The sequence below is a fragment of the Bacteroidales bacterium genome, from assembly GCA_023229505.1.
Classification (GTDB): domain Bacteria; phylum Bacteroidota; class Bacteroidia; order Bacteroidales; family JAGOPY01; genus JAGOPY01.
Genome location: JALNZD010000002.1, coordinates 57,672 through 115,342 on the forward strand (window position 1 = coordinate 57,672; position 57,671 = coordinate 115,342).

Here is a 57,671-nt window from a genome sequence, read left to right on the forward strand (position 1 = left end):
TCGCTGCCGGATACAGGAAGTGTTTCAGGGCTCACGAACATGGAATAATCCGGGAAATAAGATACAAAGCTGTCGAACTTTCCGTCACGGTAATCGGCCCAGGTTGCCATTGAAACATTGGAGTTCGAAACGATTCCATTGTAGTCACCCTGGTATCTTGGGTTACCGCCACCACCGCATGTGGTACAGTTTATAATCATTGATTCATTAGAGATGGCTTGATTAGGCGCAAAACTAACACCCCCATTATCCGAATAGGTGGCATAGATCAGGGCGCTTGTACTGGAGGGATCGTCACGGGTATCTATCCATTGGATATAAAACCTGCCGGTACTCTTATCACACCAGATAGCCGGCAGGAATTGATGGTTACTCTGTGGTACGAGGTCGTCATTTACTCTCACGGCATCGCTCCATGTATCACCTCCATCATCGGAATAACGGGAGAAAATATCGGGCTTATTGCCATCGCCCGGAGGATCGTTGGTTGCATATACGCAATACAATCTTCCACGATGCGGGCCCCAGCTGTTATCGGCCGCGATAAAGGGGTAAGGCCTTGTACGCATTCCGTTCACAGAATGCCTGCTATTCACAAATGTCCCGACATAACCGGCCCAGTTCTGGGACGATATGTTGGTAAAGCTCGTCCCTCCGTTGGTTGACCTGTAAAAAGTATAAGTTGAGTTAGTGGACGAACCACCGTTTGTGACTACATATACTGCACCTCCCTGGACGTCACCGAAAGCGCCGACACAGGGCATCATACCCGGAAGATCCTGGGTAGCCATTGTTGCCGTATTTTGAAAGGTAAGTCCAAGGTCCGTACTCCTGGCAAAATTACCGCCATTGTCTGCGGTCATAGTCGTATACACATTATTCGAATAAGGTCCACCGGTCTGGTCGGCGCAAATCCAGTTTTTATCAACACCCGAAATGGCTATCACCACAGAGCTCCAATTCTGGCCGTTATTACTTGAGGTGGCCACTTTGCAGCCCTGGATATCTCCTGCCCCGTACATATTCTCGAAATAAAGGTTTCCCAGGCTGTCATATGCTGAAACCGGATCCCCCCGCATGGTTGCTCCCCAGGAAACTGTGGAGTTGTTGAAATTCAAACCGTCGTTGGTATAATGAGCGGCAGTTGTATTAAAGCAGGTAAAATACTGGTTGTTTTGTTGTGGATTCTCTGATATGTGCCCCTCTGCAAAGTCAAGGCCGATTTTAAAATTGTCCCATCCATCGATGGTGATAACAGTTGTGGCAAGCGGTTCCCTGTTTTGCAAGGAATCAAAGACCCATTGAGGTACCTGGTCGAACCTGGGGTCATCATAACCGATCTGCGCTGTCAAAAGGAAAGAGGAAAAAAGGAAGGTGGCTGAAAAAATGAAAGCGACACATACCTTCCGGAACATAAACTTCTTCATTGTTCTGGATTTGAGATAATTAGTGATTTTAGAAAATTCGATAAAAAAAGGATAGAGTGTAAAAGTAATTATTATCCTTCATATTTACCTTTTATCATTTGTAATCCTTCAATAATGTCTGATTATTATTAAGAAATAAAAAAAAATTTCATTTCGACCGGGTATATTTTCAGAAAAACCGGATAAACCTATAAAAAGGATTATGAAAACAAAAGGATGGAAAAAGAGAATGGCCATGTTGCTCATTCTTCTTGTGGGGTGGCATATTACGGCCAGGCCGGGGGTCATTATTACAGGTATTTTGCATGGAACGCTGACGGGTGGTTCCCCGAAGGCTATTGAACTTTTTATCACCGGAACTGAAAATCTCAATAACTACGAAGTCTGGAGATCGCTCAACGGGGCGCCATTTGGATCCGGCACCGGGGCAATCAGCTCGATGAGCGGTGTTTTTACAAACACCTTCGTTTACCTGGTCAAACCTGATCATGTCAATGCATTCCATGATGTGTTCGGGAACGAGGGAATCTTCACCAATGTTGTTCCAATGGGTATCATCAACGGTAATGGCAATGACGGGTTCCAGGTAAGGTTGAAAGTCGGCTCTGTTGTGGTTGACCAGGTTTGGCAGGAAGATGCGACAGATTCGTACCGCGATAGTTATTGGTATCGAAAGCATGGGACCGGGCCTGATGGCGGATGGTTACCATCTGCCTGGGAAACGCCTGGGAATGATGCTTTGGACGGGTTGGATGAGGCCGGACTCCAGGCCGCGGTCCCTTTCGGTACTTATGCTGTAATGTGGCAAGGGCTAACTGACGACTGGAACAATAACGGCAACTGGTCGACAGGGATTGCACCTTCATTTCAGACAAATGTGCAGATACCGGAAACGGCAGCCAATTTTCCGGTAATCGATAATCTGCCGGAAAACCCTGCCGTTTGCATGAACCTGACGGTTGCAGATACGGCAAGGCTCACCGTTAACACTGGAAAAGCGCTGACAGTGCATGGAAATCTAATCCTGGAAAACCAGAGTCCTGGGGAATCAGATCAGGGACTGATCTTAAAATCTGTCAACAGCCAGGTTCCGGCCGGTTCCCTGGTCCTCACGGGAAATCCTTCCGGTACAGCCATATTAGAAAGATATATAGCCAAAGATAATGGCTGGCATTTCTTATCATCTCCGATGGTTGAGCAAACTTTTCAGCCTGAATTCGTCCCCGATCCAATGGATCAGAGCTTCGACCTTTATTACTGGGAAGAAAATGGCCCCCCGTCTGTAGGATGGATCAACATCAGGGATGATAACGGTCAATGGAACCCGCAATTCGGGGATGCTTTTATTCCGGGAAAAGGCTATCTTGTTGCTTATTCTGCAGCAAACAGCGGAGCATTGACCAGGATATTCAGCGGTTTGCTGAATTATGGCAACCAGGACATCCTGCTGGGCCATTCCGGGAATTACTGGAACCTGCTGGGAAATCCATATTCCTGTGCGCTGGACTGGTCTTCCGGAGGAATAGATAAGGCGGCCGTTGCGGCCAGTACTATGTATATCTGGGACCCGGGATTAAATGAAAACCTGGGAGGATACCGTGCTCATAACGGGACGACAGGTGTTCCGGCCGGAACGACCTCCATCATTCCAGCCATACAGGGTTTCTTTGTTCAGTCAATGGAGGCAGGAAATTTATCAATTGATATTTTAAATGATCAACCGTTGGTGCATGCCGGCCAACCTTTCTATAAAAGCAAAAAGGAACCGTCTGTAGAGCAAATCCGTCTGAAAATCAGTAAAAACCAATGGTCAGATGAAACATTGATCTACTTTGATCCGGCTGCAACCAATCAGTTTGACGCTGGATTTGATGCGGAGAAATTGTTCAATGGTCATGCGGACTGCCCGGAAATATTTTCAATAGCGGATGATCATCAGCTATGTATCAATATCCTGGCCGATGATCCTGCCTCTGTTGCACTGGGAATCTCTTATAATCAAGAAGATACACTGACCCTGACGGCCTTTGATTTTGAAGGAATACCGCAGGAAATCGGGATCTTTCTTGAAGATAACCTGCAAAGCACATGGCTTGACATGAGGGAACAGCCGGAATACCGTTTTAATCATATGCTTTTCCAGCCTGAGACCCGGTTTACGCTTTATTTTATGAATGTTGCCCGGCTGACAGAACCCGTTTTTAAAGATGAACCGGATTTCTGGTGCTTCGAAAACCGGATTTACGTGTCAAATCCAAGGAATATAACAGGGCATCTTCTTCTATATTCCCTGGAAGGAAGATGCCTGGAAAGTTTTAGAGCCACAGGAAGGAATCAAGTCATCCAATCTTCCTTACCAACAGGGTTATATGTGTTACGCTTCGTCTCGCAACAGTTTAATTCAGGACGGAAGATCTTTATTTACTAATTATCAAAATTGATATACCCATGAAAAAAACAAATATCACCATGTTTCTATTGCTGGTCGTGATCCTTTTTTTATCTGTAAATTCTTTTGTACAAGGCCAACCGCCTGACCCTCCGGGTGGACATGGCTTGAATGGCAATCATGGCGGAGCTGCGCCACTGGATGGGGGTAGCTTGTTTTTACTTTTGGGAGGAACTGTTTATGGCGCCTATAAGTTGATTCGTGCTAATCATAGAAAGAAAGAAAGATGATATTTGGCCACATCAACAGCACTAATTGTAAATCAGCTTTAATACTTCCGAATTATTTGCAGTGACAGCCCTCAGGAGATAGATCCCAGGGCTCAGGCCGGCTTCTCTGCCTGACCAGCCGAACTGATGGGAGCCGCTTTGCAGGCGTCCATTGTAAATTTCATCCACTTTCCTTCCGGATAAGTCAAAAATCTCGAGAGTCAATAGGGAAGGCTTTTCAAGTTCAATTTGAATGGAAAAATCATCAGACGGATTAGGGAAGACACGCATAAGACGGCCCTTTTCAATATCTTCTGCCAGACCGGTATGGATCTGGGGTGTTTCCAGCTGGATATCGGTGTACATCTTATATTCGCCTGCTTCCAACGACATGGACTCAGCCAGGTCGGTCACTTCAAAAGGCTGGCCGGTGAAATATTCGTACCATGCCCCTGTATGAGCAAATCCCGGCAGGATGGTCCCGGCATTTACATCAAAATTTCCCAGGACCACCACATTCATGTCTGGGTGGGCCAGGACGATTTTCTTGAGAGCTGCTTCTACATATAAGGTAAACGTTGCTGTTTCAAAAGCAGGATGTTCCGTACGCAGTTTGATCAGGGCGCCATAAAAATCGTAAAGGTATTTCCGGCGGAAATCGTTCAGGTAATCCCACCTGACAGGTTTTTCTCCGAGCCGTCCGTTATATTCTATCGAGTAATCATAGCCCATCTCTCCAAATTGCCAGATCATTTTAGGGCCCGGTACAGTGAAAAAGAACAGGGCATTCATAGCCAGGCGCCTGAAGGCCGTAGTGGTATCCTTGATATTGTAATCCGCCGTGGAATTTCCGTAAGTAACACATTTAAAAGCAAGACGTTCTTCATCGTGGCTTTCCATATAACCTACCACATGAGGGTCATTCCAGGTTCTTTTTTTATAATTGATCCAGGAGAAATCGGATTTTCCTCCGTCATGGTAAGCCATGGCAGCTTCACCATAATTATAATTCGCATTACCCCAAAGCAGGATACCATAATCAGCAAGCTCCTTTTCTTCGGTATTGTCGGCAAGGTGCTCAAATATAACAATGGCCTGAGGATTTCTCAACCAGATTTCATCTGCCATCCGTTTCAGCAACCTGATCCTGTCAGCATCATAAATACTGCCCCAGGGGTCATTTGAGCCTTTTATATTATTGCCGAATCCTTTCGTAAAGTCAAACCGGAATCCGTCTATTTTATATTCCGACATCCAGTAACTGTTGATACTATCGACAAGTTCCTGCGTGTAAAGGCTTTCATGATTGAAGTCATTTCCCCACTGGGCATCCGGGTTGGTGAAGTTAGAATTAACATTATACCAGGGATTCTCCTCAGACGGATTGTTTCCGTCGAAGTACATCTGCACCAGGGGGCTCTGGTCATAGGAATGATTAAGCACCAGGTCGATAAACACAGCTATTCCTATTTTATGACATTCATCAACAAATCGTTTCAAGTCATTCTTTGGTCCATAATATTTATCCGGAGCAAAATAGAATGAAGGATTATAACCCCAGCTGCTGTTACCCTCAAATTCATTGACAGGCATAAGTTCTATAGCATTGATGCCCAGGTTAAATAGGTAATCCAGCGAATCGATAAGGCCATCATAGGAATGTTTTGATGTAAAATCCCTGACCAGCAATTCATAGATCACCAGGTCAGTTTCGGCTGCAGTGGTGAAGTTATCCACCTCCCAATTGTAGAAAACCTGGTTAGTCTGGAGCACTGTGGCTATGCCTGTGGTTTTCCCGGCCGGATACTGAATAAGATTTGGGTAAGTGATATCTGAGATGTAAGCATCATTCCAGGGATCGCTGACCTTATCGCCATAAGGATCGCCAACCTTGATCTGGCCATCGATATAGTACTGGAAGACATATTCCTTGCCTGGTACCAGGCCGTTGATCTCCACCCAGTAACGGAGGCTATCGGGAGTAAGTTTCATGTAATAATCCTGGCTGATATCCCAATCGTTAAAATCTCCAATGACGTAGATATAGTCTTTATAAGGTGCAAAGAGGCTCATTACAACTGACTGGCTCCCGGTATAATTAATCCCGTCGCGGATACCGGCAGGCAGGGCTTCAACAGTGACATCAGGTCTGACATGATAGTAAAAAGAATCGGCTACAGCTCCGGTTTGGTTTTTTGCCATGGTCTTTACCAGGAATTTACCAAAATCCGTCGCGGTAATAGTATCAATCAGGTAATTACCAGTGTCTGCTTTGAGCAAATTTCCATCCATGAACAGGAAAACAGAATCGGCTTCATTGGCGTTGACCTCCGTGATAAATGATTCATTAAGTTGAATAATGACAGGGAATTGCTGGGGTTGACCAAAAGAGACCGACAGGCCGGCTTCGTAAACATCAATAAATATATCCCCGTCGGTTTCAGTTTTACCTTCGAGCCAGTTGCCACTTACCTGGATACCACTACGAAACACAAAAGCCATTTGCAGGATTTTCTCATTGGCAGGAACTCCGTAATAATCTTGAATATTGGGTGTGACCTGGAGAGAATATAAATCCTGCCCGATCCGCTGCAATTTAGTATCCGGGGTATTTTGTCCCCAGCTTGTTTTGACGTACTTCCAATCGAAACCGCCGGAGCTTAATTGAGTTATCACCCCGGTATGGGCATATACATCCCCGGTGTAGCCGGCCAATCCAGCGGAACCTTGCGTGGCATCGAAGGTGATCGTCACAGATTCTGTACTTATTGGCATGGGCGGGTCGGTTACCACAAGCTGGCCAAAAAAGTAAAATGGGATAATAAGCAGTTGAAGAGATAAAATGAATTTCTTCATGATAAAATCTGATTGATTGATGTTGTAAAGTTATTAAAAAGCAGGCTTGCAGCTTTTGAAAAATTCTCCCACACTTTAAAATTAAAGATGTTGTTCAGTCTGTTGGGCAATTTATCAAGATTACTGCTGCAAGTATCGCGATAAAAATTTTCTGAAATAACTTTTGTGATAAACAAAATCAAACTTTAGTACGATAAATATGTTTTTAAATAATTATTTTTATTATCTTTGGGTATTAAAATTATTCTTATTCACTTAAAATTTAAAACTATGAAAAGAAATTTACTTGTTTTCATGATCTTAGTGGCAATATCTGGTTTTTCGCAAGCCCAGGTCGTGGCAGACTTCGAAGCCATCCCAATGAATGTGATGTTTGGAGGGGCTGAAGATCTAAGCACGATGACTGTCGTTCCTAACCCTGATATGTCCGGCATTAATACCAGTTATTACGTTGTTAAATTTGTGCGTGATAAGGATGGCGTGCCCTGGGGAGGGTTCTGGTCAGCTTTACCCACACCGGTCGACGTGACCGTTAACAAGTACGTGCATGTAAAAGTTTGGAAACCCCGGATCAGCCCTCTAAAATTTAAACTGGAAGGAGGCTCTACCGGCACCCTCGAAACTCCGTCAATGTCTCCACAAACCAGCACCGGTGTGTGGGAAGACATAGTATTTGATTTCACCACATTAACCGGGCCCTATCCTACCATAGTATTTATGCCCGACTTTGAAGATCCGCTCACCCTTACTGAAGATATCGTCATTTATTTCGATGACATTATGGTAAACAACGATCCGACGCCGGCCACTGCAGCTGGTTATATCATTGAAGATTATGAAACCATCCCTTTGAATATGATGTTGGACGGGACAGAAGATCTAAGTAAGATGACTGTCGTCCCTAACCCTGATCCGTCTGGTATTAATGCCAGCAGTTACGTTGTTGAATTTTTGCGTGATAAAGATGGCGTGCCCTGGGGAGGATTCTGGTCACCACTGCCTACACCGGTCGACGTGACCGATAACAAGTACGTTCATGTAAAAGTTTGGAAACCCCGGATCAGCCCTATAAAATTTAAACTGGAAGGGGGCGACGCCGGCACCCTCGAAGCTCCGTCAATATCTCCGCAAACCAGCACCGGTGTGTGGGAAGACATGGTATTTGATTTCTCATCTAAAACCGGGACTTATCCAATCATAGCATTTATGCCCGACTTTGAGGATCCGCTTACCCTTACTGAAGATATCATCATTTACTTTGACGACATTTTAGTTAACAATAATCCCAATCCTATTGTTGAAGTCATAATGAATGTTGATATGCATGGCTCCGGACTCACTTCCGGACAGCCTGTTTATTTTTCAGGTGATTTCGGTGGTATCTATGGTAGCTGGACTGAACCGGGGATGAATGCAGCTAATGAGCTTATCGATCCCGATAACGATTCTATTTATTCCCGCACGATGGCTTTGCCGGAAGGCACTTATCAATTTAAGTTTTTTAAAGGCGCTGGCTGGGTTGGCGGCGAATGGGACGGGATTCCTAACCGTAAAGTCAGTATAATGGGTAATGTCACCCTTAATTACATATGGGGTGTCAAACCTGTCTTTGCCACCTTTAAAGTCGATATGAAAGGTTCCGGATTGACAGACGGCCCCGTTTCTATCGTGGGGGATTTCGGAGGACTTTACGGGATATGGAGTGAGCCAGGATTTAATCCTTATGATGCTATGGCACCTGATGGGACGATCGAAGACTCCATCTATTCAATTACTATGACCCTTGATGCCGTGGGTACCTACCAGTTTAAATTTTTCAAAGGCCTTGGCTGGATTACCGGTGAATGGGATGGTGATCCGAACAGATCAGTCGATATTACAAGTGACACCACTTTTGCTACTTTTCTCTGGGGTGTAAGGCCGGATGCTGGTTTTAGTGAAAACGAATTGGCAGGCAAAGTCACCGTTTACCCGGTCCCTTTTAACAATTACTTGAATGTGAAAACCCTTGTTGACCTAAAATCCATTTGCATTTTTTCGGCCATGGGCCAGCGATTCGTTAAAATGGAAAACCCGGGTGTGGGAACAATCACCGTTAACACATCACAATGGTCCACAGGGTTGTATTTCGTGACCTTCTATCCAAAATCGGGTATCCCATATACCTTGAAAACAATGAAATATTAAACTGAAAATTATTTCAATAAAAGAGGCCGTCCCATAAGGGCGGCTTCTTTAAAAAAAAGCTGCCCGGAAAAACCAGGGCAGCTTTTTATATTTGAGAGATTAATGCTGTTTACTGAACGATTAGCTTTTTGACAGCCCTTGAACCATTGTCACCACAGATATTTACAAAGTAGATACCGGGGGTGAGCTGGTTAACATTCAGAAGGATCTGGTCGCCGGTGCTTTGGAAGTTCAGGCGGTTGCTCTGTACTACCCTGCCGGCTATATCGGTCACATAAACATTGATGTTGCCGTTGAAGACATCGTTTGCCAGGTTCAGGTAAACATTGCTATTGGAGGGGTTCGGGAAGAGCACAACGAAAGCGCTGTAGTCTTCGATCTCATCAACCCCGGCGTTCCCTCCGAAGAGAAGGTTACCGAAAGAGGATGTATACACATAATCCTGCAGACCACCAACCCAGGCCATCATATAATCTATGCCGGTGCCTGAGTCGCCATCGCTGATAATAAGATCGAAGCCAATCTGTGCACCTTCAACCGGCGTCACACCAAGTTCAGACCACGGAATACCAAGTTCAGCGGTATATCCGTCACCTAAAGGATTTATCCCAAATCCCAGCAGTATACCTATTATTGTATCGGGATAAACAACCTGGACAACTGGTCCTGCAAACCGGAGATGTAAGTCAAATTCATCGTATGCTCCTCCGGATTTATTGCCATCAATAAAGACTTCACCCATTTCGAAATATGTAAGGAAAGCATCCTTTACGCTAAGTCCGATATAGAGGTAATCTGCATTATAGGTCACACCGAACAAGACTTCATTCATATCATTTCCTGGCATACCATTAACGATCTGGCACACAATCTGGTCGATTTTCCATTCAGCTTCAACAAGATTTCCATCGATAGTGATCGCAGACACCTTGGGGGCGGTCACAGTTGTGTTCACAAAATTATACTCTCCTGTTACGCAGTTGAAAGTCACAACATAATTGGTTTCGGTAGCCGTAACATCCAGCGGGACGGGGATATTGGAACCATCCTGAACACCAATCCCTGACGGAAAATCAACTGCACCCCAGTTCACAGCCCAGGCACTGTCTTCGCGGAATTTAATATAGATAATGTCGGCTGGATCTTCTAAGTTGCTTTCAGCTGTAAGCGTAAGGTTAGCTTTCCAGAGAGCGGGATTAGTTGTGTCGCGGGTCATAGCCAGGTCATCTGCCCAGCCGTTAAACTCCCCGATCAGGCTGATCTCGCCGCACAATTCCGTGTAGCTGTATGCACCTGTGCTGCAATTGAATGTCACGAAATAATCTGTAGTAAGGGCAGTGGTATCAACCGGAACCGGGATATTCGGTCCGTCTTGTACAGCAATGCCAACGGGGAAATCAGCTGCGCCCCAGTTCACAGTCCAACTGGCATTTTCGCGAAATTTCATTTCAGCGATGGTATCGCCGCCAGCCATTTCCTTAGTCAGCGAAATGGTGGTTCTCCAGAGGTTTGGATTTAACGCATCACGCGTCAAATTGTGATCACCGGCCCAGCCGTTGAATTCGCCGATCAGGCTGATTTGGCCGCACTGGCTGATTGCCTCATATGAAACAAATGAAACTAAAAACAGAAATAATAGTAATCCTTTTTTCATTTTTTGATGGTTTTAAATTAGTAATACTTATTTGCACACAAATTTAGGTATTAAATTAGCAAAAATCATTCCAGTGTGTATTTTTATAGCTTTGCTAGTTCTGTCTTTACTTTCCAACATAAACCTTATACTCCCACGGTTTCAACCTGACTGTTGCCCCTTTCCCGAAAGTGGCTTCCTCTTCGGCAAACCATTCTTTGTATTTTCCGGTAAAAGAAGTTCCCTTTAGTTTACATTCCTGCACATGGCCAGTGAGATTAGCCAAAACGAAAACCCTGTCACCTTCTTTCTCGCGCATGAATGCAAATACCGATGAGTCAGCAGTGGTTGAAATCCGTTCCATCCTTCCCCCCCACGACCCGTTCCATAATGGCTGATAGGCATGCTTTAAAGCAAAAAGTTTTCTATAAAATGGTTCAAGCCGGTAATCTTTCCAGTCGATAGTATCTTTTTCAAAAAACCGCAACCGCTTATTAAAAGCTGACTCCTGGCCGTTGTAAACCAACGGCATCCCGGGAAGGGTGGCAGTCAGCACTGCCATACAGATCGAACCTTCTCCCATCCTTTCAAACTCGGTGCCTTTCCAGGAGTTTTCGTCATGGTTGGATGTAAAAAGCATGCGGTAGGCATCCGCGGGATACAGCGTATCTTGCTTATTATAGTAAGTCTCCAGCGCCATGGCATTCATTTCTCCTTTGGCGATGGAATTCAGGATGTGATGGAGTTCCCATGCATATGACATGTCGAAGGCACGGGTATGATGTGGTTGCTCTTCGGCTTCGGCAAGCATGAAAACGGGTTTAATCTTATCGAGTTCGGCACGGGCAGTGTCCCAGAATTCTAAGGGTACCATGCCGGCTACATCACAACGATAGCCATCGATGTCAGTTTCTTCCACCCAGTATTTCAAGGCGTCAAGCATTCCGATCCATAGCTCCATGTTGTCGTAATTCAGATCAGCCACATCGCTCCAGTCGAAAGGGGAAACCATATGGTCCAGCGAGTCTTTCGTATACCAATCATGGTGTTCCGTGATCCAGGAATTGTCCCACGAAGTGTGATTGGCCACCCAGTCGATGATCACCTTCATCCCTTCCTGGTGGGCCTTTTCGACCACTTTTTTAAAATCATCCAGCGTGCCAAACTCCGGGTTTACACCTTTGTAATCCCTGATGGAGTAGTAACTTCCCAAAGTTCCTTTCCGGTTTTTTTCACCAATGGGATTGATAGGCATCAGCCAAAGGATATCAATCCCCATTTTTTTCAGGCGGGGAATATGTTCCAGGAATGCTTCAAAAGTCCCTTCCGGGGTATATTGCCTGATGTTTACTTCATAAATGGTGGCGTTGCGGCTCCATTCCGGGTGGGCCACGAAACTCTGCGGCGGAGCTTTTTTCACCGGGGCTTCCTTTTTGGGACCGGAGCATGCGACTAAAATGATTAAAACAAGAATTGGTAAGATTATCAGAAGTTCAATTAAAATCATATTTAAACCTTTTTTTTTCATAGCATTCGCTTATTAAGTATTTAAGTGAATTGATTATTTCTTTACTAAAACACACTTCATATCATCAGCAACAGTGATTCTGTCAAAAAAATCAATGAATTCTGTATAAGAAGCGGCTGGATACTTACCCTCATTGAGCTGGAAATTTCGCACAAAAATCAGAAAATCTTCCTTAAATTCAATGTTTGCTGAATACTCACCAAAAGGTGCAACGATATGAACCCGGGCCGGGACACTTTCCACTTTTAACGAAACAGGCAACTCATAAATAATTGTATCAATATCCTGAAAAGCATGCCTTATCACTATTTCAGTTTTCCTGTTCCGGACATTAGGAGGGGAATTAGCAATTTTTTTGGTACAGTTTAATGGCATCAGATACTTGGAATTCAGAATGGTAAGATAATTTTCAAAATTAATTATTAATGATTCCTCTATGGATGGAATGATCTCCCTGTTCTCCTTGTAATTAAAACTGATAACCTGAAATCCGGGGAATTTTAGTTTATCGGATATCATCCTTTTTTTATCAGTATCATCAGCCAGGAAGGCAGATAGTATTTCATCATATTTTAAGCCCCTGTAAACCGAATTAATCTCCAAAGTACCTTTTCCGGTTTCATCAATCCGGACATGTGATATGCTGGTTTCCTGGTTATCTTCAAGTCTGTAATTCCTCGTATGGACAATCTTACTCTTCGCCTTGTCAATTAACAACACGTCACGGTTATCAGTAAAATCGCTTATATAACCACATGGTAATCGCTGGCTGGTACATTCAAGCCAAAGGGTATCCTGGCCGACAGGGATGCAAAGGAATACATGGTTAAACTGTGAGGATGGGAATGATGTGATCAGTGAAGCTTCAGATTCTCCGGCTGATACAAGGCAATAATAGGATTTAATGCCGACTGCCTTAAGCATAGCCAGCATATAATTTGTCAATGCCTTGCAATCACCATAGGCAAGTCTTTGAACCGTTGAGGCACCAATAGGCTGCCAGCCCCCGATTCCGGTCTTAATATTGACATATCTTACCCTTCCTTGCATATATTCATAAATCCTGCGGATTTTATCATAATCATCACTGCAATCTTTTATCAGCTCTTTTAAAAATAAAGCAATCTCTTCTGATAAAATATCCCTTCCTTCATTCAAAGTATAAAACCAATCGCCTAAACTGGCCCACGAATCGACATTTCCTTCGAAACCTCCAATTTCAAATTGTGAAGGAGCCATGAGGACAATAGGAAAAATTTCCCGGGATGGAGAACTGTAAGGTTCACGTTCAATAGCCTTCAGGTTAGAAGCTTCCCAATAATATATTTTATTCTTTTCATCTGAAGTAAATTTAACCGATGAAGGAATGCTTCTCTCCAGATAACGAAAATCCTGGTTTTTAGGAATTAATGCCTTAAATGAACTTTTTTCAACTGCAAGATTATAAGCGGGCTGAGGGACCCAAGACGGATATTGAAAAAGTCCGTTAAACGTCACTTCATAGGAATATTCAACCGTAAATGGAACATTACGGATCTTTGGGTCGATAAATTTTACCCTGCTGTCCTCGAAAACAGAGAAACCTGAAATCGCACTGAAATCCTGGATATCTTCGGACGGAATTCTTTTGATCTGTTCCCCGTATTCATCAAAGACACGGCCTTTTATGGCTGAAATTGTCCGGAATTTATCATAAAACTCTGTAAAATTTGCATCATCAAGTCCGTTTTTGTTTAGAACCGTTATAGCATAAGTGACTTTCAATGTCCCTTTGCTGATTGATGTTACTTCAAAAATCTTTTCCTCATTTCTGATCACTGCCCGGGCCTTTTCTTTAAGTTCTTTGGGGATATCAGCTACCTTATACAACAATTCACCTGCGTTCAGGTAAGATAAAGGGACCAGGCAAAAACCAAAAATAATAAATCTGATCACCTTCATAATCAAAGAGTTTTAATAACAATTGGTTCAGAATGCTTTTTCACCAGCTCAGAGAAAAATGTCCGTAAATCAGCATACTCTTCTACAGAGAAAAAAGGTTTTGTCAGATTAAACTTGTAAGTAAGATACACAATATTTCCGACCGCGCTGATCTGGTACTGTATGCTTACGCTGTTATCAGGCAATTTCATAACCATCACTTTTGGTAATTCTACTATTTGTAAGCCTTCCGGTATAGTTATCTTAGAAATAAAAGTCATTTCAGAAGGAGTTATAAAATCTACCGGATAATTCCGTTCTTCCGATTTAAAAGGATTTTCTATGACTTGTTCAAAGAGGAGAGGGTATATATAAAGCATATTGCCGGCGCTGGTCACACGGTTCTTTATCCTGACATCATACTCTTCCTGTATGGGAAGGTAAATACTGTCGAGGCTTGAAATCCGGGATTTAATAATGCTCAGTCCCAGGTTGTTGTTTTCCATGTCCCTTAAAAATTCTTCTTCGGAATTAAACTTTGCGTAATCATTACGAAATTCCAAGGCGGCGTAATCATAACTATTCCGGTTCATTGTTCCGGTCATAACAAGATCCGGACCTATAGTCAGATCCACTTGAATCAGGGTTTTATCCTTTTTCTGCGGAATAAGATCCACCCAGTCAGACTTCATCTCGTCAATAATTCTGCCTTGCAGGTTAATACACCGTTCCGGAAGCATACCAACCGGGAGGTACTCTTCCGTTGCATCAACAAAATAGGGCTTATTATCAATCACCACGTAGGCAACAACATAATTAAGTTTATCAAGTGAAGGAAACAAAGGAGAAAGAAAACCGTTGCTCCTGGTACTTAATGCAACCGGAGTAACATTTAAATCAAGCTTTTTCAGGAGTTGTATCAGGATAAGGTTCACATCCGAAGAATTCCCGATTTTTTTGTTAAACGGGGTTGCAAGGTCTTCGGACGAAATATAAAGCGCTTCCAGCTCGTTCCATTTGACTGCATGTTTTACGTACTCATGGGCAGCTATAAGTTTTTCCATTGGGGTAGTACATGTCTGCTCAATTTCTTTCACTTTATTATTCAGAAAAACACAACCTCTTATAGCCATACCGAAATGACCACTCTGCATCAACCGGGCATTCACTGCTGCCCATGTGGTAGAATACTCCTTGTAAAATCCCGGATAGTTGTCGCTGATCGGAATGGAAATTCTGAGAATTTCGATCTCGAATTTGGTCATGTAATTGGTCGCATTCGCCATGTAAGGCTCTTCCTTGAATGCAGGCATATCTTTTGCAACAGAACGGATAGAAGAGCTTTCAGATAATGGAAGAAAGCCAAAATAATTCTTCCTGAATTCTATATATTTCGAATCTTCAATGAGCAATTCGCTCCATCGTACGGGAATGACATCCTGAAATCTCCATTCGCCAGGCAACCACGGATGCCGGAATTCAAGGTCTAATACTGAACCTTCCCTGACATTTGGCATCGCCACTCTCGTCCTGTATATATCCTCAGATACCCGTTCAAGGAAAATGGATTCAGATTTCAGTTTTGTCTCGACGATCTCCCCATTTTCAAGATTATAGGTAATCCCTCTAATAGCTGTTTTATCAGATGTGGGAAAAATCCTGTTCCCCCAGGTGGTCCCCTCTTTTTTAAATATCTTTATTCTTAAGATCCTCACAAAATCATAAGTGTGCGAATTAAAATACCCGTAGTTGCAAAGAATTGCCGCAACTGCACTTGTGTCCAAAGGATAGGCAGTCATTTCGAGATCAGCCTTGCTGACAGACCCATATTTTATAGGGGCTTTCTGTGCAAAAGACGGAATACTGATGACTGCCAATAAGGCAAAAGCAGAGATGATTTTCTTCAATAATTTGGTTTTCATAATCAGGATTAATTTACGGAGGCAAGATATGAATAAAAACTTATAATTCAATCAACGCTTCCGGTCATTATTTCGAATGACCACGGCGCCAGGGTGATGGATAGTTTTCTTTCGTCCAGGTTGAAATTATTCCCGAAATTTGATTTAAACTGCGGATTTTCCATCCAATCCGGGAGGGTGATCTCAAGATTTGCAGGTTTATTGTCTTTATTGAAAATCACGACTGAAATGTTATCAAAGTACTGCCTGGCATAAGCATAGGTCTTATCATCAACCTGCAGGGTGGTAAAATTCCCGTAAATCAGCGACAGGTTTTCCTTCCTGATTTTAGCCAGCTTTGTTGCAGTTGCCTTTGTGGAGGATTCATGGGGATTGAGGCCATCAAACTTCATCATCCTCCTCGAATCCGGATCATTCCCGCCCGGCAGCCCGATTTCGTCACCGTAATAGATCACCGGAAGCCCGGGTATGGTCATATTGAAAGCTGTCAGCATCGACAGTTTACGGTAACCCAATGTATCCCCTACCTCTATATCCCTCGTCCAGCCGGCTGCTTTAGCATTTTCGCCGAATTTAAGGTCGCCGCCGGCATAGGAAACGAATCGCCCTCTGTCCTGGTTGCCCGTGATGTAGCCCATCAGGTTCTGATTGCCGTAAAAATCAAAGCTGGTCTGAAGCGTATTGTCGAGGTTGGTGAAAGGATCTGCTTCCCGGGCAAAAACGCCGATCGCCGCATCATACACATTGAAATCAAACTGCCCGTCGAGCATACCGGTATTTACATAGCTGGAAATCAATTCGGGCCCGCCATAGGTTTCTCCTATCTGGTAAATTTCCCTTCCTTCAGCCTGGACTACTTGTTGTTTCAGCTTTTTCGTCAGCGTCCGCCAGAAAATTTCCGGCACATGCTTGGTCGCATCATGGCGAAAACCATCCAGCTCGTATTTTTTGATCCACCAGGTAGCCGAATCGGAAAGCATTTCCGTCACCTCAGGCTGCTGCAGGTCGAGCGTGGGAAGGAAAACATCAAACCAGGTCGTAAGCCGGTACTCATCCCATTTTTCCGTGTTCATGGTGCCGTCAGGGAGATAAAGACTGGTAGTCCAGTTAGGGTGTTCGATATAATAAGGATGCAGAACATGAACATGATGGGCGACAAAATCCAGCAGGACATTTATCCCCCTGGCGTGAGCTTCCCGGACCAATTCCTTAAGGTCTGCCGGCGTTCCCATCCTTGGATCAATCAGCGTAAATGAAATGGGCCAGTAACCATGATAGGCAGAGAATTTTGTCTTCGGATCGTTCCATTGGCCATAAGCCCCTTTGGGGTTTAGTACGACAGGTGAAATCCATATTGTATTTACCCCCAGATCGTTAAAATATCCTTCTTTAACTCTTGCCGTGATACCGGCAATATCACCACCAAAATAATCTGCCTTGGGAAGAACAAGTGCAGGATTATTGATGGGCTCGTCATTAGCAGGATTTCCATTGTAAAACCGGTCGATAAAAACGTTGTAAATGATTTGAGCTTCCTTGTCAGATCTTTTCACAAGGTCTGCATCCATTACCACATTCCTGTTCTGCAAAGGGATGAGCAATTCATTCGAAATACCGTTGTAATTGAGGGAATAAACACGGATATATGACCGCTCAAAGCCGGCAGCTTCCTTTGGAATTGAAATTCCCAGCTCATCTTTTTCTATTTCCAGGTAACTTTTATCCAGGAGAATATTCTGCCAGAAGACAAAGAAATCCGAAGGCAACCGGGTCCATTTAACATTTATTTCATTTTCGGATTTATCATATTCAACCGTATATAAAAAAGGTATATTGGATTTATCCATCAGTCCGACTTTCATCACCGAATTAAAACCGCCGGCATTATTATCCACCGAATCGGGATTAGCGGGATCGAGCCTCCAGTGGTCATCAGTCACAACCTGATACTGGTATCTTCCCGGATTCAGGGGAAACGTCCCGGTCCAATTTCCATTTTCCAATTTCAATTGAGTTCTGGTAGGTGTCCATCCATTAAACTCCGCCGCTAACCGGACACTTTTATACACCTTGTTACCGGGGTCAAATGAATAGAGGAAATCCACCTTACGGCTTTTCATCACCAGCACTGACTGATAGCTGCCTTTGTTCCATATCCTCATCTCCATAAGTGGTTTGGCTTCCGGCGGAATTTTATATGCGATTGTATTTTTATCAGCTTCCATGTCGACTCTCTTTCCATCGATAAGGACCGAATCGATCAGTGTCACATACGGGACAAAGTCGGTAAGAATGATCTCTGACTGGTCTTTATCCAGGCGCAACGGAAAGGCCAGGCCCGTGACGAAGTGGTCTTGTGGAAGATGCTTCCGTTCCGTGCTGCAGGCAACAGCGACAATGATGAGAGAAAAGAGAATGATTTTTTTCATGGAAAGAGGTTTTTGGAAATGCAAATATCGGAAAGAAAATACTTGGTTTGCATTAGGTCATTGTAGAGACGTCACTACATGTGCAACGTCTCTACGATAACCTATCCTAAGAATTTGTAATTTTGCCCGGTATTCGAAACCAATTTAATCCAAACAGACCAATTTCCGATTATCATGAATGTCGCATCACTGAATAAGATTGCCCTGCCGGGAAATCCAATCATTTATGAGATTAATACGTGGATCTGGCTCCACGAGCTCAACCTGAAATATCGCAAGGAAATTACCCTCGCCAATATCCCTGCCAGGGAATGGGATGAATTGGCCAGCCTGGGCTTTAATGTCATCTGGCTCATGGGTGTCTGGGAACGCAGCCCGGCCGGGTTAATTATTGCCAAACAACATACGGGCATTATGAAAGACCTACGGGAAGCGTTGCCGGATCTGAAAGAAGAAGATATAGTCAGTTCGCCTTACTGCATCAAAGGTTACCATGTTGATTACCATATCGGCGGGTCTGAAGGACTGGCCATCGCCCGGCAGGAGCTGGCAAGTCGCGGCTTGCGGTTGATCCTTGATTTTGTACCCAACCATGTTGCACCCGACCATCCGTGGACGATTTCAAACCCCGGATTTTTCATCAGCGGGACAGAGGAGCAAATGAGCAACCATCCGGACGATTGGTACCGTGCCGGGAAAAATATTTATGCAAAGGCCCATGATCCTTTTTATCCACCCTGGCCGGATGTGCTTCAGCTTAATATTTTTGACGAAGGTCTGCGCAGAACGATGGTGGAAACGCTTAAAATCATTGCAGCACAATGCGACGGGATCCGCTGTGATATGGCTATGCTTGTCATGAATGATATTTTTTCTAAAACCTGGTCAGAGAAGGCGGAGCAGAAACCGGAACTTGATTTCTGGGCCTCCGTTATCCCGGAGGTCAAGCTACAATACCCCGGTTTTACATTTATTGCCGAATCATACTGGGATACAGAACCGGCTCTGTTAAATCAGGGCTTTGATTTTTGTTATGATAAGCGATACTATGATTACCTGATAGAAGGTGCGGAAAAATCAAGGCAACATCTTATAGAGATGATGCCTGTGCAAGAAAAATTATTGCGCTTCCTTGAAAATCACGATGAGCCGAGAGCCTCACGTCTTTTTTCCATCGGTAGGCATAAAGCAATTGCTTTGGCTTCACTTACCCAACCCGGAGCAAGGCTTCTGCATGACGGCCAGCTCGAAGGAAGAATGGTCAGGGTACCGGTATTTCTTTCCAGAAGGCAAAATGAGCCGGAAAATCCGGATCTGAAGATGTTTTACCGGCAACTGATGAAAATACTGAAATTTGATGCGATCCGCATTGGAAGATGGGCTTTAGTTAAGGTTTCGGGATGGCCGGATAATCTCTCCTATCTTAATTTACTGGCATGGGAATGGCTTGGTAACCATGAAAACCTTTTGTTTGTAATTAATCTTAGCGATCAGCCTGCCCAGGGGCTTGTTGAATCAAGCCATTCATATCTTCCAGGCAGAACTTATCAACTATTTGATGTTATTTCCGGGCAATTATTTGACCGGGACGGAGAAAATATGAATTACCCGGGGCTTTTTGCAGGATTGCAACCTTGGGGAGCTCATACATTTTTCATTGAGCATTGAGCATTGAGCATTGAGCAATTTAACACCTTGTCTTCTGACTTCTGTCTTCTGACTTCTGTCTTCTGTCTTCTGTCTTCTGTCTTCTACCCTAACTCCAGTACAAGCGCCGTCTCACCCGGAACATCGATCCCTTCTTCCAAAAGAAAAACCTTTTTGGTCACAACATTCTTCCCTCTCCGGTAATCTTTTAAAACTTCCTGAAAACGTGTAAGATCCAGTTTCCGGTTTTCTTTGTTTTTATTAATCACCACCATCACTGCATCCTCTTCATCATACCTGAAGAACACGTAAATCCCATCTTTTGGAATAAACTGCTTTAACTTTCCATGATGGATAACCTCTGAACCCTTCCGCCACTTCAATAAGGTTTTCAAATACTGCAACGCTTCTTCCTGCCTACTGTCAACTGTCAACTGTCTGCTGCCTACTGTCAACTGCCTACTGTCAACTGCCAACTGCCACTCGCCCAGCGGAAAATCCTGCCTGATAAAGCCATCACCATTCGACTTTTCACCCGTCATCAGAAGTTCTGTTCCATAATAGATCACCGGAATTCCCCTTGTAGTCAGGAGAACCGCCATGGCCATCTTAAATTTGTTCAGATCTTCGCCTATGCTGGTGTAAAACCGCGTCAGGTCATGGTTATCGGCGAAAATAGTGTTGCAGAAAGGATCAGAATAAATGAAATCCTGGGCCAGCACATAATAAAGCCTGGCCAGGCCGTTGGTCCAACCTTCCTGCTCGTTAAAGGCATCCTTCAGGGCATACTGCAAAGGGAAATCAGTAACCGAAGGCAGGTAGGAAGAATAGTCACCGCTAACCGGTGAACCTGCCTGCCAGTAAGCAGTGTGAGTTTCCTTCTGCTGCCAGGTCTCCCCTACCACCCTGAAATCGGGATATTCCTTCAGCACCCGTTGCATCCACTTCGTCATGAAATCTTTATAAGAATAAGGATAAGTATCCATCCGGATGCCATCCAGCCCGGCAAATTCGAGCCACCAGATGCTATTCTGCACCAAGTAGTTAGCGAGGATTTTATTATGTTGGTTCAGGTCGGGCATCGTCTTGTCAAACCAGCCCGTCTGCATTTTCTCCCGGTCAAAATCAGAAGCGTAAGGATCCATTGCTGTTTCAGCACGATAGTTGGAACGGGTGAATCCAGGGAATTGATGGATCCAGCTTTCCATGGGCATATCCTGTAACCACCAATGGTTGCTTCCGCAATGATTGAATACCATGTCCATGATGACTTTCAACCCTTTCTTGTGGCAATTATCTACCAGCGATTTATATTGATCGTTATCACCAAATCGTGGATCGACGCAGTAAAAATCCGTGATCGCGTAACCATGATAGGAATAGGCCGGCATATTATTTTCCAGGACCGGGTTAAGCCAGATGGCAGTAACGCCAAGGTCAGCGATATAATCCAGCTTATCGCTGATCCCTTTGATGTCTCCCCCATGACGGCCATTCGGATCAGACCGCCTGGCTGCTTCTAGCATACCTGCAACCGAGTCATTTCCTTTATTACCATTTGAGTAGCGGTCGGGCATCTTTGGTGATTTCCAGGTCAAGTATAAGATAATCGGGATTTTCGAGCCTGATCGTTTTTCTCAGGATAACTCCGGGATAATCGGCTATAACATTCGATTGGGCAATTTTATTCCCGTAAACCATCAACTGAAGTGATGAATCCTGCATACCTGCCCACCAAAACGGAGGCTCAACACGGTGAAAGGAAATCTGAGACAAGAGGATCAAGGACTGTAGAAAGATTGCGAAAAAAAGCAAGGTTTTCTGGAGGTATTTCATAACTGTTAATTTTGCTGGAAAAGGTTGCTAAAAGTAATGAAAATGACTTGTGAACATCTTCCATTTAATAAAATTTATAAGTCCTTCTAATAATCCTCCTCTTTTTACCGTAAACTTACACCGGAATTTGAAATGGCCATTATCGTTCCAAGTCCGGGTTGCTGTTAGAGTCAGATCATAATAGCCGAGAAACTTCCCGTTCTGAAAAAAAGCCCTGTACGAAAGTGAAGGGCTTTTTTATTCTCAGACTTCTTACGGATTTAGCCATTGAAACAGATTAATTCATACTTTTGCTGCAGGAAATAAACCATTTATTTCACATTTAAACTAATTGGTTGCCAGCAATTCAGGAGAACACTTTTTCATGAAAGATAAGTATTCTGATCTTTTCCAGGTCTGGGAGGAACTTTATCCTGAACAGCCGTCCGATATGCTGAAAGTTTTTACTGCCGAAATCGACCGGTTCATGACAGCTAAAACTCTTCCTCCATTAGAAAAGGAGTGGTATAAGGACGCTGTCGTTTATTCCCTTTATGTCGATCTTTTTAATAAGGATTTTGTCGGGCTTACCGCGCGCCTTGATTATTTGCAGAGCCTTGGCGTCAATTGCCTGTGGCTACTGCCTATCCTTGAGTCACCCATGCGTGATGCTGGTTTTGATATCAGCGATTACCGGAGGATCAGGAAAGAGCTTGCAGGCCTGGGTGAAAATGCCACGGATGACCAGATGCGTAAATTGTTCGGGAACTTCCTGAAGGAGGCACACAGCCGTGGATTACGGGTAATTTTTGATATCGCGACAAATCATATTTCCGAACATCATGCCTGGTTTAAAGAGGCCAGGAAATCGAAGGATAGCCCTTTTCGTAATTTCTTTATATGGAGCAAGGATGGCAAAGAATATGCCGATGCCCGGATCATCTTCTATGGCATTGAGGAAAGCAATTGGAAGAAAGAAGGTGATGAGTATTATTTTCACCGCTTCTTCGATTTTCAGCCCGACCTGAATTACCGGAACCCTCAGGTTCTCATCGAAATGTCGCGTAACCTCCTCTTTTGGATGGAACGGGGCGTGGATGGTTTCAGGGCTGATGCGATCCCTTATATCTGGAAAGAAGAAGGCACTGCCTGCGAAAATCTTCCAAAAACCCACGCTATTGTCAGGTTTTTCCGGACAGTGATCGACCTGGTCAGGCCTAATACGCTTTTACTGGCTGAAGCCTGTCAGAAACCACATGAGGTTGTGAAATATTTTGGCAATGGAGATGAATGCAATGCCGGGTATCATTTTCCGCTGATGCCTCAGATCTTTAAATCGGTGGCCATGGCAAACCGCACACCTGTAGTAGAAACCCTCAGCCTGGCAGTGACGCCGGAAATACCTGCCGGTGCCCAATGGTTTACCTTCCTGCGATGTCATGATGAGTTGAGCCTGGAATTGGTTTATGTCACCGAAGAGGACCGGAAATACATCCATGAGCATTATTGCCGTAAGCCTGAGTGGGACTTCCGACTAGGACAGGGGATTTCGGCCCGACTGGCAGAGCTGATGGAACGTGATCCCGCCCGAATCGGGCTGATCTATTCCATCATGCTTTCACTTCCCGGAACGCCGGTGATTTATTATGGCGATGAATTCGGAAAGTTCAATGATGAGGCTTATTACCAGGAAATGAAGACGACAGTGGGCAAAGATGATACCCGCTTCCTGGTCAGGGGAAAAATAGACTGGAACAGTGTCAAATCGGCACTTGCCCGGCCCGGCTCTTTCGAATCCCTTGTTTTTATCCAGGTAAAGACGATGCTCCATGCACGCAATGCTTACCCGGTTTTCGGCAGGGGAAAACTTTCCTGGGTGGACCTTCAGAAACCTGATGGCCGGCAAGCTGGTGAAATCATGGCTTATTACAGGAGGTTTGATAATATTGATATCCTGGTCGTTCAGAATCTCTCCGCTGATGAAATCAGCCTGAAATGGGATATTTCCTTCAGAAAAAGCCTGCTGGGTAAAGTTCCGGAAATCGGGAACGGCCGGATAAAGTTGCAAGGATTTGAATATTTTTGGTTGTTGGTTTAATTGGATGACAGATGCTGTCTCAAAAGTCTTAGAAAATGGAATTGCACGCATTTGATGCTGTTATTTTTGACCTCGACGGGGTGATCACGAAAACTGCCCTGGTACACAGTGCTGCCTGGAAAAAAATGTTCGACGGTTACCTCAGGGAGAGGGAAACGAAGTACGGTGAGCCTTTCAGGGAATTTACCCTCAAGGATGATTATCTTCCTTTTGTTGATGGAAAACCTAGGTATAAAGGCGTAGAATCATTCCTCGAATCAAGAGGGATCAGCATCCCTTATGGTAATCCTTCAGATGACACTAAAATGGAGACAGTCTGCGGGATTGGCAACAGGAAAAACATCGCTTTTAATGAAGCCTTGAAAACGGATGGCGTCCAGGTTTATGAATCAACCGTAGCCCTGATCCACCGGTTAAAAGAAGAAGGTATCCGCGTAGGTGTGGCTTCTTCCAGCAAGAACTGCAGGCAGGTACTTGAAACAGCCGGCCTGCTTGATCTTTTCGAAACCCGTGTCGATGGCGAAGTGAGCGCCGAATTAGGTTTAAAAGGTAAACCTCAACCTGATATTTTTACCGTGGCAGCTGATAATCTCGGTGTTACCTATGACCGTGCGGTAGTGGTCGAAGATGCCGTTTCAGGTGTGGAAGCAGGGCGAAAAGGTAATTTTGGGCTGGTCCTGGGCATCGCCCGCGAAGAAAACGAAAAGGAGCTGTATGCCAATGGCGCCGATATTGTTGTGAAAGATATGGCGGACTTCGGTTTTGAAAGCATCAGCCAATGGTTTAAACAAGGCTTTTTCTTCGATAATTGGTCGATTACCTATCACGATTATGTCCCTGGGAAGGAAAAAACCAGGGAGGCCCTGCTGACTGTCGGAAATGGTTATTTTGGGACACGTGGGGCAATGGCTGAAGCGGAAGTGGGGCAGTTTAATTATCCGGGGACCTACATGGCCGGGGTTTTTAACCGCCTTATCTCAAAAGTAGGCGGCCTTGATACTGAAAATGAAGATTTTGTCAATGTTATCAATTGGTTGCCAGTTTCATTCAGAATTAATGATGATGAATTTTTCGACATTAACAAGGCTGAAATCCTTGAAGTCAGACGGGTACTCCGGTTCAACAACGGCGTCCTTTATCGCAGGCTCGTGGTCAGGGATGAAAAAGGAAGGGAAACCCTGATCGGCACCCGTCGCATGGCCAGCATGGACAATCCTAACCTGGCCGCCCAGGAATATACCATCACACCCCTGAATTATTCCGGGAAGATTACAGTGAGGTCAGGGCTCCATGGCGACCATATCAATGCCGGGGTAGAAAGGTACGGCCAGCTTAATCAAAAACACATTGAACCTGTTTTGCTTGGTTCTGAAGAGAACATCCAATTCATCGTGGTTAAAACCACCCAATCGCACACAGTTATCGCTGCAGCAGCCCAGGTGACTGTTTTTGAAGGTAAAGACCGTGAATATGTTCACTTCCATAAGAGCCATACCGCGGGCAGATCACAGATTGAATTCACCCAACGGGTTCAGCAAGGTGAATTTCTGCGGGTACAGAAAATTGTCGCCCTTTACCATAATACCGGGCAACAAGAGGTTGACCCGCTGGAAAAAGCCCTCGAAATCTGTAAACAGTATAAAACCTTCGATGACGTCCTCGAAAAATCAGCATTAAGATGGGAAGAGATCTGGGATTGCATTGATATACGGATTGCCGGTGACCGCCTGGCCCAAAAACTGCTGCGTTTGCACCTCTACCACATGATGGTGACCACTTCCCCGCTGAATGCATCGATTGACGCGGGTATCCCTGCCAGGGGACTGCATGGGGAAGCCTACCGCGGGCATATCTTCTGGGATGAATTATTTATTCTCCCGTTCTACAATCTCCATTTTAAAGAAGTCGCGCGTTCAATTCTTATGTACCGCTATCGCAGGCTGGAAGAGGCACGTAAATATGCCCGCGAATACGGTCACCAGGGTGCTATGTTCCCCTGGCAAAGCGGCAGCAATGGCCGGGAAGAAACTCAGGTCATCCACCTTAATCCCAATTCAGGTGAATGGGGCGCCGATCATAGCTCTTTGCAACGGCATGTTTCACTGGCGATCGCCTATAACATCTGGCAGTATTACCATGTTACCGGCGATATGCAATTCATGGAAGAATATGGAGCGGAGCTTTTATTTGAGATTTGTTGCTTCTGGGCAAGTAAAAGTAAACTCAACCGGGTAACGGGAAGATACGAGATCATCAAGGTAATGGGCCCGGATGAATTTCATGAGAAATACCAGGATACGAACGAAGGTGGACTCAAAGACAACGCTTATACCAACCTGATGGTTGCCTGGATGTTTGAGAAAGCAGGCGAATTGCTTGCATCAATGGATGAGGAGAAGAAAGATGCGGTGCTGGAGCGGCTCCGGCTCACCAGCGGTGAAACGGAACGATGGAACGATATTGCTTCACGGATCAACCTGGTCATTTCCGGTGATGGCATCATCGCCCAGTATGATGGCTATTTCGACCTGAAAGAACTTGATTTTGAAGAATACCGGAGAAAATACAACAATATTTACCGGATGGACCGTATCCTGAAGGCAGAGGGTAAAATGCCTGATGAGTATAAAGTGGCCAAGCAGGCCGATACCCTCATGACATTTTACAACCTCAGCAAAGAAGAAGTCGACCGGATTCTGGACCGGTTGGATTACCGCCTTCCGGAGGATTACCTGATGAAGAACCTGAAGTATTACCTGGCCCGGACGTCGCATGGCTCCACCCTCAGCCGTGTCGTGCATGCCCAGCTGGCAAACCTGACGGGTGATCATCAATTGAGCTGGGAACTTTATTTCGATGCCCTGACCAGCGATTATAACGATATCCAGGGAGGCACAACCGCCGAAGGCATCCATGCGGGAGTCATGGCAGGGACCGTTTGGGTGGCCCTTGCATCTTTTGCCGGTCTGGATCTTCATGGAGATTTTCCCCGTTTTAATCCTAATCTACCGGAACATTGGAGAAAGATCAGCTTTTCCTTCAATTTCCGGGGAGATGAATATGAGTGTGAAGTAACCCGTGAAACCCTCCGCATCAGGGTGGACAGTGATAAAGCCGACAGCTTGAAAATAGGAATCATGGATCAGGTTTTTGATCTTGAAAGCTGGGAATGGATGGAATTTGAAATTTGAAATAAAAAAATACAGGTCATGCTTGGAGACATATTACTTATTGAAGATAAACACCGGAATGCCGGGGAGGCAATTATTCAGAAAATCCTCGAGAGGAAAAAGGATAAATTCATAATTGCCATATCAGGCGAATCCGGCTCGGGGAAGTCCGAACTGGCCCATGTTATTGCCAAGGGGCTCCGGAAGCACGGCATCATGGCCAAACCCATTCACATCGATAATTATTACCGCATTCATCCGCTGGAACGCACCGAATGGCGTAAGAAACACGGCATCGAAAATGTCGTTGGCTATGGGGAATACGACTGGGACGCCATCTATCGCAACATCGATGATTTCAAAAATAACCGCAAATCGACCATGCCTTGCGTTGATCTGGTCACCGAACAGATTGACCAACTAACAACCGATTTCAATGGGATCGGTATGCTGGTCATCGATGGTCTGTATGCAATTAAAACTGATGGGGCCGACCTCAGGGTGTTTCTTGAACTGACTTACCATGAAACCAAGAAAGCACAGGTTGTCAGGGGAAAGGAACCCCAGAATGAATACCGCATGGCCGTCCTCGAGCAGGAACACAGAATGGTACAGGCATTAAAACCTAAGGCCGACATCTTCATATCCAAAGAATATAAGGTTTTGTCCTGATAAATTGAATTCTATTTAGATTGTATTCTTTTAATAAAAAGGAACGATGGGCGCTGATCGGACTGCTATTTCTGCTGATCCCGGCGCTATTGATTAACCTGGGTATCGTTCCGCTTTATGCGGAAGAGCCCAGGCGCGCCGTGATTGCCATCGAAATGCTCATTCGCGGCAACTGGCTGGTTCCTACAATCAATGGTGAATATTATTATCTCAAACCCCCTGTCTTTAATTGGATCCTTGCCTCTTTATACGACCTTACGGGTGGTCCTTCGGAATTCATTTCCCGCTTTACGACCGTAGTTTCCCTTTTTATATTCGGCCTGATCATTTTTTGGGCCGGGAAAAAATATGTAAGCCTGAGTTTTGGGGCATTATCAGCTTTTCTTTTTGTGACAGCAGCCGGAAATCTTTTTTTCAATTCCCTGCTGGCGGAAATTGACATTTTTTACAGCATGGTTACCTATGCGAGCCTCATCAGCATGTTTCATTTTCAGCAGCAGAAAAAGTATTTCCTTCTTTTTCTGATGGTTTATTTCCTTGGAGCCATCGGAACCCTGACCAAAGGCCTCCCTTCCATGTTATATACCGGACTGTCGCTTCTGGTTTTCTTTATAGTAAATAAAGAATTTAAAAAACTGTTCAGCCTGCCCCACCTCGCTGGTATTTTACTTTACCTGATCATCACAGGCGGATACTTCCTGGCATACAACCAACAGGGAGATGCTATCCGTTACCTGCTCAGCCTTTCGGTTGAATCCGGCAAAAGATTTTCAGGCGATACCTTTTGGGATTATCTTCAGCATATGGCCTTGTATCCCCTGGATACGCTGATGAACCTCCTCCCGGCATCGGTACTGATCATTTTTACTTTTCGTAAGTCATTCATCAAGGTTATCAGGAGTAATTCCCTTATGAAATTCGCCCTGCTTATGCTGATCGTCCATTTCCCCATGTACTGGCTCCCCCCGGGTGGCAAGCAACGGTACATCATCATGCTTTATCCTTTTATTGTCCAGATCCTTACTTATTTCTACCTTAATAATTTTACAAAAGAAGACAGGAAATTCAGGGTCTTCAATATAATAATCAGTACAGCACTTGCTTTTGGAGCTATTGCCTGCCTCGTTCCTTTATTTGTCGGGCAAATGAACTTTATTCCAAACCTGTTGCTGATTTGCCTGTCTTCATTTATATTGATGGCAGTAATTTTTATTTTTCAACTTAAAAAACCGCTCTATTCCATCTTCTCCTTATTATTTGCGATGGTGGTACTTCGGTTTTTATTCGGTTTTACTGTTTTGCCTGTCCGTGCGACTGAAGGGGTCGCCCCGGAAAACAGGCAGGCCGCATTAGACATAGCTGGGATTATCCAAGGACAGCAAGTGTGCATATTGCGGCCAACCTATTTTCCCATGCAATCTGTTTTTTACCTGGAAAGGGAACGGAATGAAGTGGTGCCAATCAAGGACCAGGTAGTTCCGGGCGAATTTTATATTGTGGAAAAGATCATCCTTCAGGATTATTCTGTCCGGCGTGAAACGGGAAACCTGGCGATATATCCTTTTCACCCGTTTTCCGACCTTTTTAGCGGAGGCGACAAGGCCAGTTTATCCGGATATACCTATAAAACCATTCTTGAGTTTGAATTACAACGACGCAAGTACCTTTTATTAGTTCCTACTCATCTACATCCCTGACAAATAAGACCAGTACTGCGGCTATTACCATCGAAATCCCGCCAAGGATAAGGGCATATATCGCCTCCCCATCGGCAAATGATTTGACGAAGAAGCCCAGGATACTGGCAGCCAGGATCTGAGGGATCACAATAAAAAAGTTGAAGATCCCCATATAGGTCCCCAGTTTGTGCTGAGGTAACGATCCTGTGAGAATCGCATAGGGCATGGCCAGGATACTGGCCCAGGCAAGACCGATCCCGAGTTCGGAAATGATCAGCATATTTGGATTTTGAATAAGGAAGAAAGAAGCCAGGCTGATGCCGCCCACTAAAAGGCTGATGGCATGTGCCCTTTTCCTTCCGATCACATTGGCTAACCCGATGATCAAAAAAGCCATAATGGCAGCAAACCCATTATAAACGGCCATCAGGACCCCAACCCAATCGGCACCCTTGTTGTATTCTTTATTGACATGCTGCAGGCGATCAATGATCTTTGGGTCCAGCTTGAGGAATTCATTCCTTTTTGAATCCGTAAAAAACTGAACGAGCTTCATGGAAATGGCAACTTCCTTGCCTTTTTCAAACCGGTTGCCCAAACGGGCAAGTTCCTTCCTGATCCCCTGAGTTTCATCCTGAAAGTCGGCCGTATTTTCACCGGCTGGTTGATCAATAGCCATAACTAATTGCTGAAAAGTATCTTTATCCAGCTTCATGTCGTATTTTGAGCTGGTTACCGCAGCAGTGGTATAGATCCACATAGCGAACAAAGCAAACCAGGAAAAAAATTGCACAATGGCAAGCTGTTTCATCGTTGTGGGCATCTTAAAAAGGTCGTTGATGACCACCACGAAACCATTCCGGTCATTTCCATTACGAATGAGAAGGCCGGTTATCAGTTGAATAAATCCAAAAACAAGCAGGCCGAATGAAAGAATGAATAATTCCGCCTGCAATTTGTACCAGTATATCAGAACAGATATGAGAACACCCGCCAGGATCCAGTAATAACTTTTATTCATAAAGCGTTGTGCCGGTAAAATTTCATCCCTTTCTTCCCTGGTTTCAGCCTTGTTCTGCTGATCAGTCTTGTTAAACTCTTTCATCTCTTCCGGGGAGTATTCCTTCGTTCTAAATACGGTATATAGCACTGCCAGGAAAAATACCGCCGCACCGATATAAAAAGAAAACTTAACCGAAGGTGGGATCTGACCTTCAGGTGCAGTATTCTCAATACCAAAGAAATTGGTCATGATGTAGGGCAATGCCGAAGCCACCACGGCGCCGGTGCCGATAAAGAAACTCTGCATAGCGAAACCCATGGTCCTCTGGCGGGCAGGCAGCATATCACCAACGAAAGCCCTGAAGGGTTCCATGGAAATATTAATAGAGGCGTCCATGATCCAAAGCATTCCGGCAGCAACCCATAAAGCAGGTGAATTGGGCATGATAAGCAATGCCAGGGAAGCCAGGATAGCACCCGCAAGGAAATAAGGACGCCGACGTCCAAGCCGCGTCCACGTGTTGTCGCTCATATGCCCGATGATAGGCTGAATGATCAGTCCTGTGACCGGGGCGGCAATCCATAAGATGGGAATATCTTCAACTTTGGCCCCAAGGGTTTCAAAGATTCGGCTCACATTGGCATTTTGCAAAGCAAAGCCAAACTGAATGCCCAGGAAGCCAAAACTCATGTTCCATATTTGCCAGAACGATAATTGTGGTTTTTGTTTCATCGGGGTAGATGTTAATTAATAAGCAATTATAAGGATAATTTCTATGTGATGAGATGGCATCTCAAACTTAATAGCAGATTGAGATGTCATCTCAATTAATATATATTTATCGTATATTTGAACTTCTAAATCAAGACAGACAATTCTCTTATGGCTAAAATATTTAAACAAAGCGATTGTAATCAATGTAAAAAGCGGATCGAGGTATTTAAAGTTTTACGCGAAGAGGATTTTAAAATTATTGATGAAAAACGCTATGAGGTTTTATACCATTCCGGAGAGACTATCTTCAAGCAAGGGACATCATTCACCCATACAATCTGCATACTCGAAGGGCTCATTAAGGTTTACCTCGAAACAAGGAAAAGAAAAAACTTCATCCTTTCATTGATTGGCCCTGGTGAAATGATTGGCAGCCCAGGAATGTTTACCGATAACATGCATCATTTCTCGGTCGTCGCTGTGGAAGACACGCTTGCCTGTCATGTGGAAAGGCAGGCAATTGAAGAGCTTATCCGCACCAATGCACTTTTCGCCATTGAGATGCAAAAAAGGTCCAATTTGCGCGATATCCGCCATTACAGGAAATTCAGGACACTTGCACAAAAACAAATGCCAGGCAGGGTGGCTGAAGTTATCCTTTACCTTTATAATAGTATTTATAAATCCAATCCATACACCCTGACCATCACACGCCAGGATATAGCTGATCTGGCGTCTATCACAAAGGAAGGCACCATCCGGGTCCTGAAAGACTTTAAAGATGCAGAACTGATCTCGTTGAATGGTAACGAGTTGAAAATTCTCAATGAAAAGGCCCTGTTTAACATCTCTGAAAACGGCTAACCCTTTCTGACCTGAAATTTATATTCATTCTAAATAAAAATTCAATCAGCATTTGAATTTTCCTACCAGATTTCAATGCATTGATCTTCTGTTTTTTACATTATATTATTTACTTTTTTTTAATTTCTAATTGATATATATCAATATATTATTGTTTTATTATATATTTCTTTTTGGATAAATATCACCACTCAAATACACATAAACATTAATGAATGTGAGTAATATTGCCTCACTATTTTTTAAAATTCTAAAACAACGCGCAATATGAAAAAATTCAAATTACTTTCAATGCTTTTTTCAGTGGCCATTGTTGTGTCACTGATCGTAATCAGTGCCTGTACCAAGGAAGGCCCTGCCGGCCCTGCTGGTAAAGACGGTACAAACGGAGAAGACGGGATTAATGGAACCGACGGCACCGCTGTATGCGGAACATGCCATGACAACTCTGAAACAGTGGAAACAAAAATTGGCCAATGGGCAAATTCATTCCATGCCACTAGCGGACTCCAGTTCGAGAACGGAACCACCTGTGCCCCCTGCCACACCAGCCAGGGCTTTAAAGAAGTACTCCTCACTGACAGTACAGGAGTAGTTGCATCCCCTGAGAATCCGTCAAATATTAACTGTTACACCTGCCACAAGATTCACGATACCTATACCGGAGCCGACTGGGCACTCAGGAAAACCGAAGCATCTCCTTCCTGGCTGGCACAAAATACTTTTGACTTTGGCAAAGGCAATCTTTGTGCTCAGTGTCATCAGCCGAGAATCTCATACCAGGTTCCTGATGTTACGCAGCCTGATGCAATTTATACTGTAACTTCCACGAGGTTTGCCCCCCATTATGGAGGCCAAAGTTCAACACTGACAGGAACTGCGTATTACCTCGTCGGAACCGGATATAACAACAGTTCGCACATCAATATCGAGAATACTTGCGTTACCTGCCATATGGCATCAGCTATGGGTTATGATGCAGGTGGTCATACATTCCGTATTTACAATGAAGCTGAAGGAGAAATTAATACCGCAGGCTGTGAACCCTGTCACACCGCGGATGAAGCTATTACAAACGTTGAAGAGTTGCAGGCAGATGTTACATTACTCCTGGAAGAGCTTGGAACCTTACTGGAAGCCGCCGGAATTTACAATCCGGCCGGAACTGGCGGATATGCCGTTAAGGGTGATTATCCCAACAAGGTTGCCGGCGCTTACTGGAACTTTATCAGCGTAAAATATGACTTGAGCCTGGGTGTTCACAATCCGAAATTCGTTGAGAAGGTACTTGAAAATTCAATCGCATCCCTCCAATAAATATGGTATTTAATTGATAAAAAAGGCTTCAGTCTAATGAAGCCTTTTTTTATTTAAATTTGAAAAAACAATCGATATGAAAAAGTTTATCTTACTGATTATTGCCCTGATAGGGATCATGGCCTGGCAATCATGCCAGTATGAATGGCTCGATCCTGTTGATTATGTTCCTCCGCCACCTGGCGATACTACCAGTTTCTCTATGGAAGTCGTTCCTATCTTTACAGAGAGTTGCACCAGCTGCCATTCAACCGGCGGTATACCCCCTGATCTGACCCCAGCCAATGCTTATGCTGATCTTTTTGCTGAAAACCTGATCGACGTGGCTACCCCTGAAAACAGCAAACTCTATATCAAGATGGCAACAGGGGGCAGCATGAACCAGTATACCAAAGTCGGTGACCCGGAGATCGTCTTGCAATGGATCCAGGAAGGTGCACTGAATAATTAACGGGATTTTCAATTTCTTAATTCAATAAGGATCATGAAAAAAATTATAATCGTACTCTTCCTGGCATGGTTCGGCACCAGCTCTATCCTTGCCCAGGATACTCAGGAAGCAAAACCTGCTGTCAATGCCAACAAAAGCCTTCTGGGATATTTCATTGTCAAGGAGGGAAAACCGGTCAGAACTCCCTATGATGGCGGAATGCTGATCGATAACCAGACCAATGTCATGCCATCGGCTAAATCACTTGAATTTACGATGCAGCACCGGTTTGGCAGTATGGAAAACGGATTGTCGGATTTTATCGGTATATATGGGGCAGCCAATATCCGACTAGCCCTTAATTATTCCATTACCGACTGGGCCCAGATCGGGATTGGCACCACTAAGAATTACAAACTTCAGGATCTCAGCCTTAAAGTCAACATCCTGAAACAAAGCCGCGACAATAAATCGCCGGTGGATGTCACTTATTATGGAAATTTTTCGATTGACGCACGCGACAAGGCGAAATTCGGGGAACAATACAAGTTTGGAAACCGTGCTGCCTACTTTAATGAGCTGATGGTTACCCGTCAATTCTGCAAGTGGTTCACCATGACCGTTGGCGGGAGCTTCACCCACTTCAATCAGGTGGATTCCCTATATGATCATGATAAGATTGCCTTACACGTACTGGGAAGGATTAAATTCAGCCCGCAGTCGTCTATTATTATCAACTGCGACCTGCCCCTGAAAATTGATGGCATCAAGGAATGGCTCGAAATCAAAGATCAGCCCAAATATAATTTCGGGATCGGTTACGAAGTTGCCACAGCCACGCATACCTTCCAGGTTTTTGCAGGATCAGCAAACTATCTGGTACCCCAGTACAACGTAATGAAAAACCAGAATGAGTTCTTCAAAGGCACCAGGAACATCTTTATTGGTTTTAATATTACCCGTCAGTGGAATTTTTAAAAAATAGTCAATGATTACTGATTTATAAGGGTGCATTTTCCCATTTTAAGATGGCGAGATGCACCCTTTAATTTTAATCTATTTCTATTCTCATCATTATTACTCATAAATAATTGTGTTTCGAATGTGGAAATCATTTACTGTTTTACTGTTAGTCATCCTGAATGTCGGATTAACAGCTCAGGATACGGCGCCTGGTTCACCTGAATCCAGGGATTCCAATCACAAATGCCTGAAATGCCACGGCGAAAAATATTTCTCCTATTATAACGAATCGGTTGGAAGTGATGTGAAAGAAAGGATGAATCCTTATTACATCATTGACTCAGGCGCTTTCTATAAATCAAACCACAGAAGCTTCAGTTGCACAGACTGCCATTCCTCTGAATATGCCTCCAGCTTTCCACACCCTAATGAACTCAGGTTTGAGCCCCAGCTTATTTGCCTGGATTGCCACGGAGGAGATGATAATTTCGCTCAATATCATTTTGAAACCATTAACGAGGAATTCCTTGCCAGTGTTCATTCAGAAAAGCACAGTGAGCAATTTACCTGCTGGATGTGTCACAATCCTCATTCTTATCATATCAGTGCGAGAAATAATGAAAACCTGGCGGAAACAATCCGGTATGACAACCAGATCTGCCTGGGTTGCCATTCAGATGCAAGCCGTTTTGGCCTTCTTTCAGACCGGGATATATTTAATATGCTCGACAGGCACGAATGGTTACCCAATCACCTGGCACATTTCAAAAGTATCCGGTGTATCGAATGCCATGCCGAAGTCAATGAAAATATCCTGGTCGCGCACAAAATACTACCTAAAGAAAAAGCCGTTAAAAAATGTGTTGAATGTCATTCAAAGAATTCATTGCTGCTTGCTTCTTTGTATAAATTCCAGACCAAGGAAAAAAGGGGGAAACAGGGGTTCCTTAATGCTGCAATCCTGACCGAAACCTATGTTATCGGCGCAAACAGGAACTATTTGCTGAATATCACCAGCCTGGGGATCTTCGGCCTGGTCATCATTGGAATATTAATTCATGCAGTGATGAGAAAATTACATTCAAAAAATTAAAGTGATTATGGCAACTGTTTACTTATACCCTATCTGGATACGACTCTGGCATTTATTCAATGGCCTCCTCTATTTAGTGCTGATCCTTACCGGCCTGAGCATGCAATATTCCAATCCGGAATTTCCCATGCTGAGATTTGACCTGGCTGTTTCGATCCATAATATCAGCGGCATTCTTCTTTCCCTTAATTACCTGCTTATTATTATTGGAAATATTGTTACCACGAACGGCAGGTTTTACAAGATGAAAAGAAATGGATTCACAGAAGAGCTTACGCGCCAGGCCCGTTATTATCTGTTAGGCATTTTTAAAGGGGAAAAAGCCCCTTACCCGATCAATAGCGAAAGAAAATTCAATCCTTTGCAGAAAATCAGTTATGCAGCGGTATTATATTTCCTGATGCCCCTGACAATTATCACCGGATGGGCAATGATCTTTCCTGAAATAATCATTTCTGACAAAATCTTCGGCACCAGTGGTTTGCATTTTACAGACCTTGTGCATATTCTGATGGGATTTATATTATCAATATTCATGGTTGTGCATATTTACCTTTGCACAATCGGTAAACCGGCCGGAACGCATTTCAGGGCGATGATGAGCGGTTGGCACCATTCTGAATAAAAAATAGTATCTTTAAATCCTGGAGAAAAATACTCTACTTATGAAATTTAATGATTTAAAGCTTCCAAAAACCGTTTATAACTGGACTTCCATTATCGGTGCCACTATCGCACTGATCAGCCTGTTCATGATCGTTTTTCTTTTCGTGATCACTTCACTTTTCAACCAGGGGGGTTCCTATATAGGGATAGTCATTTATATCGCCTTACCTACTTTGTTGGTAATAGGATTAATCATGATCCCAATTGGGATGGTTATCAGATTTAAAATACTGGCGAAAGAAAAGGAAACAATGGCCACACCCTGGCCTTCTATCGACTTTAATGAACCCAGGCACAGGAATGCTTTTATGATATTTTCGGTGGGTTCGACTATTTTCCTTCTCCTGTCAGCTGTCGGAAGTTATGAAGCCTTTCACTATACAGAGTCGGTTGAATTCTGCGGTACATTATGCCATGCAGTTATGAAACCTGAATATGTAGCATACCAGAATTCACCGCATGCCAAAGTCGCCTGTGTAGAATGCCACGTGGGATCCGGAGCTGATTGGTATGTCAGGTCGAAGCTTGCTGGACTTTACCAGGTATATGCCGTAACCACGAACAGTTTCCCCAGACCCATTCCGGTTCCGATCAGGAACCTGCGCCCGGCCAGGGAAACCTGCGAAGAATGCCACTGGCCTGAAAAGTTCTATGCAAGGCAGCTCCGGATCCAGCGGCATTATTTGCCAGATGCTGAAAATACAGAATGGGATATCCATCTCCAGATGAAAATCGGCCCAAACCTTAGTGCACTTGGTTTGCAGGAAGGCATCCACTGGCATATAAATTCCGATGTCAGGATCGAATACATCTCGACTTCTCCCGACAGAGAGATCATTCCCTGGGTTCGTTATACTAATTTGAAAACCGGTGAGGTTTTAGAATACGAGGATCCTGAAAACGCCTTGCTTCCTGGACAAATTGACTCACTCGAAACCAGGCAGATGGATTGCATGGATTGTCATAACCGCCCTTCACATAATTATCAGACACCAATTTTTTCGATTAATACCGCTATCACGGCAGGTTTGATCCCTAAAGAACTCCCGGATGTTAAAAGCATGGCCTTGCAAGTAATGAACACAGAATATTCCACGACCGATTCTGCCATATTGGGTATTGAAAAGGGAATGAATGAATATTATTCTTCGACTTACGAAGAATTATACAAAAATAAACCCGAACTCATCCAACAAGCCATTAAAGGCATCCAGGATACTTATCAAAAAAATATATTCCCTGAAATGAAAGTTAACTGGGATGCATACCCTAATCACATCGGGCATCTTGAGTTTAACGGCTGTTTTCGTTGTCATAACGACCGACATACCACATCGTCCGGCAGGAAAATATCGCAGGACTGCAATCTTTGTCATTCCATTGTTGCACAGGGAACCCCGGGCAATATGCAGGTTATTCCCGGCATCGATCAATCGCTTGAATTCTATCACCAGGATGATCCGGATCAGGCATGGAAAGGCAATTTATGTTCCGATTGCCACCGCGATCTTTATTAGTCACAGGCATCTTCCGATACTAAATTCAGGGCGCTGTCGTTTTATATTTTATCTTTGTTCAGGATATATTTAATGAAAAAGGCCCACCATGAAAAAGATCATTTTTTCCCTCATTTGTTTTCTTCCCCTGCTTGCTTTCTCACAGGAAAAGAGCAAGATTATCGGGGAAACTACCGCCAGACGCGTCAGCGTTGGCGTTGAACTTTACCAGGATTTCTGGATGAACTGGCCTAAAGGGATGAACGTCCATGCGATCAACCAGGGCGGTGGTGGTTTTGTCATGTATAATATCCCATTCGGGGATAGCCCGGTTAGCTTCGCAATCGGGGCAGGATTGGGTTTTCATAATCTTTATAGTAATACCACTATCGAAAATATTAAGGCCGATACGATCAGTTTTACTGTTATTCCCGATTCCATCAGTTATAAAAAAAGTAAACTGGGACTGACTTACCTGGATATTCCGCTGGAACTGAGGCTGGTTACAAAAAGCAAGTTCAGGGTATCAGTGGGTGTCAAATTAGGATACCTGCTCGACGCAAAAACCAAGTTCAAAGGTGAAAACCTAGCTGGAGACCAGATCATCCAAAAAAATAAAAAGGTAGATAATGTCGACAAGTTCCGTTTTGGTCCTACTATCAGGATTGGATACAACTGGTTCCAGGTTGTGGGCTATTTCTCGGTCACGAAAATCTTTGATAAAGGCCTGGGGCCCGACCTTTATCCGATCTCTGTCGGGATCACCTTTATGCCCTTCTGAGCATTTCCGACCCTGTTCAGGTTTTATAAAGGAACAGGGCGACGATCGTAAAAAATCCTAAAATAAATCCGGCGTAGATTTGGGCAGGAGTATGAGCCTGTAGCTTCAGTCGTGCAAACCCGATAAGTCCTGACACAAGGATGGTTACAGCGATAAGGCCGAAATAGGAAGTTCCAAGAAAATAAGATAAGCCGGCCATCATTCCGGCCAATGCGCCGATTGAGGCCATGTGACTGCTGATCTTCCACAAAAAGTTAATGCCCATGACCAATATATTCAGTAAGGTAGCCCCGATCACGAAATAATAATAGACCGGGGAAATCTGCAGACGTTTGAGCATATAATAAGTCAGGTAAAAGAAAATAATGCTTACGATATAAGGCAGTGTCCTGTCTTCCCGTTTAGAGAGATAGGTCGTATTTACTATACCGCTTTTAATCATTACGATAAAGAAAAGGGTCGGTAAGATACAAGTAGTGAAAAAAACCAGCCCCATGACCAGCCATTTTGCTGATGTGGGCATCAGGGCTGAAAAATAGGCAGGCATGGTCAGCAGAATGGCGAATGCGTAAGTAGGTACAAACAGCGGGTAAAACACAACGGATATAACCCGGGCAATTCGCTTTTCCATCAGGATTGTATTATACTGTAAAAGTAAGTGTTTTTGCTCAGAGTTCTTTCCTCAGCCTGGCGACCGGAATATTGAGTTGTTCCCGGTATTTGGCTACAGTCCTGCGGGCGATATTATAGCCTTTGTCTTTCAGTATCTCTGTGAGCTGCTCATCGGTAAGGGGTTTACTTTTATCTTCCGCTTCAATGAAATTTGAAAGAATTTTTTTGATCTCACGGGTGGAAACTTCCTCACCGGAATCCTTCTGCATCGATTCGGAAAAAAAGGTTTTCAGCAGGAAAGTCCCGAAAGGAGCCTGCACATATTTGCTGTTGGCCACGCGTGAGATGGTGGAAATATCGAGGTTGACTTTCTCGGCTATATCTTTCAGGATCATTGGCTTAAGCCTGGTTTCATCCCCGGTGCGAAAGTAATCATCCTGGTAGTCCATGATCGCCCGCATAGTCAGGTAAAGGGTATTCTGGCGTTGCTTGATCGCATCGATAAACCATTTGGCCGAATCGATCTTTTGTTTGACAAATTGCATGGCTTCCCTGCCTTTAGTGTGTTTGTTATCCGAGTAGGTTTCCATCATGTCAATATAAGACCGGTTGATGCGAAGTTCCGGTGCATTGCGCGAATTCAGGGTAAGCTCAAGCTCTCCGTTAATATTGCGGACGGAAAAATCGGGGATGACATAATTATTCAGCCGGGTTGTTTCGCTGACTGAATCGCCCGGTTTGGGGTTTAGTTTGAGGATTTCCTGGATTGCTCCTTTCAGATCCTCTTCGGTGATCCGGGCTTTTTTAATGATCTTGTCATAGTGTTTCCTGGTGAATTCATCGAAATGCTTTTCAAGGATCATTTCGGCCATCTCCGCTTCGCGGCTCCGGTTTTCCTGGCGCCTGAGCTGGATGAGCAGGCATTCCTGCAGATTCCTGGCGCCGATGCCGGGCGGATCGAGGTTCTGTATGACTTTCAGCACTTCGAGGATTTCATCCTTGGTGGCATGCAGGTTTTGTGAAAAAACAAGGTCGTCCGTCATGGCATCGGGGTCACGCTGGAGATAACCGGCATCATCAAGGTTGCCAATGATCGTAAGGCCGATCTGGTATTGCTTATCTGTCAACTCCCTGAGTCCAAGCTGTGAGATCAGGTATTCCTGGAAACTGGTGCCTGCTGCGAAGGGCACATCACGCTGGTCATCATCAGGGCTCTGGTTATTGGCTGCCATCCTGTAGGCCGGGATCTCATCTTCATCGAGATAATCGTTGAAGTCGAATTCATCTTCCGGGCTGCTTTCCTTGAAATCATCCGTTTCAGGTTCATCTTCCGTGCCCGCCGGCGTATCATCCATTTCTTCGAATTTCTCTTCTTCCTGGTTATCAGTAGAGTCTTCGGGCATTTCGAGGGCAGGGTTTTCTTCAATCTCCTGCTTGATCCGCTGCTCCAGGGCCATGGATGGGATTTGCAACAGCTTCATCAGCAGTATCTGCTGTGGAGACAGCTTTTGAAGTAACTTCTGCTGAAGCCGCTGGTTTAACATAACAGGGATGCTGTTTTAAAATTCTATTTAAAGATACAAAATTATCATTAATGAAGATAACCGGAAGTGGGAAATATTTTTAATCAGAACTCCGCATTCATCGGCGTCCTGGGGAAAGGAATGACATCGCGGATATTACCCATGCCGGTGATGAAGAGCATGAGTCGTTCGAAACCGAGCCCGAAACCACTGTGCGGCACCGTACCAAACTTCCGGGTCTCTAAATACCACCAAAGCGTTTCCTCCGGGATATGCAGCTCCCGGAAGCGTTCCTGCAATTTTTCCATGTTTTCTTCGCGTTGTGAGCCGCCTATGATCTCCCCGATCTGAGGGAACAGCACATCCATGGCCCTCACCGTCTTGCTGTCATCATTCTGCTTCATGTAAAATGCCTTGATCTCCCTTGGGTAATCAGCGATGATCACCGGCTTGTTAAAGTGCTTTTCCACCAGGTAGCGTTCATGCTCTGATTGTAAATCAGTGCCCCATTTCTCTATCACGTACTGAAATTTCTTTTGTTTATTAGGTTTGGAATTAATCAGTACATCTATGGCCTCGGTGTATGTGATGCGCTCAAATTCATTTTCCAGGACGAATTCCAGTTTTTCGATAAGACCCATCGCGGAGCGCTCTTCCTGTTTTTTGTTCTTTTCTTCGTCTTCCAACCGTTTAGCGAGGAAATCCAGGTCTTCCCGGCAATTTTCCAGAGCGTAGATCACAAGGTATTTCAGCATTTCCTCAGCCAGGTCCATGTTGTCGTTGATGTCATAAAAGGCCATTTCCGGCTCTATCATCCAGAATTCGGCCAGGTGGCGGCTGGTGTTGGAATTTTCCGCACGGAAGGTCGGACCAAAGGTGTATACGTCGGATAAAGCGAGGGCCGCCAGCTCTGCTTCGAGCTGCCCCGATACCGTCAGGTTGGTCTGTTTACCAAAAAAATCCTGCTTATAATCCACTTCTCCCGTTTCCGTAAGGGGTGGTTTGATGGGATCCAGAATAGTAACCCGGAACATCTCCCCGGCCCCTTCGGCATCGGAACCTGTGATGATAGGCGTGTGAATGTTATAAAACCCTTTATCCGTAAAGAATTTATGGATAGCGAATATCATGGCGTGGCGGACGCGGGTGACCGCCGCGAACGTATTGGTCCTGAAACGCAAATGGGCTTTTTCACGGAGGAATTCGAGGGAATGTCTTTTAGGTTGAAGGGGGAATTCATCGGGATTGGCTTCGCCGTATAAAATAATATCTTTTGCCAGAAGCTCAACGCGCTGGCCTGCGCCCGGGGATTCAATAAGCGTACCTTTGACCGATAGGCCAGCACCTGTATTTATCCGCTCGATTATATTCTGATCAATAGTATCAGGTTGCACCACCATCTGTAGGTTTTGAATCGTCGATCCATCGTTGAGCGTGATGAAAGTGACATTCTTGCTCTCCCGTTTAGTCCTTACCCAGCCCTTGGCTACGACTTCCTTGTCGACTTCACCAGATTGCAGCAGCTCCTTGATTTTTGTCCGTTTAATCCCGTGATCCAGCATAATACATTTTAATTTAAAGTGCAAAAATAAGAAAATGATTGGAAGGTGGAACGATAAGACGGTAGGACGGTAGGACGGGAAGAGGGAACTGCCGGCGAAATAATATATATCTTTGCATCATGCCTGCCATTATAGAAAATATTCTTCCTTTGAAGGATTATCTGCCTGTAAAGGACAATCCTTTGATCATCGCGGGCCCATGCAGTGCTGAGACAGAAGAGCAAGTTTTGGAAACAGCTCACGGGTTGGCTGCAATACCTCAGGTAGCTGCGTTCCGTTGCGGGCTCTGGAAACCCCGGACACGTCCGGGTGACTTCGAGGGAGTGGGTGATAAAGGATTGCCCTGGCTAAAGCGCGTCAGGCAGGAAACCGGGCTCAGGACTGCTGTCGAGGTGGCCATCCCGGCACATATAGAAGCCTGCTTAAAGCATGGCATCGATATCCTGTGGATCGGTTCGAGAACCGTCGTCAACCCGTTCTCTATCCATGAAATCGCGGAAGCGCTCAAAGGAGTGGACATTCCTGTCCTGGTGAAGAACCCGGTAAATCCTGACCTGCTGTTGTGGATCGGTGCGTTGGAAAGGTTGAGTCAGCAGGGCATCCGCAAGCTTGCGGCTGTGCACAGGGGATTTTCCGCTTATAGGAGCAAACCGTTCAGGAACCTGCCGATCTGGGAGATCCCGATAGAGTTGCGGCGGCTTATCCCGGGACTGCCGGTACTCGTTGATCCAAGCCATATCAGCGGAAACCTGACGATGCTTCCCCATGTTGCACAGACTGCCATAGACCTGGCATTCGACGGACTGATGATCGAATCCCATATTCACCCGGAAAAGGCGCTGACCGACCGTGACCAGCAGCTTACTCCCGCTGCCCTGGAAGAATTGATCCGGTGCCTGTCGTTGCCTCACGGATCAACCAGAGAAGAAGATGTCAGGCTTGTTGAATGGCGTAAGGAAATCGATGAAATTGATGAAAAGGTTCTGCAGTTGTTGGGAAAGCGCATGGAAACCGTCAATCACATTGGCAAGCACAAGAAGGAGGCAGGGATGGATTTTCTGCAACTGGAGCGTTGGAAGCAGGTGGTGGAAGACCGGCTTGAAAAAGGGACTGCCCGGGGATTGAGCCGGAATTTCCTGCTTAAACTGCTCCATGCCATCCATGAAGAAGCCTTGCGGAAACAGGCGGGGAAGAAGGAATAATCGTTACATCTTCAGCATTTTATTCGTCACCTTATTTCCTGTTTGATCTATTACCGTAATGAAATAAACTCCTTTCGGTAAATTGCTTACATCTAGTTTAATTTGCCTGGTGTTCGCTATTGTTTTAAACAGAACCTCTCCCTGCAAATTAAATATCTGGATTGTGCAATTTGTTTCCCTGCCAATGTTCAATGTGACTCCGTCTGTAGCGGGATTCGGGAAAATGAATTGATCTTGATTCAATTCATTTTCATAAACAGAAACTGAAATGTCATCTAATCGTGCGACCAGTATATCATCCCATCCGGCAGAGGTCAGTGAAATAGTGGTTCCGATAAAAGGGCACCAGGAATCATACCACCCTGTAATGTAAATATTATTTAAGGCATAGTTACCACGCTTTCAGCGACTGCGGCATAACCAGTCCCCGCTATGTTAACCCAATCCAGATTTCCGGCATCATCATAACTTGCGACAAACAAAGCACGCAGGTAAGGGATAGTAACTGCATCGGTCCCCTGTCCGAAAACGGTAGGTCCAGCGGAATATTCACCTGCAACATAAAGATGGCCGTCTTTGTGATAAGCGTCCATAAAATTTATGCCCCCGGTTGAAGCATGCCCGGCATTGATCGCCCAGTCAGCGTTTCCGCTGGTGTCGTACTGCACCAGGTACATTTCACCATATCCCGCAGCGGGTGGTGCAATGAGGGTGATAGTGTCGGGATAAATTCCAAATGAAGCATTTGCATAATAAATTCCGCTCATTACAATTTTTCCTCCGCCTTTTGAATTAACAGTCAAAGGTATATTTCCGCTTGAAGTGCTTCTGGCAGCATATGCCCAGGTATTGTCTCCAAGCAGAGGTTCATACCTGGCGATGAACCCCTTAGGATTATAAATGCTTTCTTCGAGGTCAATGGAATCAGCCGGCAGTCCGAATGTTGGCCTTCCGTTGTACTTGCCTGCAAGAAAAATGTTACCGGTGCTGTCGGTAGTTACGTCCTGCGGATACATCACTTGTGTGCATGAAACAGCGTTCCGGTGAAAAGTAAAAGTTCCTGCCGTATCCAATTTAGCAAGAAAAATATCATACACATGACGCGGTACCAGCGAATCGCTGCCGGGTTTAAAATAAGTGGTGGTCCATATTATTCCGCTGAGGATAATATTACCTGAATCATCCATGGTTGAAACATTTATATCATTTTGGTCGCTTCCAATGTGCCTGGCCCAGTTAAAATTTCCATGTGCGTCATATTTCGCAATAAAAATATCCTTGTCACCCCATGAAGTTAATGTGGTAAACTCATCAAACGTAATGTCTTCTCCGGTTCCGCCATAAACACCGAAAGTACCCACGATGTAAATATTGCCGGAAGCATCTTCGTAAATTGCTTCAGGTATTCCGTATGATGTTGTACTTGCCACAGACTTTGCCCAAAGCAATGCGCCCGCTGTAGTGTATTTTGCAATAAATACATCCACATAAAGAGGGGAGGTTAAGACCGTTGTGTCAAAAGTTGCGCTCTCAACAAAAAATCCGGATACAAGAAGGTTTCCGTCTGAGCTGTAAGTGATGGCACCGCCCCGGTCATAGAGTGTTCCTCCTGCGCTTTTTGCCCATTCCCAGTCCGGAGCCTGAGCAAAGGTTTGGAAAGAAAAGAGAAACGATGATCCGATGAGGGCTGCAAATTGCAGCATCCTCATAATGGTAATTTGATTATTCATAATTTTCCTCCTTAAAGTTTAACATAAGTTTGTTTAACTGATTATTACAACTTATTGGCAAATAGAAGGAGTCTCTATGCTCTTAGGGTTAGGATTTTATGAATGCAAGATACGACATATTTAGCAAAACAGATGTATTGAAAGGGATTTTTTTTAACCTGACGAGACAGGGTCAGGTTCATTTGCTCAATTGTCAATGGTTACAGTTCTAAATATAAAAATCCCCAACTTAAAACTTAAACCTCAAAACTTAAAACTGTTATAGCCATTTCCTTCTCTTGAAATAGAAAAGCATTGTAACTACCACGAGCATCATCAATCCAATGATGATAATAAATGAGCGCGGGTCGTTCTGAAGCGGAAGGCCGATATTCATACCGAACAATCCGGTTATGAAGGTAAGTGGAAGTAAAATGGCTGAAAAAAAGGTGAGGATCTTCATGATCTCATTGATGCGGTTAGTCTGCAGCGAGTCGAATGTTTTTGCGAGCCCTTCGATCAGCTCCTGGTAGTCTTCGGCCATATCCCACATCTTCTGGTTATAGTCGAGGATATTACCCCAGTAGTCCTCCATGTTTTCAGCGAATCCGGCAATTTGTCCCGATTCGAATTTATGGAACAATGGTAGCTGAGGTTTAAAAATAGTATTGATCAGGATGATATTTTTCCGTGTAATGGAGATCTGTAAAATGGTTTTCTGCGCCCGCTTGCTGAAGAGGTCCTCATTGATGCGGTCAAGTTCCAGGCCCAGGCGCCGCATGAGGTTCAGTGAGGAATTCATCAGCTTCTCAAGGATCCGGTATAACATCGTATCGGAAGTACCAATCTCGATTTCTTCTTTATTGTTAATCCTTTTGCGCGCATCATCAAACATTTCCGAAACCACCCAGCGGGTCTGGTCGATACTGATCACATAATCCTCTCCCCAAAAGAATTTCACCTCTTTGATGGTCAGGAAACGATTTTGAAGATCAAAACTTGGAAAATGAAGGATCATAAAATAATAATCATCATATATGTCGATTTTGGGTCGTTGGTTGGTACTTCGGCAGTCTTCGATATCCAGGGGGTGGAAATGGAAGTTATCCTTCAGGTACTGCAGGTCTACTTCAGACGGGCTAACGATGTGGTGCCACCTCAGGGTACCTATTTTTACCGTATCAACCATAACTGCTCCGGTTTAAAAAGATGATTATTATGCGATATATTCTACATTCCAGTGGGATTTAGAATCTGTGGCACAAAGATAAAAAAGGAATCCAAAAAAAAAGATTTATTTAACGATCAGTTTTCCTGATGCTATAATATTTTCATAACCGCGGACAGCATAAAAATACATTCCTGCGGACCATTCCGTAATATCCCAGCTCACTCCGCCTTTTTCATCAGTAAGTATAGTTTTATAAACTATTTTCCCACTGAAATCATAAACCACTAATGAAGCATTTCCAGGATTAAAATTTTCAATAATATAATCCATGGTCACCCTACCGGAGGCCGGATTGGGTTGGATGGATATTTTTGCACCTTCGGTTTGAGACGCAAAATTTTGCGTTTCTACAACACCGGTGGCCAAATCAACCACTGTAACGGTCATATCATCCCAGTAGAATCCATCGCCCTCCACATAACTGTCGCTCCTTAAGACGAACCGTATCTTAATCTGTTCACCCAGGAACTGTTTCAGGTCTATCTGTTCTTTGACCCAGGTGCCTTGAGTACCATGATAGAGTGGCTGTCCGGAAACCTGGTAAATAGTCCCTGGCCGCGTGTATTTGCCTTCCATAGGAGTCCAGTTCGCACCCTCATCGTCAGTAATAAAGATCTGGACATAATCATAACCAAGCTCAATGTCCCATTTTGTCCAGAAATTAAGAATAGCAGCCTGTTCCTCTGTGAGATCAATCGGCTCTGAAAGAGTCATTATATTGTTCTCATTATCGACATATTGTCCATATGGGGAGTCGGTGATGGATTTGTCCGGAGAATGATATTGATTGGTCGTTGTATTCCATTTTGAGGAAATCCAGTTCTGGAAGGATGAGGCGGTATCTTCAAAAATTACTACCGATGTACCGTAATACTTGTGAATTGTGTCGGAAATCGTTCCAAAGCCATCATTTATCGACAAAAGGTAATCAATGTGAGCTCCGCCTTGAATACTTTCTTTAAGTACATATATGAAAGCCGCACTTGTGGTTTCCATGATATCTAAGTCACTGAATGTAAATGGAGTACTAACAGAATCGATGGCATCATTCAAAGGTTCAATGGATACAGTGTAAGTGGCGCCATCTTTCAGTCCAAGCCGTTTGATTTTAAAGAAGAGCAGGCCGGTTTTATTTTCCAGAATTGCAGGAGTCAGGTCTGTTAAGCTTGCCCATGGCCCGGCGAGTCTGGCAGCCATGATATTTTGCCACATATTGACCTGGCAAAGCGGGATAATCTGAGGGACCGGCGGCCAGAAGCCCGCACTGCCATCACCGACTTCGGGAGTGTAAGAATAAATCAACGCTTTGGAAGTTTGTTCCCCATACATCCAGTCGTCAGAGCTCCCATTGGTGAGATAAATTGTCGTGCTGGCCGGACCGTATTCATATGCGTTCTCATAAGTCAGGATTTCGCCGAATGCATTAAAAATAGCATCATCAGGACAAGGATCAGTGATATAACCCCAGGGGTAAAGAAGCTCGTTCTGGTATGAATGGTAATTTAAGGCAATCATGAACTCATGTTCGTTGCAAAAATCTCGAATGTTCATTATTTCCGGCTCAGAGAAGGCTGATGGTCCACGATAGGTATCATCCCATGGATAAGGAGATGACCCGTTATCATCATAACCCCACATATAGCCATAGTTCCTGTTTAAATCCACACCATAGGATCCGTCATCATTCTGCCGCCTGTTCTTCCGCCACATTCCTCCGCCGCTCGGCTCGTTCTGGATGTTATAAGCATAGCCGTCCATGTTGATGATCGGGACAAAATAGAGTTCGAAATTATCGACGATATACCGGACATCAGGGTCAGTATCATAATTTTCAAGAAGGTAATACATATAATAGACCAGCAATTGCATGCCGATAGGTTCACGGGCGTGATGCATCCCGGTATACAAGACTTCGGGCTCATCCTCGTTGGTGGTCGGGTTGTCAGAAAGACGCACCCAGTAAAGCTCCTGGTCGTTATGGGTCGGATAATCCAGGGCGTACCTCGGGGAGATCAGGTACGGGTAAAGTGTGGCCATGTTATCAAGGTGTGCCATGGCCTGGTCAATGGAAAGGAAACCTCCGACAGTGCCGAGCTCGAAGCCTTCAGGCACCGGCCAGTCGCGGCTGAGAGTATATTTCGCGTGCTTTATCTCATCAAGCCGGGAAAGAAAAGGCTTGTTCCTTTCAACGTAATATTTTGTCATATCCGGTATCAAAACTTCATATCTGATACCGGCCGCGTCGGCAATCGCCAGCTCTCTTTCTGAAAGTTCGCATATCACATAAACGCCCGATTTGAAGACGCCGTGGTCAATGGCCAGTCCCCGGGCGGCCAGGTTAACCATGTCATCGTGATTGGCAAAAAGTTTCACCCGTGAAAACTGGGCCTGGGCAGCAGCAAATAGCATCATGACCGAAAGGATCATAGTAAAAATCAGTCTTTTCATCATCGAAGGAATTATAGATTGGTTACATGGTACATTGCACAAATATAGGAACTATTGGGATGAGGGATTGAGGAAGATTTTAATATTTCATTTCCAATAGAAAGAGTTCACCAGATGCCTGATATCTTCCTCGATAAAGGCAAGGACCGGTGCCAGGGAATCATTATTGGGTGAAACATTAAAATACAAGGCCCCCCGAAGGAAATTTGCCGAACTGTCGGTCAGGAAAAACTGGCAGGGAGATGCTGCCTGTGAACCTTCGATATAATAAACCAATCCGAAAACTTTATCTTCCGGCCGGTAAATCAGCGAATCGTCAATGGCGTCCGCTTTGGGGATATGTTTGACTACAAAAGTTCTGCTATCTTCAAGGTATTCGGTTAAATTATTCCTTACCGGTTTGTAGCTGATAAAGATACGTCCCTGAAATCCGGGAAAATCAATGTTGATCCAATAGGGCTCTGATGTGGACCTGTTATCTGGTGTTATTTTCGCATAAACAGGATATTCAAAAGAATAAGGGTAGGATGAATCAAACCTGACATATTGTTTTTCAGGAAGATCTATCCGGAAATAACCCCGGGGTTTGGGTGCATAATCCTGCCTGCATCCGGCCAAAGTCAGAATAAAGATTAAGGTTAAGGTTGAAGTAAAGAGAATTAGTATATTCTTTGCACGCATGCTGGTTTGGGCTAATAGATAATTACTCAAGAAAATCCGGGTCAGATTCAGGCTTTGATAGTGTTACCTTTACCCGTTTTATCCTTCTTTTATCCACCGCTTTAATAGTAAATGTAAACTGGCGGTAAGACACCTGTTCATCTTTTTCGGGCATTTTTTCCATTAATTCGAGAATAAGGCCGGCCAATGAGTCGGCATCTCCCCTGACTTCATCAAATAATCCATCTTCGATGTAAAGGATCTTATACAAATCATTCAGCGAAGTTTTTCCCTCAAAAATATAATTATTATCATCCAGCCTTGAATATTCAAAATCGCCGGAAGGCTCATCATGTTCATCACTGATTTCCCCGACAATCTCTTCAATAATATCCTCCAGTGTGACAATTCCCGAAGTACCGCCATATTCGTCCACCACAACGGCCATGTGTATTTTTTTCTCCTGAAACTCCTGTAGCAGGTCATTTATCTTCTTGTTTTCCGGCACGAAGAAGGCATCTCTCAGGAGGTCTCTCCAGTTAAAGTCATCCTCCTGGTTGAGATGCGGGAGAAGGTCTTTGATATAAATGATGCCCCTAACCTGGTCAAAGGAATCTTCATAAGCGGGGATTCTTGAATAGCCTGCCTCAATGATCAGATTCAGCAGCTCTTTGAAGTTTGTCCCGATATCAACTGCCGTAACATCCACTCTGGATTTCATGATCTCCTTTACATCCATATCGCCAAATTTAACTATACCCTGAAGGATTTTCTTCTCCTCTTCCGGTGTATTCTTTCCGGAAGTAAGTTCTATGGCATCTGACAGTTCGCTGATGGAAACATTATAGGCTTTGCGGTTTATCCGCCTGTCGATCAGGTTTGTCGACCTTACCAGCAGGTTGCTGAGGGGGTAGAAAATCCTGATTAAGACGCGCAACGGGCCGGCCAATATGCGTGCAAACTTAAGACTGCTACGGGTGGCATAAACTTTAGGCATCACTTCACCAAACAAAAGGATAAGGGAAGTAACCACTACGACCTGTATCAGGAAAGCCAGCCAATAGGGAAACCGGCTAAAGTCGAACAGGCTGTTGGTAACATAGGTTGATATGATGATGATGGCAACATTGAAAAAATCGTTGCTGATCACCAATGTAGCCAGCAGGTGTTTGGGCATTTCCAGGAGATGAAGGACAGCCTTGTCGGCTTTATCTTCCTTAAGCCTGAGTTCATGCAACTGGTTTGGTCCCAGAGAAAAGAAGGCAGTTTCTGCTCCGGAAGCCATAGCCGTACCAACCAGAAGCACCAAAATTGCGAGGATACCTGCAATAACCGTCAAAGAAAAACCAGTAACCGGCAAATCAAGCAGGATCATACCAAATGACCGGAAAAGGCCTGAATCGAAAATTTCCAAAGTAAGATGGAATTGGTTGAAGGTGCAAAGATAAGAAAAAAGTGAAGAACGAAGAGTGAAGAGTGAAAAGTGAACCGGGTATGATGCCCATCATTTTTCACTATTCACTCTTCATTTTTCACTAAACTAGAACGGGAGGTCATCTCCGGTCTCTGCTGTCAGATCAATATTTTGGTCCGGTGGTTCCTGCGTTGCCGGCTTTTCCTGCTTCTGAGAGCCTGCATAACCGCTATCGGACTGTTCCCGCCGGCCGCCGAGCATAACCATATTATCGGCGATGATTTCAGTAGTATACCGTTTGTTGCCATCCTTATCGGTCCAGTCGCGGGTCCGGATCTTACCTTCAACGTAAATGGAATTTCCTTTTTTAAGGTAGTTTTCTGCCACTTCGGCCAGGCCACGCCATAGAACCACATTATGCCACTCGGTCTGATCGACCTTCTCCCCGTTCTTGCCTTTGTATGTCTCCGTTGTTGCGAGGGAAAAGTTAGCCACTTTCACACCTCCTTCCAGACTCCTGATCTCAGGGTCTTTCCCAAGATTCCCGATTAAAATCACCCTGTTTACTCCTGCCATAAGTTTAAAATTTAAAAATTAATGAATGGTTTAAAGTTTTACAAAATTAGGTATTAAAGAAGAGTTTCAATGATTAATCCGGAAATTTGAAAAATATACCCGGTCTTAAAGCAACTTTTTTTAAAAAATTTTCAATCAGCCTTGGAACAGGATATTTTTGTAAGTCTATTTCCCTGACTTTCAAATAATCAGGGTGATAATAATCTTTCGATGCCAGGATGATGAATTTCACCCTGAGATCCCGGTGAGTGAGTATATGACGGACGGTTTCCGTGACCGTTGAGATGGTATATTCGTTCGAACTCAATATGTCTTTCCATTGGTGACTTGTTGTAAGATCTTTCGTTGAAAGCTCGCTGTCCGCTTCGATCAAAGGGAAATCATAAAGGTTTTTCCAGATATCGTCACCGGTCCGTTTTCTTAACCAAATATAGTTTTGGCATTCATCCTTGCTCTGGATGACCAGGTAATGAAAAAATCTGGTCTTTGAGGGTTTTGCCCTATTAATGTAAGGGAGCTCTGTTGTAAGATGATTAAGGTATGCATAACATTTCTGCCTGATCGGGCATTCCGGGCAAAGGGGCTGTTTCGGTTTACAAACAAGGGCCCCTAATTCCATAACAGCCTGGTTAAAGGTGCCTGGTTGTCCGGGATCAATAAGCCTGACAAGGATGTCTTTCACTTTCTTTTTCCCTGCAGAGGTGTTGACCGGCTCCTTAATACCACAATAACGGGCGATCACACGCAGCACATTCCCATCAACAACCGGGCACGATTCTCCGTAAGCTATACTCGCAATAGCGCTTGCCGAATAATCGCCCACCCCGTGCATTCGCCTTATTTCAGCGTAGGATGCCGGAAATTTAGCCTGATTGTCACGATAGATTGATCTGGCCGACCGGTGCATATTCCTTGCACGGGAATAATAGCCAAGCCCCTGCCAGATTTTCAAAACCTCATCTTCCTGAGCATTTGACAGGGATTCGATATCCGGGAAGCATTCAACAAACCGGTGATAATATGCTAATCCTTGTTCTACACGGGTTTGCTGGAGTATGATCTCAGAAACCCATATCCGGTAGGGGTCATTAGTATGCCGCCAGGGAAGATCACGTTTATTCATCCCATACCATTGGATAATGTAATTACTGAAGTCCATACCTCCTTGAAACAAATTTATATTGAGCAATTTAGATTAATTTTTTTTTAAAACAGTTTATTCTGCAAGAGAAAAAAATTTATCTTTGTCGCCTCTTAAAAAAAACAAAGTTAATAATCTAAAATCTATTGAGTTATGACCAAGGCAGAAATCGTTGCTGAAATAGCAAACAAGACAGGGATTGAAAAAATTGCCGTTCAGGCTAGTGTTGAAGCTTTCATGGAAGCCGTCAAGAACTCGCTGTCAAACGGGGAGAATGTATACCTGAGAGGATTTGGTAGCTTTACTATCAAGAAAAGGGCCGAAAAAACCGGCAGGAACATTTCACGGAACACTACTATTATTATCCCGGCACACAACATCCCGGCTTTCAAACCGGCAAAAACATTTGTGGGTGAAGTAAAAGGCAACGTTAAGGTAAAGTAACATTTTAAATCAGCTTAAGATGCCCAGCGGGAAGAAAAGAAAAAGACATAAGATGGCAACACACAAGCGTAAAAAACGCTTGAGAAAGAACAGGCATAAGAAGAAATAATTCTTTATACCCCCTTTCTGGTGCGGTTCCTATTATCCATGCAGCTTTAAGCTTACAGGATGGTATAACCAAAATACAACTTCATTGTGGACAGGGAATTAATAATAGACGCGAAGTCAGGCGAAGTTGAAATAGCTTTACTGGAAGACAAGGTTCTTGTCGAACTTCAAAAAGAAAAAAGCAATCAAGGCTTTCAGGTTGGTGACATTTACCTAGGCAAGGTACATAAGATCATGCCGGGGCTAAATGCAGCTTTCGTGGACGTGGGCTTTGAAAAAGATGCCTTTTTACATTATCTCGACCTGGGCCCGCAGGTCCGGTCCTTAAGCAAATATACCAAACTCGCCCTAGTTGGCAAGGGGGCCAGAATACCCCTTGAGCAATTTGTTTCCGAAGAAGATATTGAAAAAACGGGTAAGATCACGCAGGTGCTGAAGGTGAACCAGCCTGTGCTGGTGCAGATCGAGAAAGAACCTATTTCTTCAAAAGGCCCGCGGATTTCTTCCGAAATATCTTTCGCAGGGCGTTTTCTAGTGCTGGTCCCGTTCTCAAACCGGATCAGTGTTTCAACCAGGATCAAATCAGTAGAAGAAAGAAACCGGCTGAAAAGACTTATAGCAAGCATCAAACCTAAAAACTTCGGGGTTATTATCCGCACGGTCGCTGAAGGCAAGATGGTCGCAGAACTTGATGCCGACCTGAAAAACCTGGTGGCCAAGTGGCAGGATATGATCATGAAATTAAATGACGCCAAGCCGCCGTTTAAGGTGCTCAGCGAGATGGACCGGACATCGGTCATCCTTCGTGATGTGCTCAACGAATCGTTCAATTCCATCACGGTAAACGACCAGGTCCTTTACGAGGAGATCAGGACTTATATCGGGAGAATTGCTCCGAAAAAGGTGGATATTGTCAAAATGTATCGCGGCCGCGTTCCGATCTACGAATTTTTCGGCATCGACAAGCAGATAAAGAACGCTTTCGGGAAGAACGTCAGCATCAAAACCGGCATCTACCTGATCGTGGAGCACACCGAGGCCATGCACGTTATCGATGTGAACAGCGGACACCGTTCCAGGAAAGAAAATTCCCAGGAAGAAAATGCTTTAGCCGTAAACCTGGAAGCAGCCACCGAAATAGCGCGGCAGCTCCGGCTTCGTGATATGGGCGGGATCATCGTGGTGGATTTCATCGACATGCATGAATCACGCAACCGGCGGCAGCTTTACCAGCAGCTAAAGGATGAAATGGCGAAAGACCATGCCAAGCATACCATATTGCCGCCCAGCAAATTCGGACTGGTGCAGATCACCCGCCAGAGGGTCCGGCCGGAGAACGAGATCGAAGTGCTGGAAGAATGCCCTACCTGCAGGGGATCAGGCAAGATCAGGTCAAGCTCGCTGCTTACCGACGAAATTGAAGGAAATATCCGGACCCTGCTCACTGATCAGAATGAATCTTATATCAGGCTCACACTACATCCGTTTATATACGCTTATCTTACAAAAGGATTCCCATCCAGGCAATTGAAGTGGTATTTCAAATATAAGAAATGGATCCACCTCGAAGCGGTCAACTCACATCATCTCCTTGAATACCATTTCTTTAATAAGATCGAAGACGAGATCAAGATGAATGGTGAAGCGCCCCGCATGCTGCTCGACAGCCAGCCGGTGGAAGGAGAGGAGTGAAAAAAAACACTACCTTTGCGCCATGGAAACAGTTGTCAGCGGCATCCGGCCTACCGGAAACCTTCACCTGGGTAATTATATCGGTGCTCTCAGGAACTTTGTCAAGATGCAGCATGAGCATCATTGCTACTTTTTTATTGCAGACTACCACTCCCTTACCACCCATCCCACTCCAACAGACCTGCACGGGAACGTGAAACAGGTATTGGTGGAATACCTGGCATGCGGGCTTGATCCGGAAAAATCAATCCTTTATATTCAGAGCGACTTGCCCGAAACCGCCGAACTTTACCTTTTGCTTAATATGAATGCTTATGTGGGCGAACTTGAACGATGCACCTCTTTCAAGGAAAAGATCCGTAAGCAGCCTGAAAACATCAATGCAGGGCTGCTCACTTATCCCACACTCATGGCAGCAGATATCATCTTACACCGGGCTACTAAGGTCCCTGTTGGAAAAGACCAGGAGCAGCACCTTGAAATGACCCGCACCTTTGCAAGGCGATTTAACAGGATGTACAACCACGAGTATTTTCCAGAGCCCGTCGCATTCAACTTCGGAGAAAACCTGCTCAAGATCCCCGGGCTTGACGGAAGCGGGAAAATGGGCAAATCGGAAGGTGAAGGCAATGCTATCTTCCTGGCCGATCCACCGGAGCTGATCAGGAAAAAAGTTATGAAAGCCGTGACCGATGCCGGCCCTGTTGAGAAGAACCAGGAAAAACCGGAAGTTATCGATAACCTTTTCCAGTTGATGACAGTAGTATCAAAACCCGGCACGGTATCTTATTTTGATGAGCAATACAAAAACTGTACGATCCGTTACGGTGATCTCAAAAAGCAACTGGCAGAAGATATGGTTAACTTCACGGCGCCTTTCCGCGAAAAGATACTGGAGCTGTCTGCCGATGATGCATATTTACATAAGGTAGCTCGCCTGGGGCGTGACAAAGCAAGGGAGAGCGCTTCCAAAACCATCTCGGATGTCAGGCAAATAATTGGGTTCAGGGAATTTTGAGATGGCAAATATGAACTCGATTTAAAATTCTCCATGCCTAAAGGAATCATCATTAAACCGATCATTGAACGTACAATCCTCATCGGACTGGTCACGAACCGGGCGGATGCGGAAAGGATCGATGAATATCTGGATGAATTGGCATTCCTGGTGGATACTGCCGGTGGCATTACCGTGAAACGCTTTGTACAACGCATCGAAGCGCCTGACCAGCGGACATTCGTCGGATCAGGGAAATTAAACGAGATTAAGGCTTTCGTGAATGAAGAAGAGATCGATATCGCGATTTTTGATGATGAACTGAGCCCTTCACAGGCCCGTAATATTGAAAAAGAACTCGGCATTAAAGTCCTTGACCGAAACAACCTTATCCTCGATATTTTCGCCAGCCGGGCAAGGACATCCCATGCCAGGACCCAGGTTGAACTGGCCCAATACGAGTACCTGCTGCCCCGCCTCACCCGGTTGTGGACCCACCTTGAAAGGCAACAGGGAGGTATCGGGATGCGAGGACCGGGCGAACGGGAAATTGAAACCGACCGCCGGATCGTGCGCGACCGTATCGCCCTGCTGAAAGAAAAACTGAAAGAGATCGACAAGATCAAAACTACCCAGCGTAAAGGCCGGAAAGATATGGTCAGGGTCGCCCTGGTAGGTTATACAAATGTGGGCAAATCTACCGTCATGAACCTGATCAGCAAATCAGATGTTTTTGCTGAAAACAAGCTGTTTGCTACCCTCGATACAACCGTCCGAAAAGTCGTCATCGAAAACCTGCCTTTCCTGCTTACCGATACGGTAGGATTCATCCGGAAACTGCCGCATAGCCTGGTGGAATCTTTTAAATCGACCCTGGATGAAGTCCGTGAAGCCGATTTGCTGGTACACATCGTCGACATCTCCCATTCTGATTTCGAAGACCAGATCACTGTAGTAAACCAGACGCTGGCGGAAATAGGGGCGAATGACAAACCGACCATATTGCTGTTCAACAAGATAGATGCCTATAATTATATTCAGAAGGATCCGTTCGACCTTACCCCGGTAACCAAAGAAAACCTCAGCCTTGACGATCTTAAAAAAACATGGATGGCAACTTCTCATTACCCGACCTTGTTTATGTCGGCAGTGCAGAAAATCAATCTTGAAGAATTCAAAAATGTCCTCTACGAAGAGGTGAAAAAGATCCATGTGAAGAGATATCCGTATAATAATTATTTGTTTGAGAAATGACTAACCTCAAAAAATACCATCTCCTCCTCATCTCCCTTCTGGGGGGCCTGTTACTCAGCCTGGCCTGGCCGGAGAGGGGATTGGCTCCATTGCTTTTCATTGGTTTTATCCCGTTTTTATTCATTGAAGA

The 57,671-nt window shown here is 44.6% G+C and carries 42 protein-coding genes (2 of these 42 cut by a window edge); 22 read left to right on the forward strand and 20 right to left on the reverse strand.

Annotation, left to right across the window (positions count from 1 at the left end):
• A protein-coding gene (locus tag M0Q51_01070) for a PKD domain-containing protein (protein MCK9398569.1) crosses the window boundary here: on the reverse strand, positions 1-1,427 show its start. It extends 1,744 nt beyond the left edge of the window; the window shows 1,427 of its 3,171 coding nt (coding positions 1-1,427); its start codon is at positions 1,425-1,427; its stop codon lies off the left edge, out of view.
• Between the two features lie 202 nt (positions 1,428-1,629).
• Here M0Q51_01070 and M0Q51_01075 point away from each other — a divergent pair, with 202 nt between their 5' ends.
• Both M0Q51_01075 and M0Q51_01080 read left to right on the forward strand, forming a co-directional pair.
• Complete coding sequence (locus M0Q51_01075) at positions 1,630-3,855, forward strand: T9SS type A sorting domain-containing protein (protein MCK9398570.1); 2,226 nt, start codon at positions 1,630-1,632, stop codon at positions 3,853-3,855.
• 20 nt (positions 3,856-3,875) lie between these two features.
• The gene (locus tag M0Q51_01080; protein ID MCK9398571.1) at positions 3,876-4,106 is read left to right on the forward strand and encodes a hypothetical protein; all 231 of its coding nucleotides are present in this window, start codon (positions 3,876-3,878) and stop codon (positions 4,104-4,106) included.
• A 21-nt stretch (positions 4,107-4,127) separates the two neighbouring features.
• On the opposite strand, the gene M0Q51_01085 is transcribed toward M0Q51_01080, so the two are convergent.
• Entirely contained in the window at positions 4,128-6,941 is a 2,814-nt protein-coding gene (locus M0Q51_01085; GenBank protein ID MCK9398572.1) for an alpha-amylase family glycosyl hydrolase, read from the reverse strand.
• 270 nt (positions 6,942-7,211) lie between these two features.
• Here M0Q51_01085 and M0Q51_01090 point away from each other — a divergent pair, with 270 nt between their 5' ends.
• Entirely contained in the window at positions 7,212-9,128 is a 1,917-nt protein-coding gene (locus M0Q51_01090; protein MCK9398573.1) for a T9SS type A sorting domain-containing protein, read from the forward strand.
• A gap of 109 nt (positions 9,129-9,237) precedes the next feature.
• Here the strand turns inward: M0Q51_01090 and M0Q51_01095 are convergent, their stop codons facing one another.
• The 5 genes from M0Q51_01095 to M0Q51_01115 all read right to left on the reverse strand — a co-directional run bounded on the left by M0Q51_01095 (position 9,238) and on the right by M0Q51_01115 (position 18,560).
• Entirely contained in the window at positions 9,238-10,782 is a 1,545-nt protein-coding gene (locus tag M0Q51_01095; GenBank protein MCK9398574.1) for a T9SS type A sorting domain-containing protein, read from the reverse strand.
• A gap of 106 nt (positions 10,783-10,888) precedes the next feature.
• Positions 10,889-12,181: an alpha-amylase family glycosyl hydrolase gene (locus M0Q51_01100; GenBank protein MCK9398575.1), complete on the reverse strand. Its 1,293-nt coding sequence runs from the start codon at positions 12,179-12,181 to the stop codon at positions 10,889-10,891.
• Between the two features lie 141 nt (positions 12,182-12,322).
• Positions 12,323-14,230: a DUF3857 and transglutaminase domain-containing protein gene (locus M0Q51_01105; protein MCK9398576.1), complete on the reverse strand. Its 1,908-nt coding sequence runs from the start codon at positions 14,228-14,230 to the stop codon at positions 12,323-12,325.
• A gap of 2 nt (positions 14,231-14,232) precedes the next feature.
• Positions 14,233-16,131, reverse strand: a complete 1,899-nt coding sequence (locus M0Q51_01110) for a hypothetical protein (GenBank protein MCK9398577.1) — start codon at positions 16,129-16,131, stop codon at positions 14,233-14,235.
• A 47-nt stretch (positions 16,132-16,178) separates the two neighbouring features.
• Positions 16,179-18,560, reverse strand: a complete 2,382-nt coding sequence (locus M0Q51_01115) for an alpha-amylase family glycosyl hydrolase (GenBank protein MCK9398578.1) — start codon at positions 18,558-18,560, stop codon at positions 16,179-16,181.
• A 174-nt stretch (positions 18,561-18,734) separates the two neighbouring features.
• Between M0Q51_01115 and M0Q51_01120 the strand changes: the two genes are divergently transcribed.
• Positions 18,735-20,228: an alpha-amylase family glycosyl hydrolase gene (locus M0Q51_01120; GenBank protein MCK9398579.1), complete on the forward strand. Its 1,494-nt coding sequence runs from the start codon at positions 18,735-18,737 to the stop codon at positions 20,226-20,228.
• A gap of 83 nt (positions 20,229-20,311) precedes the next feature.
• Here the strand turns inward: M0Q51_01120 and M0Q51_01125 are convergent, their stop codons facing one another.
• The gene (locus tag M0Q51_01125; GenBank protein ID MCK9398580.1) at positions 20,312-21,784 is read right to left on the reverse strand and encodes an alpha-amylase family glycosyl hydrolase; all 1,473 of its coding nucleotides are present in this window, start codon (positions 21,782-21,784) and stop codon (positions 20,312-20,314) included.
• Positions 21,759-22,043 (reverse strand): cyclomaltodextrinase N-terminal domain-containing protein, encoded by a 285-nt coding sequence (locus M0Q51_01130; protein ID MCK9398581.1) that lies wholly within the window; start codon positions 22,041-22,043, stop codon positions 21,759-21,761. Before M0Q51_01130 ends, M0Q51_01125 begins: the two co-directional genes overlap by 26 nt.
• Positions 22,044-22,407: 364 nt before the next feature.
• On the opposite strand from M0Q51_01130, the gene M0Q51_01135 reads away from it, so the two are divergent.
• Genes M0Q51_01135 through M0Q51_01150 form a run of 4 tightly spaced genes read left to right on the forward strand, consistent with a single transcriptional unit; the run spans position 22,408 to position 29,659 of the window.
• Positions 22,408-24,120 (forward strand): alpha-amylase family glycosyl hydrolase, encoded by a 1,713-nt coding sequence (locus M0Q51_01135; GenBank protein MCK9398582.1) that lies wholly within the window; start codon positions 22,408-22,410, stop codon positions 24,118-24,120.
• A 35-nt stretch (positions 24,121-24,155) separates the two neighbouring features.
• The gene (locus M0Q51_01140; protein MCK9398583.1) at positions 24,156-27,311 is read left to right on the forward strand and encodes a beta-phosphoglucomutase family hydrolase; all 3,156 of its coding nucleotides are present in this window, start codon (positions 24,156-24,158) and stop codon (positions 27,309-27,311) included.
• A gap of 18 nt (positions 27,312-27,329) precedes the next feature.
• On the forward strand, positions 27,330-27,962 hold the full coding sequence (locus M0Q51_01145; protein ID MCK9398584.1) for a hypothetical protein: 633 nt from the start codon (positions 27,330-27,332) through the stop codon (positions 27,960-27,962).
• Positions 27,963-27,982: 20 nt separating this feature from the next.
• Positions 27,983-29,659: a hypothetical protein gene (locus tag M0Q51_01150; GenBank protein MCK9398585.1), complete on the forward strand. Its 1,677-nt coding sequence runs from the start codon at positions 27,983-27,985 to the stop codon at positions 29,657-29,659.
• Here the strand turns inward: M0Q51_01150 and M0Q51_01155 are convergent.
• Positions 29,640-31,376, reverse strand: coding sequence for an MFS transporter (locus tag M0Q51_01155; protein ID MCK9398586.1), 1,737 nt, complete (start codon positions 31,374-31,376; stop codon positions 29,640-29,642). The genes M0Q51_01150 and M0Q51_01155 overlap by 20 nt on opposite strands.
• Positions 31,377-31,526: 150 nt before the next feature.
• On the opposite strand from M0Q51_01155, the gene M0Q51_01160 reads away from it, so the two are divergent.
• The 8 genes from M0Q51_01160 to M0Q51_01195 all read left to right on the forward strand — a co-directional run bounded on the left by M0Q51_01160 (position 31,527) and on the right by M0Q51_01195 (position 38,968).
• Positions 31,527-32,222: a Crp/Fnr family transcriptional regulator gene (locus M0Q51_01160; GenBank protein ID MCK9398587.1), complete on the forward strand. Its 696-nt coding sequence runs from the start codon at positions 31,527-31,529 to the stop codon at positions 32,220-32,222.
• 267 nt (positions 32,223-32,489) lie between these two features.
• Positions 32,490-33,539: a hypothetical protein gene (locus M0Q51_01165; GenBank protein ID MCK9398588.1), complete on the forward strand. Its 1,050-nt coding sequence runs from the start codon at positions 32,490-32,492 to the stop codon at positions 33,537-33,539.
• Between the two features lie 76 nt (positions 33,540-33,615).
• The gene (locus M0Q51_01170; GenBank protein MCK9398589.1) at positions 33,616-33,990 is read left to right on the forward strand and encodes a cytochrome c; all 375 of its coding nucleotides are present in this window, start codon (positions 33,616-33,618) and stop codon (positions 33,988-33,990) included.
• A 33-nt stretch (positions 33,991-34,023) separates the two neighbouring features.
• Positions 34,024-34,947 (forward strand): DUF5777 family beta-barrel protein, encoded by a 924-nt coding sequence (locus M0Q51_01175; protein ID MCK9398590.1) that lies wholly within the window; start codon positions 34,024-34,026, stop codon positions 34,945-34,947.
• Positions 34,948-35,071: 124 nt separating this feature from the next.
• Entirely contained in the window at positions 35,072-36,025 is a 954-nt protein-coding gene (locus M0Q51_01180; GenBank protein ID MCK9398591.1) for a cytochrome c3 family protein, read from the forward strand.
• Positions 36,026-36,032: 7 nt separating this feature from the next.
• On the forward strand, positions 36,033-36,650 hold the full coding sequence (locus tag M0Q51_01185; GenBank protein MCK9398592.1) for a cytochrome b/b6 domain-containing protein: 618 nt from the start codon (positions 36,033-36,035) through the stop codon (positions 36,648-36,650).
• 40 nt (positions 36,651-36,690) lie between these two features.
• Positions 36,691-38,208: a NapC/NirT family cytochrome c gene (locus M0Q51_01190; GenBank protein MCK9398593.1), complete on the forward strand. Its 1,518-nt coding sequence runs from the start codon at positions 36,691-36,693 to the stop codon at positions 38,206-38,208.
• A gap of 88 nt (positions 38,209-38,296) precedes the next feature.
• Positions 38,297-38,968: a PorT family protein gene (locus tag M0Q51_01195; protein ID MCK9398594.1), complete on the forward strand. Its 672-nt coding sequence runs from the start codon at positions 38,297-38,299 to the stop codon at positions 38,966-38,968.
• Between the two features lie 16 nt (positions 38,969-38,984).
• Here M0Q51_01195 and M0Q51_01200 read toward each other — a convergent pair whose 3' ends face one another.
• The 3 genes from M0Q51_01200 to asnS form a co-directional block, all read right to left on the reverse strand.
• Positions 38,985-39,599, reverse strand: a complete 615-nt coding sequence (locus tag M0Q51_01200) for a hypothetical protein (protein MCK9398595.1) — start codon at positions 39,597-39,599, stop codon at positions 38,985-38,987.
• Positions 39,600-39,636: 37 nt separating this feature from the next.
• Complete coding sequence (rpoN, locus tag M0Q51_01205; protein MCK9398596.1) at positions 39,637-41,124, reverse strand: RNA polymerase factor sigma-54; 1,488 nt, start codon at positions 41,122-41,124, stop codon at positions 39,637-39,639.
• 83 nt (positions 41,125-41,207) lie between these two features.
• Positions 41,208-42,665, reverse strand: a complete 1,458-nt coding sequence (gene asnS / locus M0Q51_01210) for an asparagine--tRNA ligase (GenBank protein ID MCK9398597.1) — start codon at positions 42,663-42,665, stop codon at positions 41,208-41,210.
• Positions 42,666-42,784: 119 nt separating this feature from the next.
• Here asnS and M0Q51_01215 point away from each other — a divergent pair, with 119 nt between their 5' ends.
• Positions 42,785-43,867 (forward strand): bifunctional 3-deoxy-7-phosphoheptulonate synthase/chorismate mutase type II, encoded by a 1,083-nt coding sequence (locus M0Q51_01215; GenBank protein ID MCK9398598.1) that lies wholly within the window; start codon positions 42,785-42,787, stop codon positions 43,865-43,867.
• A 380-nt stretch (positions 43,868-44,247) separates the two neighbouring features.
• On the opposite strand, the gene M0Q51_01220 is transcribed toward M0Q51_01215, so the two are convergent.
• The 7 genes from M0Q51_01220 to mutY form a co-directional block, all read right to left on the reverse strand.
• Entirely contained in the window at positions 44,248-45,597 is a 1,350-nt protein-coding gene (locus M0Q51_01220) for a hypothetical protein (GenBank protein MCK9398599.1), read from the reverse strand.
• 259 nt (positions 45,598-45,856) lie between these two features.
• Positions 45,857-46,765, reverse strand: a complete 909-nt coding sequence (locus tag M0Q51_01225; GenBank protein MCK9398600.1) for a magnesium transporter CorA family protein — start codon at positions 46,763-46,765, stop codon at positions 45,857-45,859.
• A 105-nt stretch (positions 46,766-46,870) separates the two neighbouring features.
• Entirely contained in the window at positions 46,871-49,255 is a 2,385-nt protein-coding gene (locus M0Q51_01230) for an immune inhibitor A (GenBank protein ID MCK9398601.1), read from the reverse strand.
• A gap of 87 nt (positions 49,256-49,342) precedes the next feature.
• Positions 49,343-49,936: a gliding motility lipoprotein GldD gene (gene gldD, locus M0Q51_01235; GenBank protein MCK9398602.1), complete on the reverse strand. Its 594-nt coding sequence runs from the start codon at positions 49,934-49,936 to the stop codon at positions 49,343-49,345.
• A 22-nt stretch (positions 49,937-49,958) separates the two neighbouring features.
• Positions 49,959-51,329, reverse strand: a complete 1,371-nt coding sequence (gene gldE, locus M0Q51_01240; protein ID MCK9398603.1) for a gliding motility-associated protein GldE — start codon at positions 51,327-51,329, stop codon at positions 49,959-49,961.
• Positions 51,330-51,455: 126 nt separating this feature from the next.
• Complete coding sequence (locus M0Q51_01245) at positions 51,456-51,905, reverse strand: single-stranded DNA-binding protein (protein MCK9398604.1); 450 nt, start codon at positions 51,903-51,905, stop codon at positions 51,456-51,458.
• 73 nt (positions 51,906-51,978) lie between these two features.
• On the reverse strand, positions 51,979-53,064 hold the full coding sequence (mutY, locus tag M0Q51_01250; protein MCK9398605.1) for an A/G-specific adenine glycosylase: 1,086 nt from the start codon (positions 53,062-53,064) through the stop codon (positions 51,979-51,981).
• Between the two features lie 135 nt (positions 53,065-53,199).
• Here mutY and M0Q51_01255 point away from each other — a divergent pair, with 135 nt between their 5' ends.
• The 5 genes from M0Q51_01255 to lnt form a co-directional block, all read left to right on the forward strand.
• Positions 53,200-53,490: an integration host factor subunit beta gene (locus M0Q51_01255; protein ID MCK9398606.1), complete on the forward strand. Its 291-nt coding sequence runs from the start codon at positions 53,200-53,202 to the stop codon at positions 53,488-53,490.
• A gap of 195 nt (positions 53,491-53,685) precedes the next feature.
• Positions 53,686-55,290: an Rne/Rng family ribonuclease gene (locus tag M0Q51_01260; GenBank protein MCK9398607.1), complete on the forward strand. Its 1,605-nt coding sequence runs from the start codon at positions 53,686-53,688 to the stop codon at positions 55,288-55,290.
• 22 nt (positions 55,291-55,312) lie between these two features.
• Entirely contained in the window at positions 55,313-56,308 is a 996-nt protein-coding gene (trpS, locus tag M0Q51_01265) for a tryptophan--tRNA ligase (GenBank protein MCK9398608.1), read from the forward strand.
• Between the two features lie 33 nt (positions 56,309-56,341).
• Complete coding sequence (gene hflX / locus M0Q51_01270; GenBank protein ID MCK9398609.1) at positions 56,342-57,541, forward strand: GTPase HflX; 1,200 nt, start codon at positions 56,342-56,344, stop codon at positions 57,539-57,541.
• Positions 57,538-57,671: the start of an apolipoprotein N-acyltransferase gene (lnt, locus tag M0Q51_01275; protein MCK9398610.1), read on the forward strand. The gene runs 1,546 nt beyond the window's last position; only the first 134 of its 1,680 coding nucleotides appear in the window; its start codon is at positions 57,538-57,540; the stop codon falls past the right edge of the window. Before hflX ends, lnt begins: the two co-directional genes overlap by 4 nt.

Bases quoted from the DNA above. Each gene is read 5' to 3' on its own strand.
- M0Q51_01215 (MCK9398598.1), top strand. From the start codon at position 42,785: ATGCCTGCCATTATAGAAAATATTCTTCCTTTGAAGGATTATCTGCCT.
- M0Q51_01115 (MCK9398578.1), bottom strand. From the start codon at position 18,560: ATGAAAAAAATCATTCTCTTTTCTCTCATCATTGTCGCTGTTGCCTGC.
- M0Q51_01145 (MCK9398584.1), top strand. From the start codon at position 27,330: ATGCTTGGAGACATATTACTTATTGAAGATAAACACCGGAATGCCGGG.
- M0Q51_01245 (MCK9398604.1), bottom strand. From the start codon at position 51,905: ATGGCAGGAGTAAACAGGGTGATTTTAATCGGGAATCTTGGGAAAGAC.
- trpS (MCK9398608.1), top strand. From the start codon at position 55,313: ATGGAAACAGTTGTCAGCGGCATCCGGCCTACCGGAAACCTTCACCTG.
- M0Q51_01220 (MCK9398599.1), bottom strand. From the start codon at position 45,597: ATGAATAATCAAATTACCATTATGAGGATGCTGCAATTTGCAGCCCTC.
- hflX (MCK9398609.1), top strand. From the start codon at position 56,342: ATGCCTAAAGGAATCATCATTAAACCGATCATTGAACGTACAATCCTC.
- M0Q51_01175 (MCK9398590.1), top strand. From the start codon at position 34,024: ATGAAAAAAATTATAATCGTACTCTTCCTGGCATGGTTCGGCACCAGC.
- M0Q51_01105 (MCK9398576.1), bottom strand. From the start codon at position 14,230: ATGAAGGTGATCAGATTTATTATTTTTGGTTTTTGCCTGGTCCCTTTA.
- M0Q51_01185 (MCK9398592.1), top strand. From the start codon at position 36,033: ATGGCAACTGTTTACTTATACCCTATCTGGATACGACTCTGGCATTTA.
- M0Q51_01090 (MCK9398573.1), top strand. From the start codon at position 7,212: ATGAAAAGAAATTTACTTGTTTTCATGATCTTAGTGGCAATATCTGGT.
- M0Q51_01165 (MCK9398588.1), top strand. From the start codon at position 32,490: ATGAAAAAATTCAAATTACTTTCAATGCTTTTTTCAGTGGCCATTGTT.
- M0Q51_01230 (MCK9398601.1), bottom strand. From the start codon at position 49,255: ATGAAAAGACTGATTTTTACTATGATCCTTTCGGTCATGATGCTATTT.
- M0Q51_01085 (MCK9398572.1), bottom strand. From the start codon at position 6,941: ATGAAGAAATTCATTTTATCTCTTCAACTGCTTATTATCCCATTTTAC.
- M0Q51_01080 (MCK9398571.1), top strand. From the start codon at position 3,876: ATGAAAAAAACAAATATCACCATGTTTCTATTGCTGGTCGTGATCCTT.
- M0Q51_01125 (MCK9398580.1), bottom strand. From the start codon at position 21,784: ATGCCCGACCGCTACTCAAATGGTAATAAAGGAAATGACTCGGTTGCA.
- M0Q51_01135 (MCK9398582.1), top strand. From the start codon at position 22,408: ATGAAAGATAAGTATTCTGATCTTTTCCAGGTCTGGGAGGAACTTTAT.
- asnS (MCK9398597.1), bottom strand. From the start codon at position 42,665: ATGCTGGATCACGGGATTAAACGGACAAAAATCAAGGAGCTGCTGCAA.
- M0Q51_01120 (MCK9398579.1), top strand. From the start codon at position 18,735: ATGAATGTCGCATCACTGAATAAGATTGCCCTGCCGGGAAATCCAATC.
- M0Q51_01200 (MCK9398595.1), bottom strand. From the start codon at position 39,599: ATGGAAAAGCGAATTGCCCGGGTTATATCCGTTGTGTTTTACCCGCTG.
- M0Q51_01195 (MCK9398594.1), top strand. From the start codon at position 38,297: ATGAAAAAGATCATTTTTTCCCTCATTTGTTTTCTTCCCCTGCTTGCT.
- M0Q51_01160 (MCK9398587.1), top strand. From the start codon at position 31,527: ATGGCTAAAATATTTAAACAAAGCGATTGTAATCAATGTAAAAAGCGG.
- M0Q51_01110 (MCK9398577.1), bottom strand. From the start codon at position 16,131: ATGAAAACCAAATTATTGAAGAAAATCATCTCTGCTTTTGCCTTATTG.
- M0Q51_01225 (MCK9398600.1), bottom strand. From the start codon at position 46,765: ATGGTTGATACGGTAAAAATAGGTACCCTGAGGTGGCACCACATCGTT.
- M0Q51_01155 (MCK9398586.1), bottom strand. From the start codon at position 31,376: ATGAAACAAAAACCACAATTATCGTTCTGGCAAATATGGAACATGAGT.
- M0Q51_01140 (MCK9398583.1), top strand. From the start codon at position 24,156: ATGGAATTGCACGCATTTGATGCTGTTATTTTTGACCTCGACGGGGTG.
- rpoN (MCK9398596.1), bottom strand. From the start codon at position 41,124: ATGTTAAACCAGCGGCTTCAGCAGAAGTTACTTCAAAAGCTGTCTCCA.
- mutY (MCK9398605.1), bottom strand. From the start codon at position 53,064: ATGGACTTCAGTAATTACATTATCCAATGGTATGGGATGAATAAACGT.
- M0Q51_01075 (MCK9398570.1), top strand. From the start codon at position 1,630: ATGAAAACAAAAGGATGGAAAAAGAGAATGGCCATGTTGCTCATTCTT.
- M0Q51_01170 (MCK9398589.1), top strand. From the start codon at position 33,616: ATGAAAAAGTTTATCTTACTGATTATTGCCCTGATAGGGATCATGGCC.
- M0Q51_01255 (MCK9398606.1), top strand. From the start codon at position 53,200: ATGACCAAGGCAGAAATCGTTGCTGAAATAGCAAACAAGACAGGGATT.
- M0Q51_01095 (MCK9398574.1), bottom strand. From the start codon at position 10,782: ATGAAAAAAGGATTACTATTATTTCTGTTTTTAGTTTCATTTGTTTCA.
- M0Q51_01180 (MCK9398591.1), top strand. From the start codon at position 35,072: ATGTGGAAATCATTTACTGTTTTACTGTTAGTCATCCTGAATGTCGGA.
- M0Q51_01130 (MCK9398581.1), bottom strand. From the start codon at position 22,043: ATGAAATACCTCCAGAAAACCTTGCTTTTTTTCGCAATCTTTCTACAG.
- gldD (MCK9398602.1), bottom strand. From the start codon at position 49,936: ATGCGTGCAAAGAATATACTAATTCTCTTTACTTCAACCTTAACCTTA.
- M0Q51_01190 (MCK9398593.1), top strand. From the start codon at position 36,691: ATGAAATTTAATGATTTAAAGCTTCCAAAAACCGTTTATAACTGGACT.